Origin of the sequence: Mycetohabitans sp. B3, assembly GCF_021498065.1 — a bacterium.
Classification (GTDB): domain Bacteria; phylum Pseudomonadota; class Gammaproteobacteria; order Burkholderiales; family Burkholderiaceae; genus Mycetohabitans.
Genome location: NZ_JAHLKN010000020.1, coordinates 115,344 through 173,014, shown reverse-complemented (window position 1 = coordinate 173,014; position 57,671 = coordinate 115,344). Strand labels below are relative to the sequence as shown.

Annotated in this window: 50 protein-coding genes, 1 tRNA gene and 3 pseudogenes (1 of these 54 only partly in view); 10 read left to right on the top strand and 44 right to left on the bottom strand. The window is 62.2% G+C overall.

Annotation, left to right across the window (positions count from 1 at the left end):
• From KQH55_RS05890 to cadR, 5 genes are all read right to left on the bottom strand, one after another.
• Positions 1–234: the beginning of an esterase family protein gene (locus tag KQH55_RS05890; RefSeq protein WP_076787133.1), read on the bottom strand. It extends 609 nt beyond the left edge of the window; 234 of the gene's 843 nt are visible here — the first part of the coding sequence; its start codon is at positions 232–234; its stop codon lies off the left edge, out of view.
• Between the two features lie 34 nt (positions 235–268).
• Positions 269–1,375 (bottom strand): OpgC domain-containing protein, encoded by a 1,107-nt coding sequence (locus KQH55_RS05885; protein ID WP_235090376.1) that lies wholly within the window; start codon positions 1,373–1,375, stop codon positions 269–271.
• Positions 1,376–1,522: 147 nt separating this feature from the next.
• Positions 1,523–2,773, bottom strand: coding sequence for an MFS transporter (locus KQH55_RS05880; RefSeq protein ID WP_235090375.1), 1,251 nt, complete (start codon positions 2,771–2,773; stop codon positions 1,523–1,525).
• Positions 2,770–3,693 carry a PRC-barrel domain-containing protein gene (locus tag KQH55_RS05875; RefSeq protein WP_235090374.1) on the bottom strand — a complete coding sequence of 308 codons (924 nt, stop codon included), beginning with the start codon at positions 3,691–3,693 and terminating at the stop codon, positions 2,770–2,772. Before KQH55_RS05875 ends, KQH55_RS05880 begins: the two co-directional genes overlap by 4 nt.
• 115 nt (positions 3,694–3,808) lie before the next feature.
• Entirely contained in the window at positions 3,809–4,240 is a 432-nt protein-coding gene (gene cadR, locus KQH55_RS05870) for a Cd(II)/Pb(II)-responsive transcriptional regulator (RefSeq protein ID WP_076787137.1), read from the bottom strand.
• Between the two features lie 80 nt (positions 4,241–4,320).
• Here cadR and KQH55_RS05865 point away from each other — a divergent pair, with 80 nt between their 5' ends.
• Positions 4,321–6,678: a cation-translocating P-type ATPase gene (locus tag KQH55_RS05865; RefSeq protein ID WP_370643206.1), complete on the top strand. Its 2,358-nt coding sequence runs from the start codon at positions 4,321–4,323 to the stop codon at positions 6,676–6,678.
• Between the two features lie 138 nt (positions 6,679–6,816).
• Here KQH55_RS05865 and KQH55_RS05860 read toward each other — a convergent pair whose 3' ends face one another.
• Positions 6,817–7,344 carry a phospholipase D-like domain-containing protein gene (locus KQH55_RS05860; protein ID WP_076784898.1) on the bottom strand — a complete coding sequence of 176 codons (528 nt, stop codon included), beginning with the start codon at positions 7,342–7,344 and terminating at the stop codon, positions 6,817–6,819.
• Positions 7,345–7,681: 337 nt separating this feature from the next.
• Between KQH55_RS05860 and KQH55_RS05855 the strand changes: the two genes are divergently transcribed.
• A tRNA-Ser gene (locus KQH55_RS05855) sits at positions 7,682–7,772 on the top strand.
• A 377-nt stretch (positions 7,773–8,149) separates the two neighbouring features.
• On the opposite strand, the gene KQH55_RS05850 is transcribed toward KQH55_RS05855, so the two are convergent.
• The 6 genes and pseudogenes from KQH55_RS05850 to KQH55_RS05825 all read right to left on the bottom strand — a co-directional run.
• Positions 8,150–9,280: an NAD(P)-dependent alcohol dehydrogenase gene (locus KQH55_RS05850; RefSeq protein WP_076784899.1), complete on the bottom strand. Its 1,131-nt coding sequence runs from the start codon at positions 9,278–9,280 to the stop codon at positions 8,150–8,152.
• 79 nt (positions 9,281–9,359) lie between these two features.
• A pseudogene (locus KQH55_RS05845) lies at positions 9,360–9,539 on the bottom strand (aldehyde dehydrogenase family protein); the annotation flags it as partial.
• A 284-nt stretch (positions 9,540–9,823) separates the two neighbouring features.
• Complete coding sequence (locus KQH55_RS05840) at positions 9,824–10,147, bottom strand: hypothetical protein (RefSeq protein WP_235090372.1); 324 nt, start codon at positions 10,145–10,147, stop codon at positions 9,824–9,826.
• Positions 10,148–10,323: 176 nt separating this feature from the next.
• On the bottom strand, positions 10,324–10,740 hold the full coding sequence (locus tag KQH55_RS05835; protein ID WP_235090371.1) for a nuclear transport factor 2 family protein: 417 nt from the start codon (positions 10,738–10,740) through the stop codon (positions 10,324–10,326).
• A 535-nt stretch (positions 10,741–11,275) separates the two neighbouring features.
• Positions 11,276–12,037: an SDR family NAD(P)-dependent oxidoreductase gene (locus KQH55_RS05830; protein ID WP_235090370.1), complete on the bottom strand. Its 762-nt coding sequence runs from the start codon at positions 12,035–12,037 to the stop codon at positions 11,276–11,278.
• Between the two features lie 27 nt (positions 12,038–12,064).
• Positions 12,065–12,178 (bottom strand): annotated as a pseudogene (locus KQH55_RS05825) (oxidoreductase); the annotation flags it as partial.
• Positions 12,179–12,479: 301 nt separating this feature from the next.
• On the opposite strand from KQH55_RS05825, the gene KQH55_RS05820 reads away from it, so the two are divergent.
• Both KQH55_RS05820 and KQH55_RS05815 read left to right on the top strand, forming a co-directional pair.
• A complete protein-coding gene (locus tag KQH55_RS05820) occupies positions 12,480–13,388 on the top strand; it encodes an AraC family transcriptional regulator (RefSeq protein ID WP_235090388.1) in 909 nt (302 codons plus the stop codon).
• 264 nt (positions 13,389–13,652) lie between these two features.
• A pseudogene (locus KQH55_RS05815) lies at positions 13,653–13,846 on the top strand (transposase); the annotation flags it as partial.
• A gap of 30 nt (positions 13,847–13,876) precedes the next feature.
• Here the strand turns inward: KQH55_RS05815 and KQH55_RS05810 are convergent.
• The 6 genes from KQH55_RS05810 to guaB form a co-directional block, all read right to left on the bottom strand.
• A complete protein-coding gene (locus KQH55_RS05810) occupies positions 13,877–14,305 on the bottom strand; it encodes a type II toxin-antitoxin system VapC family toxin (RefSeq protein WP_235090369.1) in 429 nt (142 codons plus the stop codon).
• On the bottom strand, positions 14,302–14,556 hold the full coding sequence (locus tag KQH55_RS05805; protein ID WP_235090368.1) for a plasmid stabilization protein: 255 nt from the start codon (positions 14,554–14,556) through the stop codon (positions 14,302–14,304). The genes KQH55_RS05810 and KQH55_RS05805 overlap by 4 nt, the downstream gene beginning before the upstream one ends.
• 223 nt (positions 14,557–14,779) lie before the next feature.
• The gene (locus KQH55_RS05800; protein ID WP_076795062.1) at positions 14,780–15,022 is read right to left on the bottom strand and encodes an LPD7 domain-containing protein; all 243 of its coding nucleotides are present in this window, start codon (positions 15,020–15,022) and stop codon (positions 14,780–14,782) included.
• A gap of 382 nt (positions 15,023–15,404) precedes the next feature.
• Positions 15,405–16,988: a glutamine-hydrolyzing GMP synthase gene (gene guaA / locus KQH55_RS05795; RefSeq protein WP_235090367.1), complete on the bottom strand. Its 1,584-nt coding sequence runs from the start codon at positions 16,986–16,988 to the stop codon at positions 15,405–15,407.
• Between the two features lie 142 nt (positions 16,989–17,130).
• Positions 17,131–17,799, bottom strand: a complete 669-nt coding sequence (locus KQH55_RS05790; protein ID WP_235090366.1) for a hypothetical protein — start codon at positions 17,797–17,799, stop codon at positions 17,131–17,133.
• Positions 17,800–17,807: 8 nt separating this feature from the next.
• On the bottom strand, positions 17,808–19,271 hold the full coding sequence (gene guaB, locus KQH55_RS05785) for an IMP dehydrogenase (protein ID WP_235090365.1): 1,464 nt from the start codon (positions 19,269–19,271) through the stop codon (positions 17,808–17,810).
• 315 nt (positions 19,272–19,586) lie between these two features.
• Between guaB and KQH55_RS05780 the strand changes: the two genes are divergently transcribed.
• A complete protein-coding gene (locus tag KQH55_RS05780; RefSeq protein ID WP_235090364.1) occupies positions 19,587–20,531 on the top strand; it encodes a DMT family transporter in 945 nt (314 codons plus the stop codon).
• A gap of 89 nt (positions 20,532–20,620) precedes the next feature.
• Here the strand turns inward: KQH55_RS05780 and KQH55_RS05775 are convergent, their stop codons facing one another.
• Together KQH55_RS05775 and KQH55_RS05770 are read right to left on the bottom strand one after the other, a co-directional pair.
• Positions 20,621–20,944, bottom strand: coding sequence for an RnfH family protein (locus KQH55_RS05775; RefSeq protein ID WP_235090387.1), 324 nt, complete (start codon positions 20,942–20,944; stop codon positions 20,621–20,623).
• A 31-nt stretch (positions 20,945–20,975) separates the two neighbouring features.
• Positions 20,976–21,413 carry a type II toxin-antitoxin system RatA family toxin gene (locus tag KQH55_RS05770; RefSeq protein WP_041753499.1) on the bottom strand — a complete coding sequence of 146 codons (438 nt, stop codon included), beginning with the start codon at positions 21,411–21,413 and terminating at the stop codon, positions 20,976–20,978.
• A 134-nt stretch (positions 21,414–21,547) separates the two neighbouring features.
• Between KQH55_RS05770 and smpB the strand changes: the two genes are divergently transcribed.
• Positions 21,548–21,997: an SsrA-binding protein SmpB gene (gene smpB, locus KQH55_RS05765; protein WP_013435278.1), complete on the top strand. Its 450-nt coding sequence runs from the start codon at positions 21,548–21,550 to the stop codon at positions 21,995–21,997.
• Between the two features lie 86 nt (positions 21,998–22,083).
• Here smpB and KQH55_RS05760 read toward each other — a convergent pair whose 3' ends face one another.
• The 3 genes from KQH55_RS05760 to ppsA all read right to left on the bottom strand — a co-directional run bounded on the left by KQH55_RS05760 (position 22,084) and on the right by ppsA (position 26,031).
• Complete coding sequence (locus tag KQH55_RS05760) at positions 22,084–23,004, bottom strand: SPFH domain-containing protein (protein WP_076784915.1); 921 nt, start codon at positions 23,002–23,004, stop codon at positions 22,084–22,086.
• A 14-nt stretch (positions 23,005–23,018) separates the two neighbouring features.
• The gene (locus tag KQH55_RS05755) at positions 23,019–23,480 is read right to left on the bottom strand and encodes an NfeD family protein (protein WP_076784916.1); all 462 of its coding nucleotides are present in this window, start codon (positions 23,478–23,480) and stop codon (positions 23,019–23,021) included.
• 145 nt (positions 23,481–23,625) lie between these two features.
• Entirely contained in the window at positions 23,626–26,031 is a 2,406-nt protein-coding gene (gene ppsA / locus KQH55_RS05750) for a phosphoenolpyruvate synthase (RefSeq protein ID WP_076795047.1), read from the bottom strand.
• Positions 26,032–26,402: 371 nt separating this feature from the next.
• Between ppsA and KQH55_RS05745 the strand changes: the two genes are divergently transcribed.
• On the top strand, positions 26,403–27,221 hold the full coding sequence (locus KQH55_RS05745; RefSeq protein ID WP_076784918.1) for a pyruvate, water dikinase regulatory protein: 819 nt from the start codon (positions 26,403–26,405) through the stop codon (positions 27,219–27,221).
• A gap of 10 nt (positions 27,222–27,231) precedes the next feature.
• Here KQH55_RS05745 and KQH55_RS05740 read toward each other — a convergent pair whose 3' ends face one another.
• The 17 genes from KQH55_RS05740 to KQH55_RS05660 all read right to left on the bottom strand — a co-directional run bounded on the left by KQH55_RS05740 (position 27,232) and on the right by KQH55_RS05660 (position 44,420).
• Positions 27,232–28,011: an RNA methyltransferase gene (locus tag KQH55_RS05740; RefSeq protein WP_076795044.1), complete on the bottom strand. Its 780-nt coding sequence runs from the start codon at positions 28,009–28,011 to the stop codon at positions 27,232–27,234.
• 30 nt (positions 28,012–28,041) lie between these two features.
• On the bottom strand, positions 28,042–28,845 hold the full coding sequence (gene rnhB / locus KQH55_RS05735) for a ribonuclease HII (protein ID WP_235090363.1): 804 nt from the start codon (positions 28,843–28,845) through the stop codon (positions 28,042–28,044).
• Positions 28,842–30,020: a lipid-A-disaccharide synthase gene (gene lpxB / locus KQH55_RS05730; protein ID WP_076784920.1), complete on the bottom strand. Its 1,179-nt coding sequence runs from the start codon at positions 30,018–30,020 to the stop codon at positions 28,842–28,844. Before lpxB ends, rnhB begins: the two co-directional genes overlap by 4 nt.
• Positions 30,021–30,030: 10 nt before the next feature.
• A complete protein-coding gene (gene lpxA / locus KQH55_RS05725; protein ID WP_076784921.1) occupies positions 30,031–30,819 on the bottom strand; it encodes an acyl-ACP--UDP-N-acetylglucosamine O-acyltransferase in 789 nt (262 codons plus the stop codon).
• Positions 30,820–30,862: 43 nt separating this feature from the next.
• A complete protein-coding gene (fabZ, locus tag KQH55_RS05720; protein WP_076784922.1) occupies positions 30,863–31,327 on the bottom strand; it encodes a 3-hydroxyacyl-ACP dehydratase FabZ in 465 nt (154 codons plus the stop codon).
• Between the two features lie 47 nt (positions 31,328–31,374).
• Positions 31,375–32,484 (bottom strand): UDP-3-O-(3-hydroxymyristoyl)glucosamine N-acyltransferase, encoded by a 1,110-nt coding sequence (gene lpxD, locus KQH55_RS05715; RefSeq protein ID WP_235090362.1) that lies wholly within the window; start codon positions 32,482–32,484, stop codon positions 31,375–31,377.
• Between the two features lie 17 nt (positions 32,485–32,501).
• A complete protein-coding gene (locus tag KQH55_RS05710; RefSeq protein WP_170872388.1) occupies positions 32,502–33,029 on the bottom strand; it encodes an OmpH family outer membrane protein in 528 nt (175 codons plus the stop codon).
• A 28-nt stretch (positions 33,030–33,057) separates the two neighbouring features.
• A complete protein-coding gene (gene bamA / locus KQH55_RS05705; protein ID WP_076787142.1) occupies positions 33,058–35,361 on the bottom strand; it encodes an outer membrane protein assembly factor BamA in 2,304 nt (767 codons plus the stop codon).
• Between the two features lie 66 nt (positions 35,362–35,427).
• A complete protein-coding gene (gene rseP, locus KQH55_RS05700; protein WP_235090361.1) occupies positions 35,428–36,792 on the bottom strand; it encodes an RIP metalloprotease RseP in 1,365 nt (454 codons plus the stop codon).
• Positions 36,793–36,846: 54 nt separating this feature from the next.
• On the bottom strand, positions 36,847–38,070 hold the full coding sequence (locus KQH55_RS05695) for a 1-deoxy-D-xylulose-5-phosphate reductoisomerase (protein ID WP_235090386.1): 1,224 nt from the start codon (positions 38,068–38,070) through the stop codon (positions 36,847–36,849).
• A gap of 11 nt (positions 38,071–38,081) precedes the next feature.
• Positions 38,082–38,897 (bottom strand): phosphatidate cytidylyltransferase, encoded by an 816-nt coding sequence (locus KQH55_RS05690; protein ID WP_235090360.1) that lies wholly within the window; start codon positions 38,895–38,897, stop codon positions 38,082–38,084.
• Positions 38,891–39,673, bottom strand: a complete 783-nt coding sequence (locus KQH55_RS05685) for an isoprenyl transferase (protein WP_076784928.1) — start codon at positions 39,671–39,673, stop codon at positions 38,891–38,893. The genes KQH55_RS05690 and KQH55_RS05685 overlap by 7 nt, the downstream gene beginning before the upstream one ends.
• A 70-nt stretch (positions 39,674–39,743) precedes the next feature.
• Entirely contained in the window at positions 39,744–40,304 is a 561-nt protein-coding gene (gene frr / locus KQH55_RS05680; RefSeq protein WP_076784929.1) for a ribosome recycling factor, read from the bottom strand.
• A gap of 83 nt (positions 40,305–40,387) precedes the next feature.
• Positions 40,388–41,101: a UMP kinase gene (gene pyrH / locus KQH55_RS05675; RefSeq protein ID WP_076784930.1), complete on the bottom strand. Its 714-nt coding sequence runs from the start codon at positions 41,099–41,101 to the stop codon at positions 40,388–40,390.
• Positions 41,102–41,342: 241 nt separating this feature from the next.
• Positions 41,343–42,224, bottom strand: a complete 882-nt coding sequence (tsf, locus tag KQH55_RS05670) for a translation elongation factor Ts (RefSeq protein ID WP_076784931.1) — start codon at positions 42,222–42,224, stop codon at positions 41,343–41,345.
• A gap of 196 nt (positions 42,225–42,420) precedes the next feature.
• Entirely contained in the window at positions 42,421–43,167 is a 747-nt protein-coding gene (gene rpsB / locus KQH55_RS05665) for a 30S ribosomal protein S2 (RefSeq protein ID WP_076784932.1), read from the bottom strand.
• A 233-nt stretch (positions 43,168–43,400) separates the two neighbouring features.
• Positions 43,401–44,420, bottom strand: coding sequence for a hypothetical protein (locus tag KQH55_RS05660; RefSeq protein WP_235090359.1), 1,020 nt, complete (start codon positions 44,418–44,420; stop codon positions 43,401–43,403).
• 663 nt (positions 44,421–45,083) lie between these two features.
• On the opposite strand from KQH55_RS05660, the gene map reads away from it, so the two are divergent.
• The 3 genes from map to KQH55_RS05645 all read left to right on the top strand — a co-directional run bounded on the left by map (position 45,084) and on the right by KQH55_RS05645 (position 50,077).
• The gene (gene map / locus KQH55_RS05655; RefSeq protein WP_076795029.1) at positions 45,084–45,890 is read left to right on the top strand and encodes a type I methionyl aminopeptidase; all 807 of its coding nucleotides are present in this window, start codon (positions 45,084–45,086) and stop codon (positions 45,888–45,890) included.
• 144 nt (positions 45,891–46,034) lie between these two features.
• Positions 46,035–48,608 (top strand): [protein-PII] uridylyltransferase, encoded by a 2,574-nt coding sequence (locus KQH55_RS05650; protein WP_076797183.1) that lies wholly within the window; start codon positions 46,035–46,037, stop codon positions 48,606–48,608.
• A 104-nt stretch (positions 48,609–48,712) separates the two neighbouring features.
• Positions 48,713–50,077, top strand: coding sequence for a pseudouridine synthase (locus KQH55_RS05645; protein WP_338893514.1), 1,365 nt, complete (start codon positions 48,713–48,715; stop codon positions 50,075–50,077).
• A gap of 33 nt (positions 50,078–50,110) precedes the next feature.
• Here the strand turns inward: KQH55_RS05645 and def are convergent, their stop codons facing one another.
• The 4 genes from def to smc all read right to left on the bottom strand — a co-directional run bounded on the left by def (position 50,111) and on the right by smc (position 57,658).
• Positions 50,111–50,644, bottom strand: coding sequence for a peptide deformylase (gene def, locus KQH55_RS05640; protein ID WP_076784936.1), 534 nt, complete (start codon positions 50,642–50,644; stop codon positions 50,111–50,113).
• On the bottom strand, positions 50,641–52,686 hold the full coding sequence (ligA, locus tag KQH55_RS05635) for an NAD-dependent DNA ligase LigA (protein ID WP_235090357.1): 2,046 nt from the start codon (positions 52,684–52,686) through the stop codon (positions 50,641–50,643). Before ligA ends, def begins: the two co-directional genes overlap by 4 nt.
• A 190-nt stretch (positions 52,687–52,876) precedes the next feature.
• Positions 52,877–54,100 (bottom strand): cell division protein ZipA C-terminal FtsZ-binding domain-containing protein, encoded by a 1,224-nt coding sequence (locus tag KQH55_RS05630; protein ID WP_076795022.1) that lies wholly within the window; start codon positions 54,098–54,100, stop codon positions 52,877–52,879.
• 39 nt (positions 54,101–54,139) lie between these two features.
• Entirely contained in the window at positions 54,140–57,658 is a 3,519-nt protein-coding gene (gene smc / locus KQH55_RS05625) for a chromosome segregation protein SMC (RefSeq protein WP_235090356.1), read from the bottom strand.
• Positions 57,659–57,671 lie beyond the last annotated feature (13 nt).

Genomic DNA, 57,671 nt, shown 5'->3' with positions numbered 1-57,671 from the left:
CACGCGCCCTTGTGAGATCCAGTCGTTCGCATTGTCATTGTTTCCGTGCAGCAGATAGACAACCGGTAATCGTGGGCCGTCGTGATCATAGCCGGTCGGCAGGTAGATTGTGTACGACCAGTCCCGGTTCAGGGTTTCCGAATGAAACGAGCGGATCAGCACGGTACTGGCGATCGCAGGCGCCCCAGCCATCAAACCGAGCACCGCTGTCAGCCACTCCAGCAAGATGCGCATCGAGCCTGCCCTCCTCCCTATGATACGCGCGCGCTCAAGCAGCGCCGGCCGTGCGGCGTGCAGCGGCTGCACCGAACCACCGCGTGAGCGGATCCGCACAGCCAGCCACGAGCAGCAACGAGGCGATCGCCACCGCGTCGGCGACGAGCCCGAGCGGCACATCGAGCAACCCGTCGGTCCACCAATAGAGTACCGAATCGACACCGAGCGAAATCACCGTACCCGCCACGAAGCATAACAAGCCCTTGCGGCCAACGGCGCCGATCCACGGCACCGATCCGGCCAGCCGACGCATCCAGCCATATTGCACCATGTTCGCCACCAGCCAGGCGAGCGCGATAAAATTGACCACGCGAGGCCACTGCAAGTCGCGCTTCATGACACTGTCCGACGCCCCATTGATGGACAATTTACAGTACGCGCAGATGAGCACCGTGAGCAGCGCGACGACGCTAATGATCCAGCCTGCGCGCGAACGACGCAGGCCAGCGTAGATCGGCTGGCAGCGCGCCAGCGCGCCGAGCGTGAACATCGCTTGCCAGGCGAACGGATTGAAATCCCACCGGTTCCCCGGTGCAGCCGGCAGCAGCCAGTATGCGTCACCGGCCAGGCACCACAGCGCGAACGAGCACACCGCCAGCAACCAGGGCCAGCCGCGTGCAAGCGGGATAATCACCGGTACCGCCAGCGCAAAGAACGCATACATCGGCAACACAGACGCCAGATAGGGCTGCCGCCGGAACAATAAGATGTCGCGCAGCACCACTGCAGGCGAGTCAATCAGCCCGTCCAGGTCAGCCGACGCCATATTGGGCGCGTCGATGCTGAACGCGCGCAGAATCGCGCTGACGAGCAACATCAAACCAGCGGTAACGAGAAAAGCACGGTAGATTTCCCACGCACGGCGGATGAAACGTCGACGCGCGGCGGCCTCATCACGACGCGCGGCGAGCGTGGTCCACGCGATGGCGGTGGCGTAGCCGCCCAGGAACACGAATACCTCGGCAGCATCGCACAGCGCATAGGTGTGCAACGTCACACGTGACAACATGCTGCCGCCGATGTGATCGACGACGATGATCAGTAATACGAGGCCACGAAAAAAGTCGAGCTCGGCCAAGCGAGCAGTCGATGGCTGCATCAGTACAAAGAGGGGATGGGTAAACAGGCAAGGCGGGCCGGGAACCCACCGCGCACCGCCCGTCACCCAAGACGAAGCGCTGCGCAATGGGTACAAACCGTATTATGCCATTGAGTTTCGCGTCTTCACACGCCATGCCTTCACACGTCACGCGCGAGCAGCGGGCGTCGTGTCAGCGTCCGTGACGTCGGCCTCGCGCGTTTCGGGCATCGCCAGCCACACTATCAGCACGGCCAGCGCGCCGGCCACCGCCAAGCCGATGAAGCTTACGCCGTTGCCAAAATGGTCCGCGACCAGTCCGGCGAGCGCGGTGCTCAGCGTCGCGCCGATGCCGGCGGCCAGGCCGAATACGCCAATGCACAGGTTGTAGCGCCCCTTGTCGCCGGCCACATCGGCTGCGATCAACGGCAGCATCACGCCGAATACCGCGGCGCTCAGCCCGTCGAAGATTTGCACCGGCACCAGCAGGCTCGGTGTGGTAACGCCAGCAAACAGCAGCGCCCGCACCGGTAACGCGGCAAAGCCCAGTAACAGAATCGGCCGGCGTCCCCATCGCTGCGCCGAGCGCCCGACCCACGGCGAGAGCCATGCCACGATGAACTGCGGCACGATGATGCAAGCGGCAATCACCAGTTGCACGTTGTCACCCATATGCGCGGTGACTTCGCCGGCCGCCAGATTCAACATGGCCGCATTGGATAAGTGAAACAACACGATGCATGCGGCAAACGTCAACATGCGCCGATCCCGCAACAGCTCGCCAATGCTCTCGCGCGGCGGCGCCGGCACAGGCCGCTGTGGCAGTTCACGCGCGGCGCGCGCCGGACCCAGATGAAGGGGATCGATCATGTATAACGCAATAATGGCTGGCAGCGTCAATGCAGCCGTCAACCAGAACACCGAGCGCACTGATACATATTCGCCGCACAATCCCATTAACCCGGCGGCCACCGCGCTGCCGATCGAGGCAAACCGCGCATTTCGGCCCAGCCGGTCGCCCAACGCGTGGCGGCCGACCAGCGCAAGCGACAACGCCGCGAGGGCCGGCGTCAACATGCAACTGGCAAAGCCGTGGAACACCTCCGCAGCGAGCACGGGGATCGTGGTCGGGCTGCCAGCCAACAGCAGTGCGCAGATCGCAATCGCAACGATCGCAGCCATCGCCGCGGCACGCTTGTTCTGCGTCGCGTCGATCAACGCACCGGCCGGCACTTGGCTGACCATTGCCGTGATCGTACCGACCGACAGCGCGATGCCGATTTCTCCTTGGGTCCATTTGTGCGTGGCCAGGTACGAGGCGATGAACGGCCCGAACCCCGTCTGGACGTTTGCAAGGAAGAAGTTCAGGCCATCCAGCGCACGCAGGCTCCGTGCATTCGGCATGACAGTCTTGTTCATCGGGATGCCCGCCCTGCCGGGGCCGTCGGCTGTCGTGCTACGGCCGGCGTGCCGCGCGCGGCGATAGGCGCAGGCGATACCGCACGGATCGGCTGGTCGGCCATATAGGACGGCGAAGCATCAAGCTGCTGATCCGATAGGTCCAACAGCAGTTGAATGGCCTTGTCCCGAGCCACGAAGCGCAGCGCTGACCAATCGGCGGCGATCCGCCGCCGGTCTGCGCTAATCAGGTTACCCAGCTCGAGCACCGCAGCCTGCGGCCGCAGCCCCGCATCGATCAGCACGTCAACGACGCGCCCCACCTTCGAACCGTTGGTGCGCTGCACGGTGGTATCCATCAGCGGCACAGCGCCCGATGTCGGGCTGCCGGCTTGCGACGGCTTGGCCGGATCGATCGGCGGCGTGCGCGATGGCACCCATTCCAACGCCCCGGCCACACGCGGCCCCACTGGCTTGACCCGCAGCGCGCCAACCGGGAAATCGACCTTGCGATCCCCGACTCCCATGAACCCTGTCAGGTTGACGACGATCTCGCGCAGCATCCCGTTGGCATCGACCACCAAGTCCACGGCATGGCCGATGGCCTTGCCATCCGGCCGTTGCACCTCGGTATCGAGCAGGCCCTTGACCTGGCCCGGATACAGCAGCCGCGATGCAATCAGCGGCGCCGGCATTGGCTGCACCGGCGGCGGCGAAGACACGGTCGCCGTAGCGCGTTGCGGTGATCGGTGCGGCTTTTTCGGTGCCGCACGGTCACTATCCGTCTTTGCCTCACGCAGCTCGAGCTCAGGTTGCACCGGCGGCGCAGCCGGTTCCGGCGGCGCCGCTTCAGGCAGGGGCACTGCCTGCGCCATGCCTTCGACGATCGGTGCCGGGCTCTGCTGATCGAACGTGCTACAAGCGACGAGCGCCAGCAGCATGCTAAACAGGCATAGACAACGTAAAACCAGAACGGGATGATTCGGACGGCAAGCGCGTCGGGAAAAACCGCTCATCAGGGACAGGGCTGATTGGCTCAACTCTTGCATCGCGCGTTCATCCCAGATGAGTCTGCCTCGATACATGAGTAGGACCGTCCATGGCTGCCAAACCGCGCATGATGCCACAATCCTGAACGGACCGCGCGCCGTGACACCGCTCGCGGAGCGCGCTCAATTGTGCGCGCAGCTGCTGCAGTTCGTCGATTCGCATGCTGACGTGCCGCAAATGCTCATCGACGAGCGCATCGATCGCGCCACAATCGCGCGCCGGAGCGTCCGCGGCCTGCAGCAACACACGAATCTCGTCATGCGTCATGTCCAGTGCTCGGCAATTGCGCACGAAGCGCAAACGGTCCAAATGCGCTTCGCCGTATGCGCGGTAATTGGCGCCTGTGCGCGCCGCCACCGGCAGCAACCCTTCTTTCTCGTAGAAGCGGACTGTTTCGGGCGTGCACCCGGCCCGCTTTGCCAATTCACCAATTTTCATCATTGTCCCGCATAGATCCGCTTGACCTTAAAGCGGCTTCAAGGTGTGTACTACAGCATAAATCACCTGAGGAATCCAGCATGGTCGATCGCCACTTCGCCAGAAGCCCACAAGCGACATCAGTCGATATCGAGCATGAGCGCCGCTCGCAAGCGCCGTGCCATGCCCATGCCACCACCCGGGAGCACGACACATGCTGTGCCAGCCCGCACACCGGCAACCGGTCGCACGCCGATATTTGCCATGCCGATGCCGTTACGCAGGCAGCCTACAGCCCGGGTGCAGATTCGTCTTCGGCGGCACGCGCGCGCGACGGCGACGAGATGGCCGCTACCGACACGGTACGCACGCGCATCCTTATTCGGCAAATGGACTGCCCGACTGAGGAAACGTTGATCCGTTCGAAGCTGCACATGATCGTTCCCGCCGAACGTCTCGAGTTCAACCTGTTGCAACGTGTATTGACCGTTGAGCACCCGCGCGACGCGTTGGACGACATCGTCGCCGCGCTCACTTCACTCGGCTTCACCCCCGAGATACAACCGCATGACGATACGCGCACCGTGCCGCCGCCGGCGCATACGCATACAGCACGGCGCTGGCCGCTCGTGGCGGCCGGCATCGCCGCGCTGTTGGCTGAGGCGTTGACCTGGCTGGGTGCACCCGGCTGGACTACGGCGGCGCTCGCGGCGCTCGCCGTGCTCGGTGCTGGCCTGCGCACCTACCACAAAGGCTGGATCGCGATTCGTCACGGTAACCTGAACATCAACGCGTTGATGAGCGTCGCGGTGACCGGCGCCTTCGCGCTGGGCCAATGGCCGGAAGCCGCTATGGTGATGGTGTTGTTTACGATCGCCGAACGCATCGAGGCTGCTTCGCTGGAGCGCGCACGACGTGCGATCGAGCGTCTGGTTGCGCTCGCGCCCGATAAGGCGAGCGTGCAACAAGCCGACGGCAGTTGGCGCGTCGTAGACGCGCGCACCGTGCCAACCGGTGCACGGGTGCGCGTGAAGCCAGGCGAGCGGATTGCGCTTGATGGCTGTATCGTGTCGGGCCGCTCAGCGGTCAATCAAGCCTCGATCACCGGCGAGAGCCTGCCGGTGGACAAACAGGTCGGCGACGCGGTGTATGCTGGGACGCTCAATACATCGGGTTCTTTCGACTATTGCGTCACCTTCCCCGCCACGCAAAGCACGCTGGCCCGCATTGTGCAAGCGGTCGAGCAAGCACAGGCGTCCAAGGCGCCGATCCAACGTTTTGTCGACCGCTTTGCGAGCGTGTACACGCCGGTCGTGTTGGCATTGGCACTGCTGGTCGCGGCCGTGCCGCCGCTGCTTGGCCATGCCGTGTGGACGGCGTCGGTCTACAAAGCACTGGTGCTACTGGTCATCGCCTGCCCATGCGCGCTAGTCATCTCCACCCCTGTCACGATTGTCAGCGCGCTGGCGGTCGCCGCCCGCCACGGCATCCTAGTCAAAGGCGGCCGCTACCTGGAACAAGGGCACCGCCTGGCATGGCTCGCACTGGACAAGACCGGCACCTTAACCGTGGGGCGTCCGCAGCAAACCGATTTTGAGCCATGTGCGACAGTGGATGCCGCGCGCTGTCGCCAGTTGGCGACGAGCCTTGCCGCCCGCTCAGACCATCCTGTCTCCGCCGCGATCGCCGCCGCCGGTGCCGCCGGCCCGCAACACTTGGTCGTCGACGACTTTGGCGCGCTGCCCGGACGCGGCGTGCACGGCACTATCGACGGCGTGCGCTACTGGCTCGGCAACCGCCGCCTGGCTGAAACGCTCGGATGCCGCTATGCGAAGCTTGATGCAAAGCTGGACAGCTTGGAACGGCAAGGTAAGACGGTCGTGATGCTCATGGACGAACGCCGCGTTCTCGCCTTATTCGCACTTGCCGACACCCTGAAGCCCACCAGTCGCGAGGCTGTTGCACAGTTGCATCGGCTCGGCGTGCGCACGCTCATCCTGAGTGGCGATAATCCGCATACCGCGCAGACCATCGCGGCCCAGGCTGGCATCGACGAGGTTCGCGGCAACCAATTGCCAGACGACAAGCGCCGCGCGATTGAGTCACTGACCGGAACGCGCCATGCGGTGGGTATGGTGGGTGATGGCATCAACGACGCGCCTGCGCTCGCGCGCGCCGATATCGGCTTTGCCATGGGCGCATTAGGCGCTGGCGCCGCGATCGAGACCGCCGACGTCGCACTGATGGACGATGATCTGCGCAAGGTTGCCGTATTCATCCGGCTATCGAAGGCCACGCGTCGCATCCTAACGCAGAACATCGTTGTCGCGCTGGGGCTCAAGGGCGCATTTCTGGCGCTCACGCTGGCCGGCTACGGTACGATGTGGATGGCCGTATTCGCCGATGTCGGTGCAAGCCTGTTGGTCGTGGGCAACGGGCTCCGGCTGTTGCGTCGCTAGGCGGACTGCATCGCAGCTCCATTGACACGGAGCTGCGATGCAATCTCATGGACGAATCCCGCTGCCGCCCTCGCATTACTCGATCGGGCGCATGATGCGGCCAGCCGCTGACGGCAATCCGCCGCGCGTGCGCCCGCTTTAGCGGCGGTATGGGGCGGATTCGGCATACAGTCGATCAAACTCTGCGGCGTAGGCGCTGGCCAGCGCCGGCGCACCACGAAACACGTTGAAATTCTCCGCGTTCTTGCGGTCACCCGCCCGGGTAAAGTTCATCGAACCAAACGCTACCACATCGTCCACCACGATGAACTTGTGGTGCATGATGGGATAGCGCGAGTCGATCCGCACGTCGATGCCGGCATTAGCCAGATAGGTTGCCCCACTATATTTGCCGGTCTCGTTAGATTTGTCCAATACCACGCGCACCTGGACACCGCGCACACGGGCGTTGCGCAAGGCCTTTGCGATGTCGGGTGACGTGAATGCATAGCCAGCCAGCCAGACCCGGCGCTTGGCACCGTCGATCAGCGCCGCCGCGGCGGCGCCCGCTCCGCCATCCGGTGAGAAATACGTATCGACCGTCGCGTTCTGAATGCGCAGGGGCGCCGCTTCGGTAAGGGTTGTGGCGCACGCGAGGGCCACGAGACAATGGATCAGTACTTTCATGGGCGGCGATTTTAGCCGGATATGTTGTCCCACGAGAACGTCCTTTCGCATCCCAGTTCGGCTAAACCCTACGACAAACGACTGCCGGTCCATGTACCTAGCGACCACGCTGGACGAAATAGTTCGTATAATGTTTAGTTAGCGATGCGGGGGCGGCATGCTGGTTTACATTTTGTTGCCGACGGACATCGCCGGAACCCAGCGCCCAGTTAGAGGCCCGGCTGCGCCGCGCATGCATGCTTACTTTGCACGGACCGAACATTCTCACGTTGCGCTGACAAATCTAACACCGCCTCCTTGTTTAGCATTTTCGATGCTGGTAAAATCGCTTGTTCTCGGAGAGATGGATGAGTGGTTTAAGTCGCACGCCTGGAAAGCGTGTATAGGTTAATAGCCTATCGGGGGTTCGAATCCCCCTCTCTCCGCCACCGACACCTAATCGATTGAGCCCAGGACGTTTTTCAATCGGCTCTCGCCATAGTCTCCCTGATTTGGGATATCCGCACTATGGAAGTTCCTCCCGCGTTGCAAGACGCCGGCACGGTGTCTACGATTTCCCCATGCACTAAAACCGAGCACGGTCGCCGCAAGGAGCGGCGCGTGTGTTTGAACACCGAGGAGCCGGTGTTTGCGCATGCCGCAGCCATTAAGCTCTCGAAGAAAATGCAAAAGGCGGCATCTCGGTCGAGAAGCTCATCCAGCTATGTTACTCACAGAGGGACAAGCTCAAGTCCAAGACGCTCTACGAGTATGGCAACTATCACCGACCTCTTCCTGTTCTCCCGGACACATCGACGTGCACCGCTCAGTTCGCGGCCATGCGCAGGATGGGCTTTAGGGTGACCCCCTTGGTACTGTCTTCAGCGGCCTGATTGATCTGTTCTAGAGAATAGAACTTGACCAGGCGGTCGAATGGGAACCGGCCCTGCTGATAGAGCTTGACTAACTGAGGGATGAACACCGAAGGTACGCTGTCGCCCTCGACGATGCCACGGATGCTACGCCCGCCCAGCAGCAGATTGTTGACGTCGAAGGTGGCCCGGGTGCCAAGCTTTGGCGCACCGACAATACCGATGGTGCCTAAGCCACTCAGCGCCTCGATGCCAGCTTCGAGCACTTCCGGCCTTCCAGTGGATTCGAGTGCGAAATCGGCGCCGCTGCCGGTTATCTCACGTACTGCCTCGACAATATTAGCCTCTCGGCTGTTCACCGTATGGGTGGCCCCCAGTTCTCTCGCCAGTTCCAGCCGCGAAGACACGACATCAATAGCAATGATGGTGGTCACACCTACCACGCGTGCGGCCATCACCGCGCTTAACCCCACCGCACCGGCGCCATAGGCGGCAAAGCTGCTACCCAGGCGCACCTTCATCGAATTGATCACCGCGCCTGCGCCGGTCTGGATGCCACATCCCAGGGGACCGAGCAACTCCAGCGGGGCATCAGTGGGCACCTTGATGGCGTTGTGCTCGCGCGCGAGCGCGTAGGTGGCAAAAGAGGACTGGGCGAAGAAATGATCGTGTAGCGGTTCGCCCTCGGGTGTCTGCAGCGCGGTATGGCCATGGGCATCGCTGCTCCCGAAGTTAAGCGGATAGAAATCCTTGCAGTAAGCTTTGTGGCCGCTGGCGCAAGGGTTGCAATGACCGCAGGCACCGTAGGTCAGCACCACATGGTCACCGGCCTTCAAGTTCTTGACGGTCGGGCCGACCTGCTCGACGATCCCCGCGCCTTCATGGCCGAGTACCGCCGGCAGCGGTACAGGGTAGTGCTGGTCACGCATGATTAGGTCAGTGTGGCACAGGCCAGTGGCAACCACACGCACCAGAACTTCGTCCCCCTGTGGCCCCCGGATGCGCGCCGGTTCGATGGTGAAAGGCTGTTGCGGAGCACGTGCCACCGCCACCGTGATATTGTGCAAACCTGTCGACGCATTCATGGTCTAGTCCTCTTCAGAGTAGGCAGGCAGATGCCTGTCCCTTAACGGTCAGCCACTGCCTTTGAGTGAACTCCTCCTAGTTTGCCGGGCCGCCGATACTGCGGCCGTTGCCCGATGCGCCGACGCCGTCAAACGGAGTGACCACCTCGTCGTTGATGGTCTGATCGTTGATGTGCAGCAAGCCCGCGCGCAGGCGCTCGCCCAGCTTGAAGGCGCGCCCGACATCGCTGGACACAATCGCCATCGACAGACCATACTCGCCATCCCCGGCGCCGAACGGCAGTCGCAGCTCGCGTATTGCAATGCGTGCAGGCCTTCGGGGGATTGCAGGCACGACGAATTGCATGGCAAACCTATCGCATACAAAATGTGACACACGCTTCTCATCAATGTCTGAATAGGAAGCGATGTGGATGTTTGCTAAGGTTCCCGTACAGCCATGGCGCCGGCAACGGTGCCGCACGGTGAGCCCTGCTTCACGATTGCGTATCGCCTCCCACGAGATGGAACACGATATCGACGCCACGCACAGTTCGCTCGAAATCATCCGCGGCATAGTCGATAACCGTCGATGCACCCAGATTTGACGTATTCAAGGTTGCGTGCCAATGCCATATTAACGACTCCCGCCCCGGCAATCTTCGCGACTTGCACAGCGGCACCGCCCACGCCGCCCACCGCGCCGTGGATCACGATTTTCTGTCCGGCGCGCAGATTGCCGTGGTCATGCAGTGCCTGCCACGCGGTCAGGACCATAGTGAGAATACCGCCTGCTTCAAGCACGTTGCGTCCATGCATGATGACCGTTCCTGCCGCGTCTACGCCCGGGGTAACAGGCAACGGCAGGGGAATGAACGCCTTCATCATGCCCGTGGCTATCCTTTAGTCGACCGAGTTGACTGCGGTGCTAGCCATGTCGATCAGCACCTCCATCGTCGGCAAGCGGCTCTTCAACGCCCTGCAGCACGAGCGATTCGGGACCGCCGTAGGCTGCAACACGGATAGCTTTCACGAGCTTTTCCATAGATGATCAATACCGCTGCTCAGTCAAGGCCGACAATGGCAGCGTCGAGCGCCTTCGCGGCCTGTATCGGATCAAAATATTCGCGCAGATGCACGATCTTGCCTGCTCGCGCATCCAAAAATACCACGTACTCCTGCTGATACACTCGGCCGGTCGGTTTGATCAATCCCTCGGCGCATACCTGCGCAACTGCGTGCTGGGGGTTCGCCCCAGCGACAATACGCAGATCAAAGAAACGAAAATCAGCGACCGCGCCAACGAACCAGAAGGCGTGGCTAAAAACCTCTTCCCGGCCGTTAAGCCGGGTTGGATGTCCGATACCAGCTGCGTAGGGCAATTCCCACACTATGTCGTCGGCAAACAGCTTCTGCCACCCAGCATGGTCGTCAACAAGCAAATGGAGGTGCTGCTGTAGCAATTCAGCGGCGGTGCTCATGGTATTTCCTGGGTCAAAAGTTGATTAAATCTCGAAGCTGCCGATGGTCATGCCCCCACCCACTACGAGCATGTGGCGGGCTATCGCTTCGATGTGGCCATACGAAGAATAATAGAGGATCGGAACCTTAGCCATTGCAACTCTTTGAGTAGTAGCGCGTTCCTGAAAAAGGTCTCCGGACATTGCGAGATTCTTGAGGAAATGGAACATCGGCTTCCGATCGCCCATCGACTAATCGGCAACCGCGCACTCGAGTTTTGAGATGCATTGCTTGGTCGATGGGATATCCACACATCAAGACTTTAGGTTTGATTCCTCCTACCGGGGCAGCGCCCGTCGCCGGGCACTGCCAGGCCGCGCTGCTTGCGCAGATGCGCAAGCGCGTGCCGTAGAACGGTTAGCGATGCAAACAGTTGACATCGAAGTGCTGTCGCGCCTCGCAAAATCTTTCCTGCCTTGTTCATCACCATTCTCCAGACATAAGTTATACGAAATAACATTCAAGCAACCATGAAATGGAGCTTTAGGCCTATCGTTACTTGAGCGCCACGCTCATTCCACCATCTGCCATCACGACTGCGCCGACGATATAGCTGGCTTTGTCGGACGCCAGAAAGGCGATCACTTCGGCAATTTCGCGCGGCTGCGCCGCGCGTCTGATCGGCGCATTCTTGCCATGCTCGGCGAGGAATGCGGGACCATTCTTGTGGATGTGGTTCGTGATATTCGTTACCGCGTCGCCGGACCCTACCGCATTGACGCGAATGCCATGATCGATCGCCTCAAGCGACATGGCACGCGTCAACTGGGCTAGCGCGCCTTTGGACACTGCGTATGCAGCGATAAGCGGGAACGCCTGGTAGCAAGCGTATGAACCCACGTTGACGATGACGCCTGTGCGCGCCGGCATCATCGCGCGCATGGCCTCACGCGAGAACAGGAATGCGCCCGTGGCATTCACGGCCTGCACGCGATTCCAGTCCTCGAGCGTCATGTCAACGACTAGTTTGTTGATGATGATCGCGGCGTTGTTGACTAGAATGTCGAGCTTACCAAACTGCTGCATTGCGGTAGCCACCGCGCGTACCGCACTTTCCTCGTGCGCGACGTCGGCAATGAGCGGGATGATTCCCGGCCTGGTCAACGCTTGGACATCGGCGCACCGGTCAACGGCGATCACGCTGGCGCCTTGAGCATGCAGCAGTTCCGTGGTGGCGAGCCCAATGCCGCTGGCGGCGCCGGTGACGATAGCGATCTTGCCGTCGAAAGACTGCATGGCGGAAGTTTGTGAAGTCATGAGAATGCTCCTGAGGGGATAAAAATTTCAATAGGGGCTTGCGGTCGGGCGCACCACGATCTCGCTGACGTCAACGTCAGCCGGCTGCTCAATCGCATAGGCCACGGCACGCGCTATCGCGTCGGGTGTCAGCGCGATGCGTCATGCTGTGTGCCCCATTTCATAAGCTGTGGAGGTTCGCTTGATGAAGAAGCCGTGTGCCCTTTCCATGAACGGACGAGGTAGCGGTTGCGGCGTCTTCCGGCACCTAAGCTGAACCGTGCAGCCGATGACCCATCTTAAAAACCGCGGGCGCGAGCGCGAATACACGTGACGATGACGGTATTGCCTATTCCTATCAAAATAGAGGCGTGCCCATCGATTAGAGCGGTTACAATTTTCTTCGCCTCAGCCGCCAGGAAAGACCCTCGTGACAGCTACCGACGATCCGATTTCCGTAAAGATGGTGAACCTGCTCGAGCGGCTGGCGCCGAACGAGGGATACACGCAGTCCGCCCTGGAAAGCGTGCGGTTCATGCGCTCTAACCGGCCGTTAGGGCGCACGCCCGTGTTATATGAGCCGAGTATTGTGATCGTCTGCCAGGGCCGCAAGCTGGGGTTCCTTGGCGATCAAGTCTATGTTTACGATGCACAGCACTACCTTGTCTTGTCGGTGCCATTGCCGTTCTCCACGGAAACTGAGGCGAGCGAGTCGGAACCAATGCTGGCCGTATCGCTGCGGCTCGACTTGACCGAGTTGGCCGACCTCATTCTGATGATCGATCAGTCAGGTTGCCATCAGCAAGAAGCGCCGCTTGGAATCTTATCGACGCCGTTGGACGGCGATTTGGCCGATGCCACCTTCCGCCTGCTTCGGGCATTGACGTCACCCCTTGATGCACAGGTATTAGGGCCCACGATCGTTCGTGAAATTGGCTATCGGGTGCTGGTCGGGCAGCAAGGCGGAGCGCTGAGGGCAGCACTCGCCCATCAGGGGCGATTTGGAAGAGTGGTGAAGGCGCTGCGCCGGATCCACGCCGACTATGCCCAGCCATTGGATGTCAGCTCTCTCGCAAACGAAGCCGGGATGAGCGTGCCAGCTTTTCATGCCAACTTTCGCGCCGTCACGCTCACCTCGCCGATCCAATATATCAAATCGACACGTTTGCATCAGGCTCGGCTGATGATGATCCGCGACGGCTTGACGGCTGCGTCCGCGTCGGCGCGCGTGGGCTACGAGAGCCCATCTCAGTTCAGTCGGGAGTTCAAGCGGTTTTTTGGGCGATCGCCCGTCGAGGAAGCGCGGGATATGCGCGCTTCGTTCGCCCTGTCACCTGCAACTCAACTCGACGTTTTCGCAGCGCCTAATTGACGGGAACGCCTATTGACGGACCAGGGCGCGAACAAAGGTCGATGGCATCTTGATAAATCGGTCTGGAGGTACCTCAAGCGCTCCCACGCTGGAACCGGACAATCTTGCCAATTCGGCCTGTTGACGGGTGTTTATTTTGAGCTAGCATTGTGACATTTGCGAATCCTTTGCTAGCGGCAGCAGTGGGTCGCTAGCGCGCATCGATCCACTCTGATATCTGGACCGACTATGCTCATTTCCTCCCTTCACACTAGAGCGTGGTCAGAGGCAAAGAAGGGCTTTATCCTGCTGCCGCGCCGATGGGTCGTCGAGCGCAGTCTCGGATGGCTCAATCGCTTTCGAAGACTCGCTCGCGACGACGAGCGTTTGCCTGAAACGCTCGTCGGCTTGCATTTCGCCGTCTTTGCTTTGCTATGTTCATGCGCGTTCATGCCGCGCCCATCTTGCAAAGTGCATAACACACTTTAGGAAATCACGGTGTCAGGTATTCACTGGATTGACTGGTAATCCCAAGGGTTGATAACAGTAAGCCCGGCCGCCTCGAAGGGACTGGTATCGCGTGTTGCTACGATAAATCCTTTGGAGACCGCAATAGCACCAATATATCCGTCTGGCGTCGGAAAACCCTTTCCGGCCGTACGGGCCTTCACCGCCAGCTCGGCATAGTGGCGAGCCGCTTCGGTATCGAATGTCAACACGCGCTCGCCAAACAGCTCGAGCAAGCCGTCCAAGGCTACGCCCGGGCCCTTCTTGCGCCTCCCGTCCGGAAGCACACCGGTGCCAAACAGCAACTCGGCCAACGTCACACTGGAAAGGTAAAGGGTTTCCGCCACCTGCTCATTCAACCAGGCCCGCACGGCCGGATCGGGTTCGGGTTTCATCGCCTCGGAGACGACATTCGTGTCCAAGACGATCATTCAAACCCCACCGGCTCCGCCGGCATCTTGTCGCGTACCTGGTCTAACAGTGCGAAATCATCGTTCGTTAACCCCACGCGGCGGCCAAGCTCCGCCAGCGCGTCGCCCATGCGGACACGCTTTTCCGACTTCACCGCATTTTCAAGAATCTCGCGGACCTCCGCCTCTGTGCTGCGGCCATGCACGGCGGCCCGCAGGCGCAGAGCGCGGTGCACCTCGTCGGGCACATTCCGCACCGTCAGGATGGCCATAGTCAAAACCTTTAATTTGCTTTCATTGACTGCAATTATGTTCTAATGACTGCAACTTGCAAGCATCAACACAACCGGCCTTTTTGACCTTGGGGTTTTACCTTCTTGGCCTCAGCCCAGCTTGCAACTTGGCCCGCCGGCGCTCCTCATAGCAGTCAGCCGGCGCTGCTGGTGTCTAGGCGGGCCGCGCGGCCTCTCCTCCGCCGATGCTTAGAATGTCGAGCTAGCTGAGCGTGCAAAGGCCGTTCCAGCGCTGTGGCGACGGTGTCTGACTAACTGTCGCGCCCCCTGGCCGCTTCACATTGGGCATGCCTGTCACCTCGGTGGCGATCCGCGCCAGCCGCTCCCACTCCATCGCCGGATCGGCAAAAGTGACAGAAAACTCGGAATCGACAGCCGAGCGAATGATCTGCGCGCTAAAATCGGCCGTGCCATTGACCGTGAAGCGGTCACCGTAGCGTGACACGGCAGGCGCAAGGCGGCTTGCAAGCCATCAAACGAGGCCCAGCGCGACAGCTGCGGGCAATCGCCGTCATTGCGCACGGCGCTGTCGCCGGCCCGGTAGATGAAGGTGACCCTCTTCGTGGTGTTGTCCACCACCGACGCATAACCGGACAGGGTTTGCCCTTCAGCCTAAAGGGTTGTTGCCCGTCCCCTTGTGGCTACCTGGTATTAGGCGCCAAGCATGGCATCAGAAACAACCCGTGCCATCGACTACGCCATAAAAAAATGGTGTTTAGCCATGTTCAAAATTACCAAGCCATGCCAGTCCGAAAACAAAAGCCCGCCGTTACGCGGGCTCAGGTGTGTTTCGGCGCTATAGCTACCAGTCGGTGCCAGACGTCACATCACTCCCACTCAATCGTCGCCGGCGGCTTACCCGAAATATCGTACACCACACGATTGATGCCCTGCACCTCATTAATGATGCGATTCGACACACGCCCAAGCAATTCATGCGGCAAATGTGCCCAATGCGCGGTCATGAAATCGTGCGTCTGCACCGCGCGCAACGCGACGACATAGTCATACGTGCGGCCATCGCCCATCACGCCGACGCTGCGCACCGGCAGAAAGACTGCAAACGCTTGGCTGGTCAACTCATACCACGACTTGCCGCTATCCGGATCCATCGTCGTGCGCAACGTTTCGATAAAGATCGCATCGGCTTTGCGCAGCAGATCGGCGAACTCGCGTTTGACCTCGCCCAGGATCCGCACGCCCAGCCCCGGCCCGGGGAAGGGATGCCGATACACCATCGACGGCGGCAAGCCGAGCTTGACGCCAAGCTCACGCACCTCGTCTTTGAACAACTCGCGCAGCGGCTCGAGCAGTTTCAGATTCAGCGTCTCCGGTAATCCACCCACGTTGTGGTGGCTCTTGATCGTGTGTGCGCCCTTCTTGCCTTTGCCCGCCGATTCGATCACATCCGGATAGATCGTGCCTTGCGCAAGCCATTTCGCGTCGGTCAGCTTGCGGGCCTCGTTCTGGAACACCTCGACGAATTCCGCACCGATGATCTTGCGCTTGTGCTCCGGATCCGTCACGCCGGCCAGCTTGTTCATGAATGCGTCGCTGGCGTCGACGTGAATCACCTTTACCCCGAGGTGCCGTCCGAACGTCTCCATGACTTGCTCTGCTTCGTTGAGCCGCAGCAAGCCGTGGTCGACGAATACGCACGTCAACTGATCGCCGATCGCGCGGTGTAGCAATGCCGCCGCAACCGATGAATCCACGCCGCCAGACAATCCGAGAATCACCCGCTCATTACCGACCTGCGCACGGATCTGCTCTACCGCCTCGGCGATGTAGTGCCCCATTTCCCAATCCGGCTTCGCGCCGCACAACTCGAGCACGAACCGGTTCAACATGTCGCGGCCCTTGAGCGTATGCGTGACTTCCGGATGCCACTGCAATCCGTAGAACCGGCGATCCTCATCGGCCATCGCCGCAATCGGACATGATTCGGTCGACGCCATGAGCTTGAAGCCGGGCGGCATCTCGATCACCTTGTCACCGTGGCTCATCCAGACCTTCAGCATGCCATGGCCTTCCGGTGTCGTAAAATCCTCGATCGCCTCCAGCAGCTTCGTATGGTTGCGCGCACGTACCTCAGCGTAGCCGAACTCGCGCACGTGACCGAGTTCGACCTTGCCGCCGAGTTGCAACGCCATCGCCTGCATGCCGTAACAAATGCCCAATACTGGCACGCCTAGATCAAACACAGCCTGCGGCACGCGGGGCGCATCCGTGTCGGTGACCGAATTTGGACCACCGGACAAAATCACCCCTTTTGGCTTGAATTCGTGCACGAATGCGTCATCAACATCGTAGGGATGAACCTCGGAGTAGACATGCGCCTCGCGCACACGGCGCGCGATCAACTGTGTGACCTGGGAGCCAAAGTCGAGGATCAGGATCTTGTCATGCATGGCAATGGGTGAATCTCAATAGAGTGAAAATGGAACGAGCTGCGCTGTGCGCGGAGCCGACGATAGCACGGCGCGCAATATAGCGGGAGGCACGTTCCAGTCGGTTATCGGGGCACCGTTTAGCCGCAATTCGAGGCGCCGTTCAGCCGCGATCTGTATCATTGTCGCCGGGCACGAGCGGCTCACGACGTTCGTCGGCGCTGGGACTACCCGCGGGTATCGACGCGGTGGGTGGCGATGCGTTGGGTGCCGATGCACTGGGTCGCGTCGTCGCCGGCGCCGCCGGCGTCCGGTCAGCTGATTTCGCTGGACTGGTCGGCACGTCTGCGGCCTGCGCCGGTGTCATCGTCGCCGTCGCGGCGGCACGTTTGCGCGCACGCTCCGCGGAGGCTGCGCCCTGCGCGGCCGCCCGGTCGCGCCGCCGTACCGAGGCGGCCAGCCGGACGTTGATCAGCCCATACAGCAGCAACGCAACACCTACCAGTGGTCCGATCCAAAGACCGAGGCCGGCCAGCGACGGTGAACGCACCGCGACCAGCCAGACGAGCATCAGCACGCCACAGACCCACAGCGCGTGGCCACTAGCGCCGGCAACCGGCGCGGTCAGCGCGCCATGAATCGCTGCGCGCAATTGCAATCCGGCCAGCGCTAACAGCACGATGCCGAATAACTGTCCCACCATCGCTGGCGACACTTGCACCAACTGCAGTGTGTCGTACAGCAACCGCCACGGAGTCGCGAACATCAACAGACCGAATGCCGCCGTCACCAGCGCATCAACGATCAGTACCGCGCGCAACAGGGCTTTCATGCGTTCGCTCACTCGACGTGGTAGTTCGGCGCTTCCTTCGTGATCTGCACGTCATGCACGTGCGATTCGCGCACACCGGCCGCCGTGATTTCGACGAACGCGGCTTTCTCGTGCAATTCCTCGATCGTGCGGCAACCACAGTAGCCCATGCTCGCGCGCACCCCACCAACCAATTGGAACAGGATCGCGTTGACACCACCCTTGTACGCGACGCGGCCTTCAATCCCTTCCGGCACCAGCTTGTCGACGTTGGCCGAATTGTCTTCCTGAAAGTAGCGGTCTGCCGCGCCATCTTTCATGGCGCCAACCGAACCCATGCCACGATACGATTTGTATTGGCGTCCCTGGAACAGGAACACATCGCCAGGCGATTCCTCGGTGCCGGCCAGCATGCTGCCCATCATCACCGCGTCGGCGCCCGCGGCCAACGCCTTCGATACATCCCCGGAATAGCGCACGCCACCGTCGGCGATCACTGGCACGCCGCTGCCCCGCAGCGCGTCAGCCACGTTCGCAATCGCGGTGATCTGTGGCACGCCGACGCCCGCGACGATCCTCGTGGTGCAGATCGAACCCGGGCCGATGCCAACCTTTACGCCGTCGGCACCGTGCTCGACCAGCGCCCTGGCCGCTTCAGCAGTCGCAATGTTGCCGCCGATCACATCGATATGCGGAAAATGCTGCTTGACCCAGCGCACCCGTTCTAGCACGCCCTGACTGTGCCCGTGCGCAGTGTCAACGACGATCACATCGACACCCGCCGCCGCCAGCGCCTCGACGCGCGCCACGTTCTCCGGACCGACGCCGACAGCAGCACCAACCCGCAGCTTGCCGTGCTCGTCCTTGCAGGCGTCCGGGTGCTCGGTCGCCTTCGTGATGTCCTTGACCGTCATCAATCCGCGCAACTCAAACGCCTCGTTGACGACCAGCACACGCTCCAGGCGGTGGCGGTGCATGAGCGCCTTGGCTTGCGCAAGCGACGTTCCTTCGCTGACAGTGACCAGCCGCTCGCGCGGCGTCATGATCGCGCGCACCGGCTCGTCCAGTCGCTCCTCGAAGCGCAGGTCGCGGTTCGTCACGATGCCGATAAGTTTCGCGCCGTCGACGACCGGGAAGCCGGAAATGCCATGCTGGCGCGACAGCGCAATCACGTCATGCACCTTCATATCGGGCGGCACGGTGATCGGATCTCGCAACACGCCGGACTCGAACCGCTTGACTTTCGCAACTTCACGCGCCTGTTCGGCCGGTGTCAGGTTCTTGTGCACGATGCCGATTCCGCCCTGCTGCGCCATTGCAATTGCAAGCCGTCCTTCGGTCACCGTGTCCATCGCCGCGGAAATCAGCGGCATGTTCAGGGAGATATTGCGAGTCACGCGGGTTTTGAGACTGGTGTCACGCGGCAGTACGTTCGAGTACGCCGGCACGAGGAGCACGTCATCGAATGTGAGTGCTTTTTGGATCAGACGCATGGCAAATCCTATAGGCGCAAAATCGGATTATACCGATAGTTTCCTGGATTTTCATTGTCCGAACAGCCAGTTACGCACGCGTCCCCTTTTTTAAGCCCGAGCCGCCGTGCGCATCGCGCCGACTGGAGGATTTGGCAAGTGGGCCAAACGGCGCCGCATGTTATGCTGCGCGCCTTCAGTGTTTGCCCACGCCCGCCGCTTCGCTCGCACACTACCGGGATGCGACACGAAAAACGGCGCAGCCGCATATGCAGCATAGAAGACGGGCGCACGCAACCGGGGCGCGGCGCAGCCAACGATGACAGGGGGCCAGCAATGCAACGTGGGGTGATGTACGGCCTGCTAGCGGGCGCGATGTGGGGCTTCGTATTTCTCGGCCCGAGCCTGTTGCCGGACTTCTCGCCGTTGCTGCTGGCCGCCGGACGCTATCTATTGTACGGCCTGGTGTCGGTCGCGGTCGCGCTGCCCAACGCGCGCCGGCTGCTGTCCAAGCTCACGCGCGCGGATCTCATGGCGCTCATCTGGCTCGCGCTTACAGGCAACGTTGTCTATTACATCCTGGTCGCCGCAGCGGTACAACTGGTCGGCGTTGCGCCATCGTCGCTGATCGTTGGCGTGCTGCCGTTGACTGTCACACTGGCCGGACGCACCGATCACGATGCAGTTCCACTGCGGCGGCTTGCGCTTGCACTGCTGATGATCACCGCCGGCATCGCCTGCATCAACATCGACGTCTTCACCGCACCAGCCGCCACGCACGGCACGATCGCGAGCCGGATCGCCGGTGTGTTGTGCGCCGCGGGCGCCCTGGCGGCGTGGACCTGGTTTGCCGTCGCCAATGCGCGCTATCTGCGCAAGGCAGGACATTTCGACAGCAACGAATGGTCGATTGCCTCGGGCCTTATCACCGGCATGCTCGGCGCGCTGCTATGGGCCGGGCTGCTGCTGGGGCCGAGTAGCGCAGTCGGGAAGCCGGCGCTCGATGCCGGGCGCTGGCAACTATTCTGGGCGCTTAACCTAGCCATCGCCATCGGCTGTTCATGGTGGGGCAATGCATTGTGGAACGCTGCGGCAAAACGCCTGCCCTTGACACTGTCGGGCCAGTTGATTGTGTTCGAGACGCTGTTCGCGCTCGTGTACGGATTCATCTACGCGCAGCGCTGGCCGCGCGCGCTCGAATGGGGCGCGATCATGCTGCTGGTTGCGGGCGTGAGCTGGTCAGTCCGCCAGCACGCGCGTCAGCCGTCGCGCCCGGGCTAGTCGCGGCATGCGATCGAAGAGAACGCGCCAGTCTCGGCGCACTAACGTGTCGACCGCCGCTGACGAGGACGCATCAAACGCGACGCGCTTCAGCGCGCGTCTTTTGCGCGCCATTTGCGTCCTTCGAGCGAGCCGCTGTGGCGAGCCTTATCGACGCGGCGCTGCCGTGCAAGCTTCGGATCGACGGTCAACGGCCGATAGATCTCGACGCGATCACCATTCTCGAGTGCCGAGTCCAGCGCGCGGATGCATCCGAACACACCAACGCGCTGCTGAGCCAGGTCGATCTGCGGATGCATCGTGACGATCCCGCTAGCATCGATGGCTTCACGCAGCGTCGCGCCGGGCGGCAACCGCACATCGACGAGCGTCTGGGTGTCAGGGAGCGCATAACACACTTGCACCTCGAGCATGGCGCCGCCATCGCCGCCCGGCAGCCGCGGATCAACGCTTGCCATAGCGTTCTCCGGCCCGCTTGACGAACGATTCGACGAACGTGTTTGCGATGTGATTGAACACCGGTCCGATCAATTTCTCCAAAATGATGCTGGAGAACTCATAGTGCAACGCGAACTCGACCTTGCACGCATCGTCTCGCAGCGGGATGAAATTCCAATAGCCAGTGAACCGCTTGAAAGGCCCTTCGGTGAACTCCATATCGATCCGTTCCGGGCGGCGTTGCGTGTTATGCGTAGCGAAATGCTGATGAATCCCCTTGAAGCGGATGTCGATCCGTGCTTCCATGCTTGTTTCGTCCTGGTGACGGATCTCGACGCCGCCGCACCAAGGCAGAAAGTTCGGGTAGTCGGCGACGTCAGTCACGAGGTCGAACATGCGTTCGGCGGAATAACGAATCAACACAGTTTTCTGGACGTCTGCCATAAAAGGGCACCGAGGAGGCGCGTGGTGCCACGTGCGTCGCGGCGAGCCCAGGGCACGCGCGGACGCAACGCGGCCTTCGGCGCCGGGTCGCTTTGCTAAAATCGTAATTTTATCCGAGTTGGTCAAACCCATTCATGAGCATCATCGACAACAAGAAAGCATTCTTCGACTACTTCATCGAGGAACGCTACGAGGCGGGGCTCGTGCTGGAAGGCTGGGAGGTTAAAGCGCTGCGCGCCGGGCGCGGCCAGATTAAGGAAGGCTACGTCGTGATTCGCAACGGCGAACTGTTCCTGATTGGCACGCACATCAGCCCGTTGCAGACCGCCTCGACGCACGTGCACGCGGATCCGGTCCGCACGCGCAAGTTGCTGCTCAACGCCGATGAGATCCGTAAGCTAATCGGCAAGGTCGAGCAGCGCGGCTATACGCTGGTGCCACTGAACTTCCACTACAAGAATGGGCGGGTGAAATGTGAAATCGGCCTAGCCCGTGGCAAGAAATTGCATGACAAACGCGAGACCGAAAAAAAGCGCGACTGGCAACGCGAGAAGGCACAGCTGCTGAAAAACACGACGCGCTAGCGGCGTGCGCCGCGACGCCGCCCGCCCCCGCGTGTGACACCCTGACGGCACGTGCGCCTGACGGCTTGTCCGACACCTCGCTTCGGTTACACGTCACGCTTGGCTTTCACGATGCTCAGCGCGGACGCGATCATTGTGCTCATATCAGCCAGATTGGCCGGGACAATCAGTGTATTGCCTTGCTTGGCCAGGTTGCCAAATGCACTGACATACTGTTCGGCAACTTTCAGGTTCACCGCGTCCATGCCGCCACGTGACTGAATGGCGTCGGCGATTTTCTGGATCGCCTGCGCATTGGCCTCGGCCACCGCGAGAATGGCGGCAGCCTGTCCCTGGGCTTGGTTGATCGCGGCCTGTTTCTCTCCTTCGGATTGCTGGATCGCCGCCTCGCGCGCGCCAGACGCCAAGTTGATCTGCTCCTGCTTGCGGCCTTCGGACGCTGCGATCAGCGCTCGCTTCTCGCGCTCGGCCGTAATCTGCGCCTGCATCGCACGCAGGATTTCATTGGGGGGCGTCAGATCCTTGATTTCGTAGCGCAGCACCTTCACGCCCCAGTTCGCTGCCGCATCGTCGAGCGCGGACACGATGCTGTGGTTGATCAAATCGCGTTCCTCGAACGTCTTGTCCAGTTCCATCTTGCCAATGACCGAGCGCAACGTCGTCTGCGCAAGCTGCGTGATCGCCATCACGTAGTTCGCCGAACCGTACGAGGCCTTCATCGGATCGGTAACCTGAAAGTACAGTACGCCATCGACCTGCAGTTGCGTGTTGTCGCGCGTGATGCAGACCTGCGACGGCACGTCGAGCGGGATCTCCTTCAGCGAATGCTTGTACGCGACGCGATCGACGAATGGCAGCACGATGTTCAGGCCCGGCGTCAGCGTCGCATGATAGCGGCCGAGCCTCTCGAGCACCCACGCATGCTGCTGAGGCGTGATCTTCACGCATTGCGTCGCGATCACCACCACGACAACGAACAAAACCAGTGCGACAATCGAAAGTTCCATGACGTAGTATCCCTTCAGACTGTGGAAGAAGAGCGAGCGGCCGGGCGAGCGGCGACGATGAGCCGGTTGTCGCGCACCTGGCGAATCAAATACCAGTGCGCATGCTCGCTCTCGCCGGGCTGAAGCTCGACATCCCACTGTGCACCGCGATAGTTGATGCGTGCCCGGCCGTTATCCCAATGTTCGACGCGCACCGTCTGACCAATGTCTAGCAGCACATCGGCGTCCCGCGTGGCGTCCCGCACGTCGCGGCGCTGCCGACGACCATAGCGGGAACGCCGCAGCGCCGTCACGGCGGCCAGCGCGACCAGGGCGGCCAGCGCAAGCTGCGCAGCCACCGGCATGCCGAGTCCATGCGCGACACCGCCCGCCGCGCAACCCAGCGCAATCATCAATAGATAGAACGTGCCGGTCGTCAGCTCGACCACCAACAACGCACCGGTCGCGATCCACCAGATAAGTCCCGAACCCGCCATCGCGATCCCCTGAATAAAAAAACACCCCGGTGCCGTCACCGAGGTGTCTTATAGCACGAAGCTGGCTCGCGCTGCGAGCCGATCGCGCGTCAGCGCGCGGTTTCTGGCGGCCGGCGTATCGTCCGGCCCGCCGGCAGACGCGGCGTCATGCCGCCTTCGCGTCGTCCGTCTGCGCGAGCGCCTGCCACGTCTCAATCACCGTATCCGGATTCAACGAGATCGAAGCAATACCTTCCTTCGTCAGCCACGCAGCAAAATCCGGATGGTCCGACGGGCCCTGGCCGCAAATGCCGACATACTTGCCCAACCGCAGGCAGGTTTCGATCGCGCGCGACAGCATGAAGCGCACGGCCGGATCGCGCTCGTCGAAATCATGGGCGAGCAATTCCATGCCCGAGTCCCGGTCCAAGCCGAGCGTCAGCTGCGTCAAGTCGTTCGAGCCAATCGAGAAGCCGTCGAAATACGCGAGGAACTGCTCGGCCAGGATCGCATTGGACGGCACCTCGCACATCATGATCAGCCGCAGGCCGTTGTCGCCGCGCTTGAGCCCGAATTGGGCGAGCAGCTCGACTACCCGCTGGGCCTGTCCCAGCGTGCGCACGAACGGCACCATGATTTCGACGTTGGTCAGGCCCATTTCGTCGCGCACGCGCTTGAGCGCACGGCACTCCATTTCGAACGCGGCCGCGAAATCGTCGGCGATGTAGCGCGACGCGCCCCGAAAGCCGAGCATCGGGTTTTCCTCGTCCGGCTCATAGCGCGAACCGCCGATCAGCTTCTTGTACTCGTTCGACTTGAAGTCCGACAGCCGCACGATCACCGGCTTCGGATAGAACGCCGCGGCAATCGTCGCCACGCCCTCGGTCAGCTTGTCAACATAGAACGCACGCGGCGACGCATGACCGCGCGCTACGCTCTCAACGGCTTTCTTCAAATCCTGGGCGACATTCGGATATTCGAGGATCGCCTTCGGATGCACGCCGATATTGTTGTTGATGATGAATTCGAGCCGCGCCAGCCCGACGCCGGCGTTCGGCAACTGCGCGAAGTCAAACGCGAGTTGCGGGTTGCCCACGTTCATCATGATCTTGACCGGGATCTTCGGCAACTCGCCGCGCTGCACCTCGGTCACCTCTGTCTCAAGCAGGCCGTCGTAGATCTTGCCCTCGTCGCCTTCCGCGCACGATACCGTCACCAGTGCACCGTCCTTCAGCACATCAGTCGCGTCACCGCAGCCGACCACGGCCGGCACGCCGAGTTCGCGTGCGATGATTGCCGCGTGGCAGGTACGCCCCCCCCGGTTCGTGACGATCGCCGACGCGCGTTTCATCACCGGCTCCCAGTTCGGATCGGTCATGTCCGCCACCAGCACGTCACCCGGCTGCACGCGCTCCATCTCGGAAGGATCATGGATCACGCGCACCGGACCGGCGCCAATCTTCTGACCGATCGCCCGGCCGGTCGCGAGCACCTGCGACTGGCCCTTCAGCTTGAAGCGCTGCTCGATCTTGCCGGCCGCCTGGCTCTTCACCGTCTCAGGGCGCGCCTGCAGGATGAACAACGTGCCATCGCGACCGTCCTTGCCCCACTCGATGTCCATCGGACGCTGGTAATGGTTCTCGATAATCACCGCGTACTTGGCGAGCTGGATCACATCCTCGTCGGTGATCGAATAGCGGTTGCGCTGCTCCGCCGACACGTCAACCGTCTTCACGCGGCCCGGCTCGCCCGGCTGCGTGAACTCCATCTTGATCAGCTTGGAGCCGATCGAGCGACGGATGATCGGATACCGTCCCTGCGCGAGCGTCGTCTTGAATACGTAGAACTCGTCCGGGTTCACCGCGCCCTGCACCACGGTCTCGCCCAGTCCGTAGCTAGCGGTGATGAACACAGCGTCGCGAAAGCCCGATTCGGTGTCCAGCGTGAACATCACGCCGGCCGCGCCGACGTCCGAGCGCACCATTCGCTGCACGCCGGCGGACAACGCCACCTCGGCGTGTGTGAAACCCTTGTGTACGCGATACGAAATCGCGCGGTCGTTATACAGCGACGCAAACACGTGCTTGATGCGATCCAGCACGTCGTCGATGCCCACGACGTTCAGATACGACTCCTGCTGGCCGGCAAACGACGCATCAGGCAAGTCCTCGGCCGTGGCCGACGAGCGCACCGCGAACGATAGTTCCTGGGGCGAGGACGCCTGCAGCTTGTCGAACTGCTCGCGGATCTCCGCATCCAGGCGCGGTTGCAGCGGCGCGTCGACGATCCACTGGCGGATTTCCTTGCCGGCCTCGGCCAGCGCCTTCACGTCGTCGACATCGAGCGTCTCAAGGCGCTTGGCGATCCGTTCGGTCAAGTCATTGTAAGCAAGGAATTCGCGGAACGCGTGCGCAGTCGTCGCGAAACCGGTCGGTACGCGAACGCCTGCCGCAGCCAGTTGGCTGATCATCTCGCCCAGCGATGCATTTTTTCCGCCGACCGAGTCGACATCTGTCATTCGTAGCGCTTCGAACGGTAAGACGTATGCTCCGTTATGTGCGGTGTTAGACATGAAAGCCCCTAAGTGGTAAAAAATTTCCGGCATGCGCGAATGGGCCCCGTGCGCGCAGCTCCACTGGAAGTCGCCACGCACCTCGCGCAACCTGTTTGACAAGCCATCGCGAGTGCCGCGAGGATCGCTTCGTCCTGTGCCGGGGGGACCCTGCGCCCACCGCGCGACACCTCGTCCATCCGCCGGCGGTCTGCAAGGCCTTATGGAACAAAGCTTGCCGCCGGTTTCGCGGACACCGCCTGCAATTGCTTGTCAAACAGGTTGCCGCTATTCTACCGTGCTACTCTGCAAAAAACCCCAGAATCCCCGCTCAGGCCCTTTGACCAACGGAAATCCGGGCCTGCCGCGCGGCGCTCTACTTGACAAGCATCATGCCTGCACCGACTGTATTCATCGTCTCCGATGGCACCGGCATCACCGCGGAAACCTTCGCGCACTCGATCCTGTCCCAGTTCGACCAAAAATTCCGCCTTGTGCGCGTGCCATTCATTGACTCGTCGGAGAAGGCTTACGCAACGGTCCAGAAAATCAATGAGGCGGCCACGCTGGACGGCCGCCGCCCGGTCGTCTTTACGACGCTCGTCGATAGCCATTCAAACGAGATCGTCAAACGCTCGAACGCGCTGGTCATGGATATGTTCCAGACTTTCATCGAGCCGCTAGAACAGGAATTGCAAACGCAATCAACCCACGCGATCGGCCGTGGCCACCAAGCCGCCGATACCGAGGAGTACAAGAACCGGATCGAGGCGATCAATTTCTCGCTTGCGCATGACGATGGCCAGAGCAACCGCAACCTGCAGGATGCGGATGTGATTCTGGTCGGCGTGTCGCGCAGCGGCAAAACGCCCACCAGCCTCTATCTAGCGATGCAGTACGGTGTGAAGGCGGCCAATTACCCGTTGATCCCGGAAGACTTCGAGCGCGGCAAGCTGCCGACACCGTTGTATGCCCATCGCAACAAGATCTTCGGGTTGTCGATCGATCCGCAGCGACTCGCCGAGATCCGCAACGAACGCCGCCCAGGCAGCAAGTATGCTGCGCCGGAGAACTGCCGCTACGAGGTCAATGAAGCCGAGGCGCTGATGCGTCGCGAAGGCATTAAATGGCTGTCGTCGACGCACAAATCAATCGAGGAAATCGCGACGACGATCCTGCAGGAAATCAAGCTCGAGCGGCAATCGTACTGAGCGCGCGCTGCTACGCGACGCGCCGTTGCCGGCATTGCTCGAAAAAGCACACGGCAGCAGCGGCGGCGACATTCAACGACTCCATGCCGCCGGGCTGAGGAATGGTCACACGCCGGTTCACCGCGGCGCGCCACTCGGCCGACACACCGGCGCCCTCGTTGCCGAACACCCACGCAAGCGGCCCGCTCAGGTCGACATCGTACAGTGGCTGTGCGCCATGCGAATCGGTGACAAACACCGGCACCGCGAGCCGTGCCAGCAAGTCAGCGGCCCCCACCTGCTCGTGCACGCACAGCAGGAATTGCGCGCCCATGCCAGCGCGTAATACCTTGGGCGACCACGCGTGCGCTGTGCCAGGCGAGCAAAACACATCGCCGATCCCGGCCGCAGCGGCGCTGCGCAGGATCGAGCCGACATTGCCGGCGTCCTGCACGCCGTCAAGCACCACGCAAGTCGCCTCGACGCGTTCAGGCAGCGGCCGTGGCCGCACGTCTACCACGAATGCAATGCCAATCCCGTTCACGAGCGTCGACAACTGCGAGAATAGCGCGTCGCTAAACAGCACGACCCGCGATGGATCGAGCCGCGCGACGATCTGCGCGGTCTGCACCTGCGCCAACGCCGCCTCGGTCAGCACGCAATGCGCCGGCTGGCCGAGCGCATCGAGATAAGCTTCTGCCAAGTGCAGGCCCTCGAGCAGTGCCTGACCGCGCTTTTTTTGTTGTGCAGGGACGGTCAGCGCCTTTAGGTGCTTGAACAGCGGATTGTCCCGCGATGTGATGGTTTTCATCGGTTCAGCCGGCGGGCAGCGTCGCACAGCTCAGCATGGCGGCGCGTCGTCAGCCAAACGACTGTCGTCGCGCCGCCCATTGTCCCACGCGGCTGGCTGCGCGCTCGTATCCGCTGCAGCGTCGCTGGCGCTGGCGCGCACCGGTGGCACGTCCACCACGCTCGCAGGCATCGCACCCAACCCGAGGCTCAGATAGGCGTTGCGCACCGGCGCAAACGAGCGCCGGTGGTGCACACACGGCCCATGGGTACGCAGCGCAGCTAGGTGCCGCGGCGTGCCATAGCCCACATGCGCGTCAAATCCATAATGTGGAAACTCGTCATGCAACGCATGCATCATCCGGTCCCGCGTGACCTTCGCCAGAATCGACGCGGCAGAGATCGACGGCACCAGTGCATCGCCACCAATCACCGCCTCAGATCGCACTGACAGCACCGGGCAGCGGTTGCCATCGACCTTGACCAGCGCAGGCGTGAGCGCAAGGCCCTGCACCGCACGCTGCATCGCCAGCATCGTCGCGTGCAGGATATTGAGCGTATCGATTTCGTCGACGCTTGCCGACGCGACGCAATAGGCCAGTGAGCGTTCAATAATTCGGTCGAACAGCTTTTCGCGCGTCGCCGGACTCAGCGCCTTGGAGTCATCGAGCCCGCGAATGCGAGGTGCGGCGGGATTGAGAATCACCGCAGCGGCCACCACCGGACCCGCCAACGGCCCGCGCCCCGCTTCATCGACGCCGCAAACGAGGTCGGCCGGATCGTCGAAGTCCAGCCCGCGCTGCGCAACAGCAGGCGCGCCACCGCAGCCAGGCGCACGCATACGGCGTCCGGTCATCGAGGCCTCCTGCCCGACAGGCCCGAGTCGATGACGTCAACGACCACTTCCGCGGCACGCTCGGCGGTGTTGCAGCGCAATCGTTCGTGCATCTCGGTGAACAGTTCAACCAGCGTGCGACGGTTCGCCTCATCGTTCAGTTGCAGCAGCGTCGCATCGGCAAGCGCCTCCGGCGTCGCGAAATGCTGCAGGATCTCGGGCACAACGAACCGGCCGGCCAGGATGTTCGGCAAACCGACGTACGGCAGATAGCCTTGCCGCTGCATAATCTGCCCGGTCAACCATGGCACCTTGTAAGAGATCACCATCGGCTTTTTCAGCAATGCGGCTTCCAGCGTCACGGTGCCGCTCTTGACCAGCACCGCGTCGGCCGCCGTCATCGCCAACTGGGCGTTGCCTTCAGTCAGCGTCAGCGGCAATGTCGGGTAGTGGTCCGCGAGCGGCTGCAGCAGCGCGCGGATGGACGCGTTCGGCGCGGGCACGATAAAGCGCAACGATGGCTCGCGCTTGTGCATCAGGTCCATCGTCGCAAAAAACGTCGGGCCGATCAACTCGATCTCGGAACGGCGGCTGCCCGGCAGCACCGCGACGACAGGTCCCTCGTGGGGCAAGCCACTCGCGCGCCGCGCGCTCAGGCGGTCCGGCTGCAGCGGAATCGCGTCAGCCAGCGGATGACCGACATACGTGGACGCCACGCCGGCCTTGTCCAAAATCGCCGTTTCAAACGGAAACACGCACAGCATGTGGTCGACCGCCTTGACGATTTTCTTGATGCGCCCGCCCCGCCACGCCCAGATTGACGGGCAAACAAAGTGGATCGTCGGAATACCCGCATGCCGTAGCGCCTCCTCAAGCGAGAAGTTGAAATCCGGCGCATCGACGCCGATGAACGCGCTTGGCGGCTCGGCCAACAGCTGCCGCTTCAATTCACCGCGGATGCGCAGGATTTCCGGGATATGGCGCAGTGCCTCGACATACCCGCGCACCGACAACTTGTCCATCGGCCAGTGCGCGTCGAATCCGTGCGCGGCCATCCGCGGGCCACCAATCCCATAGTATTGGGTGCCTGCCGGAAGACGCGCGGCGAGCCCGTCGAGCAACGACGCCGCCAACAGGTCGCCGGACGGCTCACCCGCCACCATCGCGAGCTTGACAGGACTCGAATGTAACGTCATCGTCGATGCATCAGCGAATGATGCCGCGCTTGGCGGTCTCGATAAAGCGCAGGAACGTCGTGACCGGCTCATCGCCGTCGCCGCCCTGCCCCGCCAACTCACGCAACTGCACTTTCGCCTCGTCTAACGATAAGCCGTTTTTATAAAGGGTGCGGTACGCGGCCCGCAACGCAGAAATCGCATCGGCGGTGAAGCCGCGACGGCGCAGCCCCTCGATGTTGATGCCGTGCGGCTGGGCCTTTTCACCCGCCGCAATTACATAGGGCGGCAGGTCTTGCACTAACGCCGATGCACCACCGAGAAACGCGTGTTCGCCGATGCGCACGAACTGATGCACACCGGACATGCCGCCAAGGATCGCCCAATCACCGACGTCGACGTGCCCGGCAATTTGCGCATTGCTCGAAAATACCGTATGGTTGCCCACCCGACAGTCGTGAGCAATATGCACGTACGCCATGATCCAGTTATCGTCGCCGATACGGGTGACGCCGTTGTCCTGCGCGGTACCGGTGTGAATTGTCGTGAATTCGCGAATCGTGTTGCGATCGCCTATCTCGAGCCGCGTCGGCTCGCCGGCGTACTTCATGTCCTGCGGCGCACCGCCGAGCGCCGCAAAATGGCCGATCCGGTTGTCTTCGCCGATTGTCGTATGGCCTTCGATGACCGTGTGTGAACCGACCATCGTGCGCGCACCGATGCGCACGTGTGCGCCGATAACCGCGTACGGGCCGATCTGGACGGCGTCGTCCAGGCTCGCACCCGCTTCGATGATCGCGGTGGGATGGATACAAGTCATACCTTCGCCCTTGCTTCGTTTTGCGTTACGAGAACGCCAGCACTCAGGCGGCGGATTCCGTCTGCTTGACCGTGCACATCAGATCAGCCTCGGCCGCCAACGTCCCTTCGACCTCGGCGCGCGCCTTGAATTTCCAGATACCCCGCATGTACCGTTCGAACGACACGTTCAGTATCAGCTGGTCGCCTGGCTCCACGACACGCTTGAAGCGCGCGCCATCGATGCCGACGAAGTAATACAGCGTATTGTCCGAATCGTGCGGCTCCTCGGCAAACGTGAGCAGCGCCGCTGCCTGCGCCAGCGCCTCGAGGATCAGCACGCCGGGCATCACCGGCCGCGTCGGAAAATGACCGGTGAAATACGGTTCGTTGACCGTCACGTTCTTCAGTGCCTTAATGCGCTTGTGCGGTTCGAGTTCCAGCACACGGTCAACGAGCAGGATCGGATAGCGATGCGGCAGCAGCGTGAGAATCTTGTGGATGTCCAGGTTTATTGCTTCAGTGCTCATGGTGTTTCGGCGCGACTAAGTCGCGCATTGCGTGCAGTGTGTTACGGCTACTCGCCGGCGTCGCCGCGCGGCGCATGGCCCGCGTCAAGCGCGGCTTCGAGCGTCTTGATCCGCTCGCGCAGCTTGTCGATGTTGCGCAGCAGCGCCGCGCTCCTGTTCCAATCGCCGTGGGGCACGGCGGGAAACGCGCTCGTATAGATGCCCGGCTTGAGTAGCGATTTGGACACCCCGGATTTCGCGGTCACGATCACACGATCGGCGAGCGTGACGTGGCCGGCAATGCCGACCGCGCCGCCGATCATACAGTGCTGACCGATCGTCGTGCTGCCAGCGATACCTGCGCAACCGGCGATTACCGTGTAGGCGCCGATCCGGCAGTTGTGCCCGATCTGCACCAAGTTGTCAATTTTCACGCCCTGTTCGATGACCGTATCGGCCATCGCGCCGCGATCAATGGTCGTGTTCGCGCCGATTTCCACGTCCGGGCCGACCGTCACCGCGCCGACCTGCGGTATCTTCACCCATTCGCCGGTCTGCTCGTCACCTTCGCCGACGAAGTCCGGCGCAAAGCCGAAGCCGTCCGCGCCGATCACCGCACCTGAATGCACGATCACGCGCTCGCCGAGCTGACAGCCATGGTACACGGTCACGTTCGGATACAGACGCGAATCGTCGCCGATCACCGCACCATGGCCGACAAAAGCATGCGCGTCGATGCGCACGCGCTCGCCGATTACCGCGCCTGCCTCGATCGTCACATGGGGGCCGATTGTCGCGCTGGCCGCCACCTTCGCAGCGGGGTCCACCACCGCGCCGGGATGAATGCCGGCCGGCGCGGCCGGCAGCGCCGCCGCTGCAAACTGTTGTGCAACGCGCGCAAAATAAGCGTATGGGTTCGGTGTCACGACGAAGGCTGGCCCAGGCGCGGCGCCGGTCACGTCATGCTCGGCTTGCAGCTTGTCCAGGTCCGGCTGGCTGATCAATACCGCCGCCGCACGCGTCGAGCCGGCCTGCGACAAATACTTCGGATTGGCAATGAAGGCAAGCTGGCCGGGGCCCGCGCTGTCCAGCGGCGCGAGACCCGCGATCATGCGGCCCGCGTCGCCCACGACTGTGCCGCCGTAGCGTTGCGTCAACTGGGTTAGCGTCATCGACATGCGCGACGATACCCCGGTCAATTCGACGTGCCGTTGGCGAGCGCCTTCAGCACCTGGTCTGTGATGTTGATGCGCGGACTCACGTAGACCGCCTCCTGCACCACCAGATCATAGCGCTGCTGCTCGGCGATCTGCCGGATCGCCTTGTTGGCCCGGTCCAGCACGCCAGCCAGCTCCTCGTTGCGACGCTGGTTCAGGTCCTCGCGAAACTCGCGCTGCTTGCGTTGGAAGTCCGTATCGAGCTGGGCGAGGTCGCGTTGCCGCTGCTGCCGCTCGGACGGGGACATCGACGCACCATTCTTATCCAGGTTGTCGGACATCGCCTTGAGCTTTTGCGCCATCTCCTGCAGGCCGCGGTCTCGCTTGGAGAACTCCTGCTCAAGCTTAGACTGCGCGGACTTGGCCGGCGCCGACTCGCGCAGGATGCGGTCCGAATCGACCGCCGCGATGCGTGCCTCTTGCGCGTAGGCGGCCACTGCGGCGCCACCGGCGGACATCGCAAGCACGCCCATTGCGATATAGCGGGAAAATCGTCTGGTCAGCAAAGTCACCTCTTAAGCCGATGGATGTTTGTCAGAATGCAGTACCGATCTGGAACTGGAATTTCTGGTATTGATCGCCGTCATGCTTAGCCAGCGGGAAGCCCAAGCTCAGCTTCAATGGACCAATCGGCGAGATCCACGCCAAGCCCAAGCCGTAGCCATAGCGCAAGCCGTTCGCGCCGATACTGTTGCCTTCGGTCCCCCATACGTTACCGCCGTCGAGGAACGTGAACACGCGCAAGGTTCGATCATAGCCCGTCCCGGGCAGCGGGAACGTCAACTCGACGTTGCCCACGATCATTTTCGAGCCGCCAATCGGATCGTTTGTCGCCTTGTCGCGCGGACCCAGCGAACTCGGCTCGTAGCCACGTACTGACCCGATACCGCCGGCAAAGTAGTTCTTGAAGATCGGGTACGGCTTGCCGCCGAGCCCGTTGCCATAGCCGCCTTGCAGGTTCAGGCCCAGCACGAAGCCGCGGGCAAACGAATAATAGTATTGCGCCTGCAGATCGGCCTTATAGTACTGCGCCTTGCCAATCGGCGTGCCGTATTCGGCGTTCGCCTGTGTGTAGTAGCCGCGGCTGGGCACCAGCGCGCTGTCGCGCGCGTCGCGCGACCAACCGATGGTGACGGGCACGTTGTTCGACACGCGACCGAACTGGTTCACGTAATCGATGTAGCTCCGCGGCGTCGCCGAGTCGATGTCTAGACGGTTCTGCTCGACACCGGCACCGAAATACACGGTGTCGGCTTCCGAGAACGGAATGCCGAACTTCAGGTCGCCGCCCGCGGTGATGATCCGGAAGCTCGAATTGGTCGAGTAATACAGCGGCTGGTACGTGCGATAGTAGACGTCGGTGATCCGCTTGATGCCGTCGATCGTGAAGTACGGATCGACCTGCGTGACGGCCAGCGTGCGGTACGTACGAGCGGTGTTGACGTTCACCGACAGGCTCGTGCCGGAGCCGAACACGTTGTCCTGCGACACGCCGGCCGATAGCACGACCTTGTCGGTTGACGAGAAGCCTGCGCCAAGCGTGATCGCGCCGGTTGGCTTCTCGGTCACCTTCACGTCGACATCGACCTGGTCGTTCGTGCCCTCCACCGGCGCCGTCGTCACGTCCACATCAGTGAAGTAGCCCAGCCGGTTGACCCGATCCTTCGACAGCGCAAGTCGGTGGCTATCGAACCACGAACTCTCGAATTGCCGCATCTCGCGGCGGATCACTTCGTCGCGCGTCTTATTGTTGCCCGTGATGTTCACGCGGCGCACGTAAACGCGCCGGCTCGGATCGACCTGCAGAATCAGGTTGACGGTATGGTGCTCCTGATCGATGTCGGGCTGCGCGTTCACACTGGCGAACGCGTAGCCATACTCACCGAGCTTGTCGACGATTGCCTTGGTGGACGCCTGCAGCTTTTCTGCGGAGAATCGCTCGCCCGGCTTCAACTGCACAAGCTTCGCGAGTTCGGCCTCCTTGTCGAGCAAGTTGCCAGCGAGCTTGATGCTCGATACCTTGTACGGCTCGCCCTCATGCAGCGTGACCGTCAGATACATATCTTTTTTGTCCGGCGAGATCGATACCTGCGTCGAGTCGATATTGAACTCGAGATAACCGCGGTTCAGGTAGTACGAGCGGATGTTCTCCAGGTCACCGGTCAACTTTTCTTTCGAATACAAGTCGGCCTTCGTGTACCACGAAAACCAGTTCGGTGTGGACAACTGCATCTCGTCACGCAATGTGCTGGTCGAGAACGCCTTGTTGCCGATGAAATTGATCTGGCGGATCTTCGCGCTTGGCCCCTCGACAACCGAGAGCAGGATCGACACACGATTGCGGTCGATCGGCGTGACCGTCGTCTTCACCTCCGCTGCGTAGTAGCCGCGCGTCAGGTATTGCCGTTTCAGTTCCTGCTCGGCTTTGTCAACCAGCGCCTTGTCGTAGTAGCGCCCATTGGACAGGCCGACCGCGCGCAGCGCCTTAGTCAGGTTTTCCTTGTCAAACTCGTGGATGCCGGCGAAGTCGACCGAGCCGATGGCCGGACGCTCCTGCACGTTGACCACCACGACGTCGTTTTGCGCCAAAACCTTGACGTCACTGAAGAAGCCGGTCGCATACAATGCACGGATGGCTTCCGAACCCTTGTCGTCGGTGAACGTATCGCCTTGCTTGACCGGCAAGTAGGCAAACACGGTGCCCGGCTCTACCCGCTGCAGTCCTTCGAGGCGGATGTCCTTGACGACAAACGGCACCGTAGCATGCGCAACTATCCCGTATGCCGCGAACAACGCAGCTGCAACCGTCTTAGGAACAAAGCGGTGATGTTTGAACAACTTGCTTCCCCAATGTTTTTGCTGTTGCAATGCATACCGCGCCACCCGCGCGTACATGGCATCGACTTAGAAATGAATCAGACGTGACAAGTCGTTAAACAGCGCGATCGCAGACAATGCAACGATGCACACGAGACCTGCCCTTTGTAAAATGAGTTGCCAGCGCTCCGAAACAGCCTTGCCCGTCACGGCTTCAACCGAATAATATAACAGATGCCCCCCGTCCAATACCGGAATTGGCAACAGATTCAGCACGCCGAGGCTGATGCTGACCAGTGCCAGAAACGACGCAAACGAGGCCGCGCCCAGTTGCGCGCTCTTGCTCGCGTAATCAGCGATCGTGACCGGTCCGGATAAGTTCTTCAGCGAAGCTTGGCCACTAAGCATTCGCCAGAACATGCGCACTGAATAGGTCGAGATATCCCACGTGCGCCGTGCCCCCAGCTGCAGGCTTTCCGTTAAGCCGTATTCCACGTCCACGGTCTGCACCTGCGTGGCCATCGCCGCACCGATGCGGCCGACCGTATTGCCGCCCGCCGCATCGAGCCGTTCGTCGGGCACAATGTCGATGTCGCGGCGCGCGCCGTCGCGCTCGACCGTGATCGTCAAATGCTTGAGCGCGTGGGCCTGGATCGTCGCAATGAACGCATGGGCGCCCTGCACAGCTTTACCGTCGAGCGCGACGACCACATCGCCCGTAGCCAGCCCCGCGCGCTGCGCCGCACTGCCCGGCTCCACACTAGCCACCCGCAATTTACCGCCCGGCTCGAAGCCTAGGCGCTCGATAACATCCTCGTCCTGCTCCGGGCGCGCTGCCCGCGATAAATCGACTGAGTAATCGAGCGTATCGTTACCCACCTTGGCCAATAGCACGATGTTGCGCTGGTCGAACTGCGCATCGAGCAGCTTCCAGCGTAAATCGCTCCAGGAGCGCACCGGCTCGGTGGTCCCGTCCGGCGCCCGCACCGCCACCACAGTCTCGCCGCCAACGAAGCCGGCGCGTTGCGCGACCGAACCGGCAGTGGGTGCCGCCAGCATGGCCACCGGCTCATCGACGCCACCCGCGTAGACGCCCGCCAGCAGTACGATAGCCAGCAGGAAATTGGCGAGCGGTCCGCCGGCGACGATGGCAAAGCGCCAGCCGACGGGCTTGCGGTTGAATGCGTGTGGCAGATCCTGCGCAGCGATGGGCGTATCGGTATCGCGCTCGTCGAGCATCTTCACATAGCCACCGAGCGGCAGCGCACAAAGCGTCCACTCGGTGCCGGTGACCGGGCTGGTCCGGCGCAGCAGCGGCCGGCCGAAGCCGACGGAAAAGCGCAACACTTTGACGCCGGCGGCGCGCGCGATCAGGTAATGGCCAAATTCATGTACGACGACCAGAATGCCGATCGCCACCATGAACGAAACCAGTTGAATCAGCAAACTCATGCAATCCTCGCTGCAATATGCCACACGTCACGGCCTACCGAATGAACGCGCGTGTCAGCCAAGCTGGCTGGCCACCGCAACGCCGCGCACGCCAGCCTGGCCATGCGTACGGTAGCGAGCCAGCGCCTTTTGCGCCGCACGGCGCGCCTGCGCATCGACGTCAAGCACTGCGTCCAGCGTCGTGGCGACATCGGCCTGGACTTGTTCGAGCACGTCGCCAACGACTGCCGCGATCGCGGTAAATCCGATGTGTCGCGCAAGAAACGCTTCGACCGCGACCTCGTTCGCCGCGTTCAATACCGTGCTCGCCGAGCCGCCGTCGCGCAATGCCTGCATCGCGAGCGCCAGACACGGAAAGCGCTTATAGTCAGGCGGCTCGAATGTCAGCGTCGCCACCTGCGCCAGATCAAGCTGCTCAACGCCTGACACGATTCGCGTCGGAAACGCCAGCGCATGAGCGATCGGCGTGCGCATATCGGGATTGCCCAGTTGCGCGAGTGTCGAGCCGTCCGCATATGACACCAGCGAATGGATCACGCTTTGCGGATGGATCAACACGTCAATCTGCTCGGGCCGCAGATCGAACAGCCAGCGCGCCTCAATCACCTCGAGGCCCTTGTTCATCATCGTGGCTGAATCGACCGAGATCTTGCGCCCCATGACCCAGTTCGGATGCTTGCACGCCTGCTCCGGCGTTACGTCGACCAGCGTAGCCGGTTCTCGCAGCCGGAATGGACCGCCGGACGCGGTGAGCTGGATGCGGGTCACGGCGCCGTGCAAACTAAGCTCGCGCGGAAAGCACTGGAAAACTGCATTGTGCTCACTGTCAACGGGCAGCAGCGCGGCGCCACTGGCATAGACCGCATCCATGAACAATGCGCCGGACATCACCAGCGCCTCCTTGTTCGCGAGCAGGATCCGCTTGCCGGCACGCGCCGCCGCCAGCGTCGGCTCCAGTCCAGCCGCACCGACAATGGCAGCAACCACCGTATTGCAAGCGGCATCCGACGCGGCGGCGGCCAGCGCGTCGCGGCCGTAGTCCACGCGCGTCGCACAGCCCGCCTCGCGCAGCCTCGCCTGCAACTGCGTGGCTGTTTGCGCATCGCCGACCACCGCGACGTGTGGCGCGAAGCGCAAGCATTGCTCAGCGAGTTTTTCCCAGTTGCGGTACGCGGTCAACGCGTGGATCGAAAATCGATCCGGATGCCGGGCGATCACGTCCAGCGTGCTATCACCGATCGAGCCCGTCGAGCCCAGCAGGGTCACACAATGTTGCATCATCAATGATTTCAGCTCAAAAGCAGCATCGCCACCGGCAGCACGGGCAGCAGCGCGTCAATCCGGTCCAGCACACCGCCATGGCCGGGCAGCAACTGACTCGAATCCTTCACGCCGGCCTGGCGCTTCAACAGCGACTCGAACAGGTCGCCGACGACGCTGAAGGCGACCAGCACGCTCAGCGCGAGCACCGCGACCACGATGCCGAGACGCTCGACCAGCGCGCCGGCCACGGTCAGCACGCCCGGATGCGCGGCAAGCGCAAGCGCCGCGACCACGACGACCGATAGCCATCCGCCGATCACCCCTTCCCACGTCTTACCCGGACTGATCGCCGGCGCCAGCTTGTGCCGGCCAAAGCGCCTGCCCGCAAAGTATGCGCCGATATCGGCAAGCCAGACGATCAACAACAGCGATAGTACGAATATGACGCCTGTCGCGCGCGCAGCCACCAACGCATGCCAGCACGCGACGAACAACACCAGGCCGGCCACCAGCAGGAAACCACGCCACGCGCCAACGGCCAACGTCGGCTTGCGCAGCAGCGCGAATGGCGCCGCGGCAATCCAGAACACCACGGCCGCCCGCGATACCGCGTCACCGCGCGGCGCACCCGCGAACACGTAGGCGACCAGCACCACGCCGGCTAGCGCCGCATAGACGAATGGCCAGACGCCCGGCAGCTTCAATAACTTGGCCCATTCCCACGCGGCAAACACCAGCACAAAGCCGATCAGCGCACCGAAACCACCCAACGGGGCAAACAGCGTAACTGGCAGTAAAACGGCCAGCAGGGCAATCGCCGTAACGACACGGGTTCTTAGCATGAAAGCGAATCGACGTTTTGCGACTGCCGGATGAGTTGCGCGCTGGTGCGCCCGAAGCGCCGTTCGCGCTCGCGGTACGAAGCGATCGCCTTACTTAATTGCGCATCGTTAAAGTCCGGCCAGAACACGTCGGTGAAATAAAATTCGGTATAAGCCAGCTGCCACAGCAGAAAATTGCTGACGCGCTGCTCCCCGCCAGTGCGAATGAACAAGTCCGGCTCCGGCGCATACGCCATCGCCAAGTGTTGCGCGAAGCTCGCTTCATCCACATTCTGCATCGCGCCGGCATCCACGCATTGCTGCGCAATCTTGCGCGTGGCCTGCAAAATATCCCAACGGCCGCCATAATTCGCCGCGATGGTCAGCGTCAATCTGGTATTGGCTGCCGTCTTAGCTTGCGCGCGGCGCACAAGCTCCTGGATCCGGGGCTCGAACATCGACAAGTCACCGACCACGCGCAGCCGGATGCCATTCGTATGTAGGCGCGCGATTTCACGCTCGAGCGCGCTGATGAACAGCCGCATCAAGAACGAGACCTCGTCAACCGGCCGCCGCCAGTTCTCGGAACTGAACGCAAACAGCGTCAGGAATTCGACGCCACGCGCCACGCACGCCTCGACGATTGTGCGCACCGCATCGAGCCCCTTCGTATGACCCGCAACACGCGGCAGCCGCCTGCGCTGCGCCCAGCGGCCATTGCCATCCATGATGATCGCGATGTGCCGCGGCACGTCCGTGACGGTCGGGGTGCACACAGTGGAACTGGTATAGGTCATTGTCTCGTCGTTCCGCCTCGGCCAGCGACGATGCAAAGCAAGCGGCGGCGCCCAAGGCGCCGCCGTTGCGTCACACCGTCATGATTTCCGTTTCCTTAGTCTGAACCAACTTCTCGATCTCGGAGACGAACTTGTCGGTCAGCTTCTGAACTTCGTCTTGTGCCCGGCGTTCATCATCCTCAGAGATGTCCTTGTCCTTCAGCAACTTTTTCAACTGCTCGTTCGCGTCGCGGCGCAGGTTGCGCACTGCCACCTTTGCGCTTTCGCCTTCCGACTTCACGACCTTGCTCAACTCGCGGCGACGCTCTTCGGTCAGCGCTGGCATCGGCACGCGGATCAAGTCACCTTGCGTCGCTGGGTTCAGACCGAGATCCGACTCACGAATCGCTTTCTCAACGACCGCGACCATCTTCTTCTCCCACGGCTGCACGCCAATCGTGCGAGCGTCGACCAGCGTCAGGTTCGCGACCTGCGAGATCGGTACGTTTGAGCCGTAGTAGTCGACCTGGATATGGTCGAGCAAGCCTGTATGGGCGCGCCCCGTGCGGATCTTCGCCAGATCGCTCTTAAACGCTTCCAACGAGCGCTGCATCTTCTGCTCCGCGCCCTTCTTGATGTCTGCGACAGTCATTCAAACCTCCGAAACGATGTAGTCGGATGCCGGCCGGCCGCGTGAGAATGGGCCACGCCAGGCATTCGCCCCATCCTGCGAGTTTACACGTGTACCAGCGTACCCTCGTCATCGCCTTGCACGATGCGCTTTAGGGCGCCGGGCTTATTGATCGAGAATACCCGGATCGGCAACTTCTGGTCGCGGCACAACGCGAACGCCGTCGCATCCATGACCTGCAGATTGCGGCTGATCGCCTCATCGAAGCTGATCGTCGCATAACGCGTGGCCGTCGGGTCCTTCTTCGGGTCGGCGGAGTAGACGCCATCGACCTTGGTGGCTTTGAGCACGACTTCCGCGCCGATCTCCGAGCCGCGCAGCGCAGCGGCAGTGTCCGTGGTGAAAAACGGATTGCCGGTGCCGGCCGCGAAAATGACGACGCGCCCTTCCTCTAGCTGCCGGATTGCGCGCGGCCGAATATAGGGCTCGACCACTTGGTCCATCCGCAACGCAGACTGCACGCGCGCCTCGATGCCTGCATGGCGCATCGCATCCTGCAGCGCCAAGGCATTCATCATCGTCGCGAGCATCCCCATGTAGTCCGCCGTCGCGCGATCCATGCCCGCCGCGCCGCCCGCTACGCCACGGAAGATATTGCCGCCGCCAATCACAATGGCAAGCTGCGCGCCCAGGTTCACCACGTCGACGATATCCGCGACGATTCGCTCGATCATCGTGCGATTGATGCCGAATGCATCGTCGCCCATCAGGGCTTCGCCGGAGAGTTTGAGCAACAGGCGTTTGTAGACAGTTGACATGGAAGATATCCGTTCGCGCCGAAAAGGACTTCAGAACTGTAGGGGGGAAATGCGTTGCGGATCAAGCACTGCAAAAACGCATCGCGCTGCCCGACGCTCACCCAGACGCATGCGACGTGCCGGCGCGGCAGCGGATCGTCTAGCCAGCCGGAGGACGTCCGCGTGGGCGGGGTCCCGGCAACACGGCCTCGCTGCGAGAGCGGCGCCACGCCTGGATGGGCGCTGCCGCTGCCGCAACGGCCTACTGCTTCTGCGCTGCAGCGACCTGCGCGGCCACTTCGGCCGCGAAATCGTCCTGGCGCTTCTCGATGCCCTCGCCGACGACGAACAGCACAAAGCGTTGCACCGTCGTATTCGCAGCCTTAAGCATCTGCTCGACGGTCTGCTTATCGTTCTTCACGAACGGCTGGTTCAGCAGCGACACCTCCTTCAGGTACTTTTGCACGCTGCCTTCGACCATCTTCGCGACGATCTCGGCCGGCTTGCCCGACTCGGCCGCCTTCTGCTCAGCGATGCTGCGCTCTTGGGCGATCAGCTCAGCCGGCACATCGGCCGACGACAGCGACACCGGCTTCATCGCGGCGATGTGCATTGCAACGTCCTTGCCGACCTGCTCATCGGCGCCGTCGTATTCGACCAGCACGCCGATGCGCGTGCCGTGCAGGTACGACGCCAGCTTGCGCGTGGTTTCAAAGCGCGAAAAGCGGCGAATCGTCATGTTCTCACCGATTTTGCCGACCAGCGCAGCCCGCACTGCATCTACCGTCGAGCCGTCCAGCGACAGCGTGGACAGCGCGGCGACGTCGGCCGGATTCTGCGTGGCAACCAGTTCCGCGACCTTTTTTGAGAAAGCGATAAAATCCTCGTTCTTTGCGACGAAGTCCGTTTCGCAGTTCAATTCGACCAACGCGCCGGCGCCGCCGCCGATGAATGACACGATCACGCCTTCCGCGGTCACGCGCGCTGCCGCCTTGCTCGCCTTGTTGCCGAGCTTCACACGCAGCAGCTCCTCGGCGCGGGCCATGTCGCCATCGGCCTCGGTCAACGCCTTCTTGCATTCCATCATCGGCGCATCGGTCTTCGCGCGCAGTTCTGCCACCATGCTTGCGGTAATTGCCGCCATTGTTCGCTCCTGTCAATCTGTCGGACTATTCCGGTTGTCCACACGCCGCGCGGACACCGCGCGCGGCCACAATCTGTTGTCCCGCTAGTCGCCCACGCACGCCGCGCGCCGCGACGGCACCTGGGCTGGGAGCCGCGCCAGCTAAAAAAAAGGGGCTCAGTGAAGCCCCATTGTCTGGCCGGACGCTGGCGCAGGGTTACGCCTGCTCGTTGACCTCGACGAACTCATCGTCGCCGCGGGCTGCCTGCACGACGTCGTTCAACGCGTTTGCGCGACCTTCGAGAATCGCGTCCGCGACACCTTGCGCATACAGTGCAACGGCTTTGCTCGCATCGTCGTTGCCCGGAATCACGTAGTCGACGCCCTCTGGCGAGTGATTCGTGTCGACGACCGCAATGATCGGCACACCGAGCTTCTTTGCTTCAGTGACGGCGATCTTGTGGTAGCCGACGTCAATCACGAAGATCGCGTCCGGGATGCCCCCCATGTCCTTCACGCCGCCAATCGATTTTTGCAGCTTTGCCATCTCGCGCTCGAACATCAGCGCTTCCTTCTTGCTCATCTTCTCGACTTCGCCGGATTCGATCGCCGCTTCCATGTCTTTGAGCTTCTTGATCGACGTTTTCAGCGTCTTGAAATTCGTCAGCATCCCGCCGAGCCAGCGGTTGTTTACGTACGGCATGCCAGCGCGCGTCGCTTCCTCTGCGATCGTGTCGCGCGACTGACGCTTCGTGCCGACGAATAGAATCGTGCCCCGGTTAGCTGCGAGTTGACGCGCGTACTTCAGCGCGTCGTTATACATCGGCAGCGTCTTTTCGAGGTTGATGATGTGAATCTTGTTGCGGTGACCGAAGATGAATGGCGCCATCTTCGGGTTCCAGAAGCGAGTCTGGTGACCGAAGTGCACACCCGCTTCCAGCATCTGACGCATCGTAACTGCCATGAAATTCTCCACGAAGGGTTGAGTCTGAAACCGGTTGCCGCATCCGCGCCTGTATGGCACGAACACCCTTGGACGCACCGGTTCGTGATTAATCGGTTACAAGCCGACTAGCCCAATATTGTAGCACGTGTACACGACGCCCCTCAAGCGCGCCAGTTGCACGAGCACGGTAATCAGCGCATTCGGATCAATTCATGTGCGGGCTTTGCCGTAGCCCGCTCCGCATACCGATGTCATTCCTCCAGATATTCCAGCAACTCGGCGCGCGCGTCCTCGCTGAGCGGATTGCGTTCAACGAATGCCCGGATCTCGTTTTTTGCGTTTTCCCATTGCTGCGCCGGCAAGAACGGGATAAACCGATCATCCATTTCCTCGAGTACAAGCAGCACGTCCGTTTCATCACCGCCGTCAAGCAGACGCAGTGCACGCTGCCATAACTGACTTGACAGCGCTTCATTCAGCTTCGTCGTACTCTCAAGCAACCCGAGCGCCACCCAGATGCGATGCTCGGGCAACGCGCGTCGAATCGCAGGCTCGAGTAGCAATAATTCATGCTCGTGTTGTTCTATCGGCAATACCGCCAGCGCAGTCGGCAGGTAGCGTAGTGCCTCGCCCAATTGATGATCCGGCAACAATAGCGTTAATTGCCGCAGATCGGCATAGTGCATGACTCTGTGCTCAGCGGGCAACACCCATATCATGTTGGCCAGCATGCCGATCACTGCACCTTGGTGTGACGCGGGTAAGCGTTGCACCCATTGCTGCAATATCCGGTAATACTCGATGGTTTTCGTCTCCGCCTGTGCTTCGCGGCGGAGACCAGGCAGTAGCTTTGTCAATTCCACGAGCAGATCGGCCTGACCAGCCGCGTCCAACGCGGGAAGCCGGCCCAGAAAAGCTTGATATTCATTTTCGTACCGCGACCCACTAATTGACCGACATCTGAGCAGCGATGCCACAGCGGCCCAGGTGCTTCCTTGTTCACGGCTGCGTCGTTCGGCGTCTGCATACGCAAATTCATATAAAGGACGCTGCAGCCGATCAGAAAAGTTAAGTATGGACTGGACCATATCTTTTTGTATTTGCAAGCCTTGCCGCGGCACACGGCCTGCGGCCTCGAAAAATCGTTGGAACGCCGCTAGCTGCTGCTCTTCGGGCAGATCCGATAACCGCGGCCACAGTGCGTCAAGCGGCTCAGCGCGCAACGTCGGCTCCGCGTGAATACGCTCGATTTCGGCAAACAATTGTTGCATTGACGCCAGATCCATGTCACGAGCAGAATTAGCCCGTCGACAGCAAAGCCAACTCAGCCGTCTTTCTTGCAATGCGCGATATGTCCGTCTGTCCACAGTCGACAGGTTGCCAATATTGTCGAAAGGCACGTGGTCAGCCAGCTGCTGAATGATTTCGAGCGGCAGGTCGTGGTACGTCGTCGGACGGCTTGTCCGGTTCGTCGCCCAATGCATCATCGGACGGCTTGCCGAGCCAGCCGCTGCACCTGTCATCGAGCTTGGCCGCTCGCCTGCGCTCGCAGGTACCGTCAGGCCAGGAGGACGAGGCGGCGCGGCAGCGGCGGGACGACCGGCTTGCTGGCTTTCCGTTGCATATAAAGCAGTTTGAACGCTGTTAATCGTGGAGTTTGAATCGTAATCCATTGGCAAGCTCATTCGGTTATGCATCGAGGACGGGCGTGGGCGGGGCTATCAAGACGCTGTAGGCCCACGCCCTAGTCATCACCAAGACATCACGCATACGCTAGCCCATCCATTGGCCGGTCTTAGCGCTGCAGCATGGCTCGACATCCCGCCCCACTTTGCCGATGTCCACGCTCCCCCGTGCGTGCAAGCACCTGTCTGCGTACAGCGAAGATGCGATAATGTGACACAATTTTATGCCTTTTACCCAGCGTGTCCTCTATGACCGTCACGATTAAAACCGAACACGACATCGCAAAGATGCGCGTCGCCTGCCGCCTTGCGAGCGAGGTGCTGGACTACATCACACCTTTCATCAAACCTGGCATCACCACCGGCGAGCTAGACCGGCTCTGCCACGAGTACATGGTCGATGAACAGCACACAGTGCCCGCGCCGCTGAATTACCAGCCGCCCGGCTATCCGCCGTATCCGAAAGCAACCTGCATCTCCGTCAACGATGTGATTTGCCACGGTATCCCCGGCGACAAGCAATTAAAGAACGGCGACACGCTGAACATCGACATCACGGTGATCAAGGACGGTTACTTTGGCGACACGAGCCGAATGTTCATTGTCGGCGAAGGATCGATCCTGGCCAAGCGGCTCGTGCAGGTCACGTACGAATGCATGTGGCTCGGCATCGAGCAGGTGCAGCCCGGGGCGCATCTGGGCAACATCGGGCACGCGATCCAGCGTCACGCCGAAGCACACGGCTACAGTGTCGTGCGCGAATATTGCGGCCATGGCATCGGCACTGTGTTCCACGAGGACCCGCAAATCCTGCACTACGGTCGCCCCGGCACGGGCGTGCAAATCCAGCCGGGCATGATCTTTACGGTCGAGCCGATGATCAACGCGGGGCGCCGCGACATTCGCACGATGCCGGACAAGTGGACCGTCAAGACACGCGATCGTAGCTTGTCCGCGCAATGGGAACACACGGTGCTAGTAACGCAAACCGGCTACGAAGTGCTAACCGTGTCGGCCGGCACGCCAGCCAAGCCGACGATTGCCGGCACCGCGTAAGTTTAGCGTGCCGACCTGCACCGGCTGCCGCACCGATGCACCGTCACACGCCACCTGCCTCACGTCATCATATGGCGTTGGCACGCCGGCCACGCGCAGAGCCACCCGCACGCCGTGCCCGTATTCGATAAAACAGGCTTGCCCATGAGCACCGCCGCTATGGCCACCGTGCCCCCCTCGTCGCTGAAAACCGCATTTAAGGCAGCCAAGGCCCAATTGCTTAAACGGTTCGCGCATGCCGGCAAGGTCGACACGCTAATGCGCTCGCTCGCGCGGCTGGTCGATGGCACGCTCGTCGATGCGTGGCAGGCGTGCGCAATGCCGCCAGCATTGACGCTGCTTGCTGTGGGCGGCTACGGGCGCGGCGAGCTCGCGCCGCATTCCGACATCGACATTCTGGTACTGCTCAACGACGAGCCCGACGAAAACTTGCGGGCCAGTATCGAGCGCTTTATTGGACTGGCGTGGGACCTGGGGCTTGAACTAGGCAGCAGCGTGCGCACCGTCGAGCAGTGCATCGACGACGCGCGTCAGGACGTCAGCGTGCAGACGTCGCTGCTCGAAGCTCGTCGGATCGTTGGCAACATCACGCTGCAGCAGGTGTTCCTCGCGCGCTTTGACGACACGCTCGATCCACGTGCGTTCTTTACCGCAAAGATACTCGAGATGCGCCAGCGGCACGCGAAATTCCAAGATTCACCCTACAGCCTCGAGCCGAACTGCAAGGAAAGTCCCGGGGGATTGCGTGATTTGCAGTTGATCCTATGGATTACGTGCGCCGCTGGCTTTGGTAACAGCTGGCAGGAGCTCGAGGCGCGCGGGCTAATCACCGTGCGCGAAAGTCGCGAGCTGCGGCGCAACGAGCAATTTCTGAAAATGCTGCGCGCCCGGCTACATGTGCTCGCCGGACGACGCCAGGACCTTCTCGTATTCGACTTGCAGACCGCGCTGGCCGAGGCATTCGGCTACCGGTGCACGCGCGAGAAGCGCGCCAGCGAGCAATTGATGCGGCGCTACTATTGGGCCGCCAAGGCGGTCACGCAGCTGGCCACGGTCCTGATTCAGAACATCGAGGCGCAGCTTTTCCCGCGTACCAGTGGCGTCACACGCCAGTTGTCCGAGCACTTTGTCGAGAAACAGGGCATGCTGGAAATCGTCGACGATGAGGTGTTCCAGCGCGCGCCCAACGCGATTTTGGAGGCATTCCTACTGTACGAGCAGGTGCGAGGCATCAAAGGTCTGTCTGCCCGGACACTGCGCGCGCTGTACAACGCGCGGGAGATCATGGACCGGAACTGGCGTCGTGACCCGCAAAACCGCCGCTTGTTCATGGAGATCCTAAAGCAGCCGGAAGGTATCACGCACGCATTGCGGCTGATGAACCAGACGAGCGTGCTGGGGTGCTACCTGCTCAATTTCCGCCGCATTGTCGGCCAGATGCAGCATGATCTGTACCATGTGTACACGGTCGACCAGCATATCCTAATGGTGCTGCGCAATCTCCGGCGCTTTGCGATCGCAGAGCATGCGCACGAGTACCCGTTCTGTAGCCAGCTGTTCGCCAACTTCGACCGACCGTGGGTGCTGTATATTGCCGCGCTGTTCCATGACATCGCGAAAGGTCGCGGCGGCGATCATTCGAAGCTGGGCATGGCCGACGCCCAACGCTTTTGCCGCGAGCACGGCGTCAACCCTCAGGATGCCGCGCTGGTCGTGTGGCTCGTCGAACATCACCTGACAATGAGCCAGGTCGCCCAAAAGCAGGACACGTCTGACCCGGCCGTGATCGGCCGTTTCGCCGCCCTCGTGCGTGACGAACGCCGGCTCACCGCACTCTACTTGCTGACCGTGGCAGACATCCGCGGCACCAGTCCGAAGGTCTGGAACGCATGGAAAGGCAAGCTGCTCGAAGACTTGTACCGGATCACGCTAAACGTGCTGGGGGGGGCCCAGCCGGACCAGCACGCCGAGCTGCGCACGCGCAAGGACGAAGCGCGCGCGCTGCTGCGGCTGCAAACGGTCCGGGACGACGCGCCCCAAGCGCTGTGGGACCAACTCGACGTCGGCTACTTTCTGCGCCATGACGCGGCCGACATTGCATGGCAGACCCGCGTGCTTTACCAGTACGTCCACTGCGCTAACCCGATTGTGCGGGCGCGCCCATCGCCGATCGGCGACGGATTACAGGTACTCGTCTACTTGCATGACCGGCCCGACCTGTTCGCCGGCATCTGCGCGTATTTCGAGCGCAGCGGCCTGTCCGTGCTCGATGCGCGGGTGAGCACCACGCGGCATGGCTACGCGCTGGACAACTTCCTGGTGGTCAGCACTGACCAAGGCGTGCACTACCGCGACATCGCCAACCTTGTCGAGCAACAACTTGCAGCACGGCTCACCTCGCCCGACCTGTTGCCCGAGCCGGCCAAGGGCCGCCTGTCACGCCTGTCGCGCACTTTCCCGATCACGCCGCGCGTCGATCTTCGCGCCGACGAACGGGATCAGTACTATTTGTTATCGATCTCTGCCAACGACCGACTCGGGCTGCTGTATGGGATCGCGCGCGTGCTGGCCGACCATCGCGTCGGCGTGCGGGCCGCCCGGATCAACACGCTCGGCGAGCGGGTCGAGGACGTTTTCCTGCTTGATGGCAATGACTTGGCTGACAGCCGCAAGCAGATCCAACTTGAAACCGAACTACTGCGCGCGATCGCAGTTTAAATCTTATGCGCGTAAAACTTACCGCGAAACATCCGCGACCGGACTCGCCATCGCGACAGCCGGTACGACCCGGCGCGAAGCGCGACGCAACTCGGCGCACCGCTGTGCAGGCATCGTTAGAAGGCCGCGACACTGACCCACGTGCGCCGGCTGGACGTCGCCCCGCCGCGCGCCCGGCCACGCCCGTCGGCGGTAACACCCCTACAGCCGGCAAGCGGCACGGGAGCGTGCACGCCGACCAGCCGGGCAACGCCGCCGCGCCGCGCCGAACGGCGGCCGGGGCGCCTGCCCGCGCGGACTCGGGACAACGCACATCGGCGCGCCGTCTTGACACCGCGCCGACGAAAGCGCCTCACGGCGCCAAGCGGCAACGCGAGGTGGCCATCGGTGAGCAGTCCCACGGCACAGATCACGGTGGCCGCGCGCGTGGCGCGGGAGCCGGCAAGCGTACGCGCACGCAAGTGCTGGCATGCCGCGACAAGCCCGGCCATCTTGGTCACAAACCGCACCAGTCACCGGCCCAGGTGCTAGCCGAGCGCATCGGCGCGCGGGACACTGCCGAGCAAGGCCCTGCACGCGGTGTCCGCGAGCAAGGCGGCGGTGCACGACAGGCCGAGCGCGCGCCAACGGACCAAACGCGTCCGTCGCGTCCGCGCGCCGACACGGGCGTACCGCGCCGCGACCTCCGCCGCGGAATCGAGGCCGATGTGTCCGGCCAGATGCGGTTGTCAAAGCGGATGTCTGAACTAGGCCTATGCTCGCGCCGTGAAGCCGACGAATGGATCGAGAAGGGCTGGGTCCGCGTCGACGGACAGATTGTCGACACGCTCGGCGCAAAGGTCACCGCCACGCAGCGCATTGACGTGCTACCCAACGCACGCGCGGCCCAAGCCCGGCAAGTCACGATCGTGCTGCACAAACCGGTCGGATACGTCTCCGGCCAGCCAGAAGACGACTATCTTCCCGCCGTCGCGCTCGTCACACCGGCAAATCGCTGGAGCGAGGATCCCGCACCCACGCGCTTTTCCGCCACCCATCTGCGCTCACTCGCGCCTGCCGGCCGGCTCGACATCGATTCAACCGGCTTACTGGTGCTGACGCAGGACGGCCGTATCGCCAAGCAGTTGATTGGCGAACAGTCCGAGGTTGAAAAGGAATACTTGGTGCGCGTGCGCTACGGCACGCACACGCAACAGGTGGATCGCTATTTCCCCACCGATAAGCTGGCGCAGCTGCGCGAAGGGTTGTCGCTGGACGGCGTGCGGCTCAAGCCGGCGCAGGTCGATTGGCAGAACGGCGAACAGTTACGCTTCGTGCTGCACGAGGGCCGCAAACGCCAGATCCGCCGTATGTGCGACTTAGTCGGCCTGGAGGTCGTCGGTCTGAAACGCGTCAGAATAGGCCAATTGGTGCTTGGCGCGCTGCCGCCCGGTAAATGGCGCTACTTGCGCGCGGACGAGCACTTCTGAGGCAGCTGGTGCCGTCGGCGATGTGGGCCTGTGTCAATCGTCGGACAAAGGATCCAAGTCCGGGAACAGTACTTTGGTAAAACCAAAGTTCGAAAAATCGGTAATCCGCATCGGATACAGCTTGCCGATCAGATGATCGCATTCATGTTGGACTACCCGCGCATGAAACCCCTCGGCGACACGGTCGATCGGCTGGCCGTACTGGTCATGACCTTCATACCGGATCATCGACAGGCGGCTGACAATGCCCCGCAGCCCCGGCACCGACAGGCAGCCTTCCCATCCCTCTTCCATGTCTAGCGAAACGGGGGTGATCATCGGGTTGATCAGCACGGTCTCCGGTACAGCCGGCGCATCCGGATAGCGCGCGTTCTGCCTGAAGCCAAAGATTACGACCTGCAGATCCGCGCCGATCTGCGGCGCGGCCAATCCCGCGCCGTTGGCCGCGCGCATCGTTTCGAACATGTCTTGAATCAGTTGATGCAATTGCGGCGTATCGAACTTGTCCACCGGTTTCGCAATGCGCAACAGACGCGGGTCGCCCATTTTGAGAATTTCGCGGATCATTGCTGTTCACCCCCTAAAAGCCTACGCATCCCTTCTTCGTCCACGATCGAAATGCCCAACTCTTCGGCCTTCGTCAGCTTGTTGCCCGCGTCGGTTCCGGCCACCACGTAATTCGTCTTCTTCGACACCGATCCCGCGACCTTCGCGCCGGCGGCCTCCAGCATCTCCTTCGCTGCCTCGCGAGACAGGGTCGGCAACGTGCCGGTCAGCACCACCGTCATGCCGGCGAGCGGCCCGGCCGGTTTGCGGGGAGCCGGCGGCCCCTCGGACCACTGCACGCCGGCTGCACGCAGTTGCTCGATCACCATCCGGTTATGCGGCTCTGAGAAGAAATGGCGGATCGCCTCCGCGACCACGGGGCCGACGTCGTTGACCTCGAGCAACGCCTCCTCGCTAGCGTCCATCAACGCATCGAGTGAGCCGAAATGCCGGGCCAGGTCCTTTGCGGTTGCCTCGCCCACGTGTCGAATGCCCAGCGCATAGATGAACCGCGGCAACGTTGTATGTCGCGCGCGCTCCAACGAGTCGATCAGGTTCTGCGCGGACTTGTCCGCGAAACGGTCCAGTTGCGCCACCGTCGCAAAGCCGAGGTTAAACAGGTCCGCGGGCGTACGGGTCAGGCCTTGCTCGACCAACTGATCAATGATCTTCTCGCCGAGCCCATCGATATCGAGTGCGCGCCGCTGTGCGAAATGCCACAACGCCTGCTTGCGCTGCGCAGCGCAGACCAATCCGCCCGCACATCGCGCGATTGCCTCATCCGGCAACCGCTCAATTGCGGAGCCACAAACCGGGCAGTGGGTTGGCATCGCGAAAGGCCGCGCATCGGCCGGCCGGCGCTCCTTGATGGCGCCCACCACTTCCGGAATCACGTCACCGGCGCGGCGCACGATGACAGTGTCTCCGATCAGGATATCCTTGCGACGTATCTCGTCCTCATTGTGCAGCGTCGCATTGGTCACCGTAGCGCCGCCGACGAAAACCGGCTCGAGCCGTGCAACGGGCGTGATCGCGCCGGTACGGCCGACCTGTACCTCGATTGCCAGCAATCGGGTCAACGCTTCCTCTGCCGGAAATTTATGCGCCAGCGCAAAGCGCGGCGCACGGGAGACGAAACCGAGCCGGTCCTGCTCATCACGCCGGTTGACCTTGTAGACGACGCCGTCGATGTCATACGGCAGCGACGCGCGGCGAGCGCCCACATCGCGGAAAAACGCGAGCAGGCCCGCCGCGCCACGAACCACCGCTCGCTCTTGATTCACCGGCAAACCCATGCTGACGTACCAATCGAGCAGCGCCGAATGCGTGTCCGGCATCGGCACGCCGTCGAGCACGCCGATACCGTACGCGAAAAACGACAATGGACGCTTCGCGGTGATCCTCGAATCAAGCTGCCGGAGACTGCCAGCCGCCGCATTGCGCGGGTTCGCGAATTCACGCTGGCCCGCCTCGCGCTGCCGCTTGTTGAGTCGCTCAAAATCGCGCTTGAACATCAGCACTTCGCCGCGCACATCGATGACTTTCGGCACTGCGTCGCCGTTGAGCGTCAATGGCAGTGACCGAATGGTCCGCACGTTCGCGGTCACATCCTCGCCGGTGGTGCCATCACCACGCGTGGACGCCTGCACGAAACGGCCGTTCTCGTAACGCAGCGAGATCGCCAAACCATCGAACTTTAGCTCGCACGCGTATTCGACGTCACCGTGCTGCAACCCATCACTGACGCGCTTGTCGAACGCGTCAACGTCGCTGTCCTCGAACCCATTGTTCAGCGACAGCATCGGCACGTCGTGAACGATAGGCGCAAAACCTTCGGCGACCGCACCACCGACACGTTGCGTGGGCGAGTCGGGCGTGATCAGATCCGGATGGTCCGCCTCGATCTGCTCGAGTTCCTTGAACAATTTGTCATACTCGGCATCCGGGATCTCCGGTCGGTCGAGCACGTAATACGCGTAATTGGCGCGATCAATCTCTATGCGCAGCCAGGCAGCGCGCTCGGCCGGACGGTCGGCGGATGGCGGAAACATCATGCGTGACATCAAAATCGGTTATTCATGGTGAAATTATCGCAGGAAGCCACACGCGGCGGCATCCGCCGGAAGCGCTATTACAGGAACACGACGGCACCAATAAAAAACCCGGCGCTATGCACCGGGCTCGCGCAAGTGCCACGCCGAGCATCTCCTCACCGACTGGCGGACGCCCACCGCCGCCGGCGCGCCGAGCGGGTCAATTACTGAACAGCCGTCGGGTCGCCGGCGAGCCGGCGGGAATACCCGCCTGCTCCAGCTTCGCGTACAGCGTCATCAGTTGCGTATCGATCGCCGCCAGTGCCGTCTCGGGCAGCGGCCGGCGCTGGTCGTCGACGACCCGAGCGCCGATGCGCTGCGCGAGCGACTTCGCGTAGTCGCACATCAACCGGAACGGCAAGATGTCTTCGTCGGCCACCGGCACGTCCAACAGCAGCGTGATCATCGTGCCGCCCTTGTATGTCAGGTCGTCACGCAGGAAATTGGTGTCGCCGAACTGCAACATGAATACCGGATTTTGCTTGGCATCGAGCTTGACGAACCGCGTGCCGTCACGCGACAGCAACAATCCGTCCTGCGATGCGACGGCCTGCACATAGTTGGCCGACCACGGCGCGCCGTCAGACAGCACGTTGACCGACAGTTGAGCATCGCATTGCGCGGCGAACCCGTCCAGTTCGCGTGCCATCGACACCGTTTCCATCATATCCGGAAACTCGGGCGCGCCATCCAGCGCATCGGCGAAAGCCTGCACGCCGGACACGAACTCCGAAAATTCCAACTCGTTCAGCGGCCCGTTGCGGTTGGCCAGTTGCACCGCCGCACGCAATTCGTGGTATCGACCGCCCGGCTGCAGCAACGCCCAGTGCTCGCCGCCTTCGGCCTTGCCCTCGATGAACACCGGCTTGCCACCGGCACGCCGCAACCGTTGCGCGAGCGGCAGCACCTTCTCGGCGGCGACCGGCGCTGCGATGCGAATCGGCACGACGCAGTCGATACGCCGATCCACGAGCGCCGGCGGTGCGGCGCTGATCGTCGTCGCAGCCGGTATGATCGGTTCCGGCTGCCCATCGTCCGCTGCGCACGGCTTGGCCTGCGCAGCGCCAACCCCATCGCCGCCACCTTCCGCCTGCAGATCGACCGGCGTATCGGGCGCCGCCGACGGTCCGAAACTCGGTTCGCGGCGTGCCTCGGCCTGATCCGCGCCAAAACCGGGCTCGCGGCGCGCGCCCGGGGCCGCTGGCTCGATGAACGGCCGCTCCTCGTTTGCGTCGGGTGCGCGCGCTAGCTCCGCCGCCGCATCGTCCGGCATCGGCCGGGGCATTCTGCGCCGTACCTTGGCTGCCTGCCACGCGTTGTACGCGACCACGCCGGTCACCACCACTGCGCCCGCACCTATCAATCCGAGCGTCAATTCATCCATGCAAACTCCATCAGCAATGCTTGTTCGTGTTGCTGCCCATTACCCGGCGTTCTGCGCGAAGCCCGCGGCCGTTTCCATATCGACCGCGACGATCCGCGACACGCCTTGTTCCTGCATCGTCACGCCGATCAACTGCTGGGCCATTTCCATCGCGATCTTATTGTGCGAGATAAACAGGAACTGCGTCTTGTCCGACATCGCCCGCACCAAATTTGCGAAGCGTTCGGTATTGGCGTCGTCCAGCGGCGCATCGACCTCATCCAGCAAGCAAAACGGCGCTGGATTGAGCTGGAACATCGCAAACACCAACGCCGTCGCGGTCAGCGCCTTCTCGCCGCCGGACAGCAGGTGGATTGTCGAATTCTTTTTGCCCGGCGGCTGCGCCATCACCTGTACGCCGGCATCGAGGATCTCCGCGCCCGTCATGATCAGTTTGGCCTGCCCACCGCCGAACAACCGCGGAAACAGTTCGCCAAAATGCCGGTTAACCTCGTCGAAGGTGCCCTGCAACAGCGCCCGCGTCTCCTCATCGATCTTGCGGATAGCGTCCTCGAGCGTCTCGATCGCGTGCTGCAAGTCGGCCGACTGTGCATCCAGGAACTGTTTGCGTTCGCGGGCTGCGCTCAGTTCGTCCAACGCCGCCATGTTCACCGGGCCAAGCGCGGTGATGGCGTTATTGATCCGCGTCACCTCACCCTGTAAGTACGATGGCTTCATGTCCGCGCCAAGCTTAGCTTGCAGCGCCGTCTCGTCGACGCCGGCTGTCTCCAGTTGCTCGACGAACTGCTCGCGATTGAGTCGTGCGGCCTGCTCCTTGAGTTGCAACTCGGTAATCTTGTCGCGCAGCGGCTGCAGCGAGCGCTCCGCGGCCAGGCGCTGCTCGTCGGCCTGCCGCAATTGGCCGCTCAGCGCATCGAGTTCGGCACGCGCGGCCTGCAGCGCGTGTTCACGCTCGCTGCGCAAAGCCAGCGCTTGTTGCAGCCCGGTATGGGCCGTTTGTTCGTTGATCGTTTCTAGTTCCGCGCGCGCCTCTTGCAGCGCACCAGCGACGCGCTCGTCCTGCTCCAGCGCGACTTGGATACTGCGCGTGAGCGCCTCAATGCGGGCCGCGACATCGCGCTGTGCATAGACCGCCTCTTGAGCTGCGCGCTCCAATTCCCGCGCCCTCTGGCGTGCGTCTGCCAGGGTTTCGTCGAGCGCCTCGAACGCCAACTGCTCTTCTTCGAAGCGCGCCTGCAGTTCAGCCAGCTCGGTGTCGAAACGCTCGAAATTGCTCTCAGACTCGCTGCGCAAGGCCTGCTGCTCGTCGATCTGCGCGGCAATCTCATCGAGTTCCTCGCCGATCTGCACGCTGCGTTGCGTGTAGCGCTCGTGCGCCTGGGTCAGCTTGAGCACGTCCAATTGCAATGCATGCACCCGCTGCGTCGCACGTTCGACCTGTGCCCGTGCGTCGGCCAGCGCCTGCGTCGCCTGCGTATGCGCAGCCTCAGCGCGCACCGCGGCGCCGCGCGCTTCATCCGCCAATAGCGCCTGAGCGCGGACCTCGCGTCCGAGGTTGTCGATTTCTTGTTGCCGTGCAAGCATGCCGGCCTGCTCAGAATCAGCTGCATACAGTTGCACGCCAACACGGGTAACCAGATGGCCGGCCTGGACGACGAAGCATCCGCCCTCTGGCAGCTGGGCGCGCACGGCCAGTGCCTGGCTGAGATCGTCAGCCACAAACGCATTGGCGAGCCAGTCGCCAAGCACCGCGCGCAGTCCCGGGTCATCGATGCGCAGTAGCGCCAGCAACGGCCGCAGTCCAGCCGGCGTCTGCAGCGGCTTGCCGGCCGGCGGGGGCGCATAGAACGCGAGTTTGGCCGGCGGCGCGTCGGTTGCGAACGCGTTGACCCAGTCCAGATTCGAAATCTCGAGCGCGGCCAGTCGCTCGCGCAAGACCGATTCCAGCGCCATTTCCCAGCCAGGCTCGATGTGCAACTTCTTCCACAGGCGCGGCAGCGCGGCCAGTTCGTGCTTATCCAGCCACGGCTGAAGCTTGCCCTGCGTCTGCACGTTTTGCTGCAACTGCTTGAGCGCGGCCAAGCGTGCATCGAGCTGGTGGATCCGTGCGTTTTCCTGCTGCACGCGCTCCTGTGCGGCGCGGCGCGCCTCGTCTAGCTGCGGCGCCTGCTGTTGCGCGTCGGCGAGCCGTTGCTGCGCATCATCCAGAATCTGCTCGTGCTCAGCCAACTGCATGCGCAGTTCTTCGAGTTGCGCCTCGTCCGGCGCACCTAGCCCCTGCCGCTCGCTCCTCAGGCGCTCCAACCGCACCTGCAACTGCTGCAGCTGCTGGTCAGCGTTGCGCTGATGCGCCGCCTCCAGCTTCAACGCTTGTTCCGCTTGCGCGATCGCGCCCCGCTCGTCATTGAGCTTGGCCTGCGCATCGCGCCACCGCGCTTCCAACGCCGGCAGTGCATCGTTTTGCGCAGCTGCGTCGTCCTGCGTGCGCGCCGCTCGCTCCTCGGCTTCGGCTAGCAACGCGTGTGCATCGGCCAGTTCGTCGCGTGCCTTCTCGGCCTGCCGCTGCCACTGATCCCGCTGCGCGGTGAGCGCCGCGATCTGGTTCTGCGCACGATTACGCGACTCGACGATGAATTTGATTTCCGCTTCCAGCCGGCTGACCTCAGCATTGGCCTCGTACAGCGCCCCTTGCGTGCCCTGCATCGCATCGCTGGCCGCGTAGTGCGCGACGCGCATCGTCTCCAGTTGCGCCTCGACTTCGCGCAGCCTCGCCATCTGTGCCTCGAGCTCGACCTGCGCGGCGCCGATCGCCCGCTGCTGGCGCTCCTGCTCAGCCTGCGCCTCGTTCTTGCGCAGCAGCCACAGCAGGCGCTGCTTTTCTTCGCCCTCGGCCTGCAACGCTTTGAACTGCTGCGCGATCATGGCCTGTCCTTCGAGCTTGTCCAGGTTCGTGCCAAGTTCGCGCACGATATCCTCGACGCGAGTCAGGTTTTCGCGCGTGTCATTGAGGCGATTCGCCGTCTCTCGGCGCCGCTCCTTATACTTAGACACGCCGGCCGCCTCTTCCAGGAAGACGCGCAACTCCTCGGGCTTAGCCTCGATAATCCGCGCGATCATCCCTTGACCGATGATCGCGTACGCGCGCGGACCCAGGCCTGTGCCCAGAAAGATGTCCTGGATGTCGCGCCGACGCGCCGGCAGGTTATTGATGTAGTAGCTGGACGTGCCGTCACGCGTGAGCACGCGCTTGACCGCGATTTCCGCGTATTGGCTCCATTGGCCCGCCGCCCGCCCGTCGCCATTGTCGAACACCAACTCGACGCTGGCGCGACTGGCCGGCTTGCGCGCGGTCGAACCGTTGAAGATCACGTCCTGCATCGATTCGCCGCGCAACTCGGACGCGCGTGATTCGCCGAGCACCCAGCGCACCGCGTCGATGATGTTCGACTTGCCACAGCCATTGGGGCCGACGACGCCAACGAGCTGGCCGGGCACCTGGAAATGAGTCAGATCGACAAAGGACTTGAAGCCAGCGAGCTTGATCGAGGTCAGACGCACGGCGATATTCGCT

Coding starts and splice junctions, on each gene's coding strand:
- KQH55_RS05885 (WP_235090376.1), bottom strand. CDS start 1,375: ATGCAGCCATCGACTGCTCGCTTGGCCGAGCTCGACTTTTTTCGTGGC.
- KQH55_RS05880 (WP_235090375.1), bottom strand. CDS start 2,773: ATGAACAAGACTGTCATGCCGAATGCACGGAGCCTGCGTGCGCTGGAT.
- KQH55_RS05875 (WP_235090374.1), bottom strand. CDS start 3,693: ATGCTGCTGGCGCTCGTCGCTTGTAGCACGTTCGATCAGCAGAGCCCG.
- cadR (WP_076787137.1), bottom strand. CDS start 4,240: ATGAAAATTGGTGAATTGGCAAAGCGGGCCGGGTGCACGCCCGAAACA.
- KQH55_RS05865 (WP_370643206.1), top strand. CDS start 4,321: ATGGTCGATCGCCACTTCGCCAGAAGCCCACAAGCGACATCAGTCGAT.
- KQH55_RS05860 (WP_076784898.1), bottom strand. CDS start 7,344: ATGAAAGTACTGATCCATTGTCTCGTGGCCCTCGCGTGCGCCACAACC.
- KQH55_RS05850 (WP_076784899.1), bottom strand. CDS start 9,280: ATGAATGCGTCGACAGGTTTGCACAATATCACGGTGGCGGTGGCACGT.
- KQH55_RS05840 (WP_235090372.1), bottom strand. CDS start 10,147: ATGATGAAGGCGTTCATTCCCCTGCCGTTGCCTGTTACCCCGGGCGTA.
- KQH55_RS05835 (WP_235090371.1), bottom strand. CDS start 10,740: ATGAGCACCGCCGCTGAATTGCTACAGCAGCACCTCCATTTGCTTGTT.
- KQH55_RS05830 (WP_235090370.1), bottom strand. CDS start 12,037: ATGACTTCACAAACTTCCGCCATGCAGTCTTTCGACGGCAAGATCGCT.
- KQH55_RS05820 (WP_235090388.1), top strand. CDS start 12,480: ATGGTGAACCTGCTCGAGCGGCTGGCGCCGAACGAGGGATACACGCAG.
- KQH55_RS05810 (WP_235090369.1), bottom strand. CDS start 14,305: ATGATCGTCTTGGACACGAATGTCGTCTCCGAGGCGATGAAACCCGAA.
- KQH55_RS05805 (WP_235090368.1), bottom strand. CDS start 14,556: ATGGCCATCCTGACGGTGCGGAATGTGCCCGACGAGGTGCACCGCGCT.
- guaA (WP_235090367.1), bottom strand. CDS start 16,988: ATGCATGACAAGATCCTGATCCTCGACTTTGGCTCCCAGGTCACACAG.
- KQH55_RS05790 (WP_235090366.1), bottom strand. CDS start 17,799: ATGAAAGCCCTGTTGCGCGCGGTACTGATCGTTGATGCGCTGGTGACG.
- guaB (WP_235090365.1), bottom strand. CDS start 19,271: ATGCGTCTGATCCAAAAAGCACTCACATTCGATGACGTGCTCCTCGTG.
- KQH55_RS05780 (WP_235090364.1), top strand. CDS start 19,587: ATGCAACGTGGGGTGATGTACGGCCTGCTAGCGGGCGCGATGTGGGGC.
- KQH55_RS05775 (WP_235090387.1), bottom strand. CDS start 20,944: ATGCTCGAGGTGCAAGTGTGTTATGCGCTCCCTGACACCCAGACGCTC.
- KQH55_RS05770 (WP_041753499.1), bottom strand. CDS start 21,413: ATGGCAGACGTCCAGAAAACTGTGTTGATTCGTTATTCCGCCGAACGC.
- smpB (WP_013435278.1), top strand. CDS start 21,548: ATGAGCATCATCGACAACAAGAAAGCATTCTTCGACTACTTCATCGAG.
- KQH55_RS05760 (WP_076784915.1), bottom strand. CDS start 23,004: ATGGAACTTTCGATTGTCGCACTGGTTTTGTTCGTTGTCGTGGTGGTG.
- KQH55_RS05755 (WP_076784916.1), bottom strand. CDS start 23,480: ATGGCGGGTTCGGGACTTATCTGGTGGATCGCGACCGGTGCGTTGTTG.
- ppsA (WP_076795047.1), bottom strand. CDS start 26,031: ATGTCTAACACCGCACATAACGGAGCATACGTCTTACCGTTCGAAGCG.
- KQH55_RS05745 (WP_076784918.1), top strand. CDS start 26,403: ATGCCTGCACCGACTGTATTCATCGTCTCCGATGGCACCGGCATCACC.
- KQH55_RS05740 (WP_076795044.1), bottom strand. CDS start 28,011: ATGAAAACCATCACATCGCGGGACAATCCGCTGTTCAAGCACCTAAAG.
- rnhB (WP_235090363.1), bottom strand. CDS start 28,845: ATGACCGGACGCCGTATGCGTGCGCCTGGCTGCGGTGGCGCGCCTGCT.
- lpxB (WP_076784920.1), bottom strand. CDS start 30,020: ATGACGTTACATTCGAGTCCTGTCAAGCTCGCGATGGTGGCGGGTGAG.
- lpxA (WP_076784921.1), bottom strand. CDS start 30,819: ATGACTTGTATCCATCCCACCGCGATCATCGAAGCGGGTGCGAGCCTG.
- fabZ (WP_076784922.1), bottom strand. CDS start 31,327: ATGAGCACTGAAGCAATAAACCTGGACATCCACAAGATTCTCACGCTG.
- lpxD (WP_235090362.1), bottom strand. CDS start 32,484: ATGTCGATGACGCTAACCCAGTTGACGCAACGCTACGGCGGCACAGTC.
- rseP (WP_235090361.1), bottom strand. CDS start 36,792: ATGAGTTTGCTGATTCAACTGGTTTCGTTCATGGTGGCGATCGGCATT.
- KQH55_RS05695 (WP_235090386.1), bottom strand. CDS start 38,070: ATGCAACATTGTGTGACCCTGCTGGGCTCGACGGGCTCGATCGGTGAT.
- KQH55_RS05690 (WP_235090360.1), bottom strand. CDS start 38,897: ATGCTAAGAACCCGTGTCGTTACGGCGATTGCCCTGCTGGCCGTTTTA.
- KQH55_RS05685 (WP_076784928.1), bottom strand. CDS start 39,673: ATGACCTATACCAGTTCCACTGTGTGCACCCCGACCGTCACGGACGTG.
- frr (WP_076784929.1), bottom strand. CDS start 40,304: ATGACTGTCGCAGACATCAAGAAGGGCGCGGAGCAGAAGATGCAGCGC.
- pyrH (WP_076784930.1), bottom strand. CDS start 41,101: ATGTCAACTGTCTACAAACGCCTGTTGCTCAAACTCTCCGGCGAAGCC.
- tsf (WP_076784931.1), bottom strand. CDS start 42,224: ATGGCGGCAATTACCGCAAGCATGGTGGCAGAACTGCGCGCGAAGACC.
- rpsB (WP_076784932.1), bottom strand. CDS start 43,167: ATGGCAGTTACGATGCGTCAGATGCTGGAAGCGGGTGTGCACTTCGGT.
- KQH55_RS05660 (WP_235090359.1), bottom strand. CDS start 44,420: ATGCAACAATTGTTTGCCGAAATCGAGCGTATTCACGCGGAGCCGACG.
- map (WP_076795029.1), top strand. CDS start 45,084: ATGACCGTCACGATTAAAACCGAACACGACATCGCAAAGATGCGCGTC.
- KQH55_RS05650 (WP_076797183.1), top strand. CDS start 46,035: ATGAGCACCGCCGCTATGGCCACCGTGCCCCCCTCGTCGCTGAAAACC.
- def (WP_076784936.1), bottom strand. CDS start 50,644: ATGATCCGCGAAATTCTCAAAATGGGCGACCCGCGTCTGTTGCGCATT.
- ligA (WP_235090357.1), bottom strand. CDS start 52,686: ATGTCACGCATGATGTTTCCGCCATCCGCCGACCGTCCGGCCGAGCGC.
- KQH55_RS05630 (WP_076795022.1), bottom strand. CDS start 54,100: ATGGATGAATTGACGCTCGGATTGATAGGTGCGGGCGCAGTGGTGGTG.